Annotated in this window: 56 protein-coding genes; 53 read left to right on the top strand and 3 right to left on the bottom strand. The window is 69.7% G+C overall.

All coding sequences use genetic code 11. The features are described from left to right. Positions 1 to 163: 163 nt before the first annotated feature. Positions 164 to 832, bottom strand: coding sequence for an MBL fold metallo-hydrolase (locus HDR73_RS02100; protein WP_041464287.1), 669 nt, complete (start codon positions 830 to 832; stop codon positions 164 to 166). Between the two features lie 306 nt (positions 833 to 1138). Between HDR73_RS02100 and rpoB the strand changes: the two genes are divergently transcribed. The 36 genes from rpoB (at position 1139) to map (ending at position 31897) form a co-directional block, all read left to right on the top strand. Then, positions 1139 to 4627 (top strand): DNA-directed RNA polymerase subunit beta, encoded by a 3489-nt coding sequence (gene rpoB, locus HDR73_RS02105; RefSeq protein ID WP_012297742.1) that lies wholly within the window; start codon positions 1139 to 1141, stop codon positions 4625 to 4627. Between the two features lie 48 nt (positions 4628 to 4675). Then, a complete protein-coding gene (locus HDR73_RS02110; RefSeq protein ID WP_012297743.1) occupies positions 4676 to 8575 on the top strand; it encodes a DNA-directed RNA polymerase subunit beta' in 3900 nt (1299 codons plus the stop codon). Positions 8576 to 8761: 186 nt separating this feature from the next. Then, on the top strand, positions 8762 to 9247 hold the full coding sequence (locus HDR73_RS02115; protein ID WP_223842690.1) for a hypothetical protein: 486 nt from the start codon (positions 8762 to 8764) through the stop codon (positions 9245 to 9247). 205 nt (positions 9248 to 9452) lie between these two features. Further along, complete coding sequence (locus tag HDR73_RS02120) at positions 9453 to 10301, top strand: amino acid ABC transporter substrate-binding protein (RefSeq protein ID WP_041464289.1); 849 nt, start codon at positions 9453 to 9455, stop codon at positions 10299 to 10301. A 44-nt stretch (positions 10302 to 10345) separates the two neighbouring features. Continuing rightward, on the top strand, positions 10346 to 11011 hold the full coding sequence (locus HDR73_RS02125) for an amino acid ABC transporter permease (RefSeq protein WP_012297746.1): 666 nt from the start codon (positions 10346 to 10348) through the stop codon (positions 11009 to 11011). Further along, positions 10998 to 11837 carry an amino acid ABC transporter ATP-binding protein gene (locus tag HDR73_RS02130; protein WP_041464290.1) on the top strand — a complete coding sequence of 280 codons (840 nt, stop codon included), beginning with the start codon at positions 10998 to 11000 and terminating at the stop codon, positions 11835 to 11837. The genes HDR73_RS02125 and HDR73_RS02130 overlap by 14 nt, the downstream gene beginning before the upstream one ends. A gap of 73 nt (positions 11838 to 11910) precedes the next feature. After that, entirely contained in the window at positions 11911 to 12813 is a 903-nt protein-coding gene (locus HDR73_RS02135; RefSeq protein WP_012297748.1) for a hypothetical protein, read from the top strand. Between the two features lie 19 nt (positions 12814 to 12832). Then, on the top strand, positions 12833 to 13258 hold the full coding sequence (locus tag HDR73_RS02140; RefSeq protein ID WP_106408665.1) for a DUF6121 family protein: 426 nt from the start codon (positions 12833 to 12835) through the stop codon (positions 13256 to 13258). A 264-nt stretch (positions 13259 to 13522) separates the two neighbouring features. Beyond that, positions 13523 to 13897, top strand: coding sequence for a 30S ribosomal protein S12 (gene rpsL, locus HDR73_RS02145; protein WP_012039312.1), 375 nt, complete (start codon positions 13523 to 13525; stop codon positions 13895 to 13897). Continuing rightward, the gene (gene rpsG, locus HDR73_RS02150; protein ID WP_012297750.1) at positions 13897 to 14367 is read left to right on the top strand and encodes a 30S ribosomal protein S7; all 471 of its coding nucleotides are present in this window, start codon (positions 13897 to 13899) and stop codon (positions 14365 to 14367) included. Before rpsL ends, rpsG begins: the two co-directional genes overlap by 1 nt. A 47-nt stretch (positions 14368 to 14414) precedes the next feature. Then, on the top strand, positions 14415 to 16529 hold the full coding sequence (fusA, locus tag HDR73_RS02155; protein WP_012297751.1) for an elongation factor G: 2115 nt from the start codon (positions 14415 to 14417) through the stop codon (positions 16527 to 16529). Positions 16530 to 16643: 114 nt separating this feature from the next. Then, positions 16644 to 17837: an elongation factor Tu gene (gene tuf, locus HDR73_RS02160; RefSeq protein ID WP_012297752.1), complete on the top strand. Its 1194-nt coding sequence runs from the start codon at positions 16644 to 16646 to the stop codon at positions 17835 to 17837. A gap of 149 nt (positions 17838 to 17986) precedes the next feature. Next, positions 17987 to 18955: a DNA topoisomerase IB gene (locus HDR73_RS02165; RefSeq protein WP_012297753.1), complete on the top strand. Its 969-nt coding sequence runs from the start codon at positions 17987 to 17989 to the stop codon at positions 18953 to 18955. Between the two features lie 439 nt (positions 18956 to 19394). Beyond that, the gene (gene rpsJ / locus HDR73_RS02170; RefSeq protein ID WP_012039307.1) at positions 19395 to 19703 is read left to right on the top strand and encodes a 30S ribosomal protein S10; all 309 of its coding nucleotides are present in this window, start codon (positions 19395 to 19397) and stop codon (positions 19701 to 19703) included. 8 nt (positions 19704 to 19711) lie between these two features. Then, entirely contained in the window at positions 19712 to 20365 is a 654-nt protein-coding gene (gene rplC, locus HDR73_RS02175) for a 50S ribosomal protein L3 (protein WP_012297754.1), read from the top strand. Between the two features lie 2 nt (positions 20366 to 20367). Next, the gene (gene rplD, locus HDR73_RS02180; RefSeq protein WP_012297755.1) at positions 20368 to 21024 is read left to right on the top strand and encodes a 50S ribosomal protein L4; all 657 of its coding nucleotides are present in this window, start codon (positions 20368 to 20370) and stop codon (positions 21022 to 21024) included. Further along, positions 21021 to 21320 (top strand): 50S ribosomal protein L23, encoded by a 300-nt coding sequence (rplW, locus tag HDR73_RS02185; protein ID WP_012039304.1) that lies wholly within the window; start codon positions 21021 to 21023, stop codon positions 21318 to 21320. The genes rplD and rplW overlap by 4 nt, the downstream gene beginning before the upstream one ends. A gap of 22 nt (positions 21321 to 21342) precedes the next feature. Further along, positions 21343 to 22182: a 50S ribosomal protein L2 gene (rplB, locus tag HDR73_RS02190; RefSeq protein WP_012297756.1), complete on the top strand. Its 840-nt coding sequence runs from the start codon at positions 21343 to 21345 to the stop codon at positions 22180 to 22182. A gap of 12 nt (positions 22183 to 22194) precedes the next feature. Continuing rightward, complete coding sequence (gene rpsS, locus HDR73_RS02195) at positions 22195 to 22476, top strand: 30S ribosomal protein S19 (protein WP_012039302.1); 282 nt, start codon at positions 22195 to 22197, stop codon at positions 22474 to 22476. A 25-nt stretch (positions 22477 to 22501) separates the two neighbouring features. Further along, entirely contained in the window at positions 22502 to 22894 is a 393-nt protein-coding gene (rplV, locus tag HDR73_RS02200; protein ID WP_012297757.1) for a 50S ribosomal protein L22, read from the top strand. Then, complete coding sequence (gene rpsC, locus HDR73_RS02205; RefSeq protein WP_012039300.1) at positions 22894 to 23691, top strand: 30S ribosomal protein S3; 798 nt, start codon at positions 22894 to 22896, stop codon at positions 23689 to 23691. Before rplV ends, rpsC begins: the two co-directional genes overlap by 1 nt. A gap of 2 nt (positions 23692 to 23693) precedes the next feature. Beyond that, entirely contained in the window at positions 23694 to 24113 is a 420-nt protein-coding gene (gene rplP / locus HDR73_RS02210) for a 50S ribosomal protein L16 (RefSeq protein WP_012039299.1), read from the top strand. Next, positions 24113 to 24439 carry a 50S ribosomal protein L29 gene (gene rpmC / locus HDR73_RS02215; protein ID WP_012039298.1) on the top strand — a complete coding sequence of 109 codons (327 nt, stop codon included), beginning with the start codon at positions 24113 to 24115 and terminating at the stop codon, positions 24437 to 24439. The genes rplP and rpmC overlap by 1 nt, the downstream gene beginning before the upstream one ends. Before the next feature lie 2 nt (positions 24440 to 24441). After that, entirely contained in the window at positions 24442 to 24738 is a 297-nt protein-coding gene (gene rpsQ / locus HDR73_RS02220) for a 30S ribosomal protein S17 (RefSeq protein WP_012039297.1), read from the top strand. 28 nt (positions 24739 to 24766) lie between these two features. Beyond that, positions 24767 to 25135, top strand: a complete 369-nt coding sequence (rplN, locus tag HDR73_RS02225; RefSeq protein ID WP_012039296.1) for a 50S ribosomal protein L14 — start codon at positions 24767 to 24769, stop codon at positions 25133 to 25135. 2 nt (positions 25136 to 25137) lie between these two features. Next, positions 25138 to 25497 carry a 50S ribosomal protein L24 gene (gene rplX, locus HDR73_RS02230; RefSeq protein WP_012297760.1) on the top strand — a complete coding sequence of 120 codons (360 nt, stop codon included), beginning with the start codon at positions 25138 to 25140 and terminating at the stop codon, positions 25495 to 25497. A gap of 2 nt (positions 25498 to 25499) precedes the next feature. Next, complete coding sequence (gene rplE, locus HDR73_RS02235) at positions 25500 to 26096, top strand: 50S ribosomal protein L5 (RefSeq protein ID WP_012039294.1); 597 nt, start codon at positions 25500 to 25502, stop codon at positions 26094 to 26096. Positions 26097 to 26234: 138 nt separating this feature from the next. Then, positions 26235 to 26633 (top strand): 30S ribosomal protein S8, encoded by a 399-nt coding sequence (gene rpsH / locus HDR73_RS02240; protein WP_041464291.1) that lies wholly within the window; start codon positions 26235 to 26237, stop codon positions 26631 to 26633. Positions 26634 to 26637: 4 nt separating this feature from the next. After that, positions 26638 to 27174 (top strand): 50S ribosomal protein L6, encoded by a 537-nt coding sequence (gene rplF, locus HDR73_RS02245; protein WP_012297762.1) that lies wholly within the window; start codon positions 26638 to 26640, stop codon positions 27172 to 27174. Positions 27175 to 27176: 2 nt separating this feature from the next. Beyond that, positions 27177 to 27548, top strand: a complete 372-nt coding sequence (gene rplR, locus HDR73_RS02250) for a 50S ribosomal protein L18 (protein WP_012039291.1) — start codon at positions 27177 to 27179, stop codon at positions 27546 to 27548. 35 nt (positions 27549 to 27583) lie between these two features. Then, complete coding sequence (gene rpsE / locus HDR73_RS02255) at positions 27584 to 28249, top strand: 30S ribosomal protein S5 (RefSeq protein WP_012039290.1); 666 nt, start codon at positions 27584 to 27586, stop codon at positions 28247 to 28249. After that, positions 28249 to 28431, top strand: coding sequence for a 50S ribosomal protein L30 (rpmD, locus tag HDR73_RS02260; protein WP_012039289.1), 183 nt, complete (start codon positions 28249 to 28251; stop codon positions 28429 to 28431). Before rpsE ends, rpmD begins: the two co-directional genes overlap by 1 nt. Further along, a complete protein-coding gene (gene rplO, locus HDR73_RS02265; RefSeq protein WP_041464292.1) occupies positions 28431 to 29009 on the top strand; it encodes a 50S ribosomal protein L15 in 579 nt (192 codons plus the stop codon). Before rpmD ends, rplO begins: the two co-directional genes overlap by 1 nt. A gap of 125 nt (positions 29010 to 29134) precedes the next feature. Continuing rightward, the gene (gene secY / locus HDR73_RS02270; RefSeq protein WP_012297766.1) at positions 29135 to 30457 is read left to right on the top strand and encodes a preprotein translocase subunit SecY; all 1323 of its coding nucleotides are present in this window, start codon (positions 29135 to 29137) and stop codon (positions 30455 to 30457) included. Then, a complete protein-coding gene (locus tag HDR73_RS02275; RefSeq protein WP_012297767.1) occupies positions 30454 to 31056 on the top strand; it encodes an adenylate kinase in 603 nt (200 codons plus the stop codon). The genes secY and HDR73_RS02275 overlap by 4 nt, the downstream gene beginning before the upstream one ends. Before the next feature lie 4 nt (positions 31057 to 31060). Beyond that, entirely contained in the window at positions 31061 to 31897 is an 837-nt protein-coding gene (gene map / locus HDR73_RS02280; protein ID WP_012297768.1) for a type I methionyl aminopeptidase, read from the top strand. Between the two features lie 48 nt (positions 31898 to 31945). Here map and HDR73_RS02285 read toward each other — a convergent pair whose 3' ends face one another. Then, entirely contained in the window at positions 31946 to 33925 is a 1980-nt protein-coding gene (locus HDR73_RS02285; RefSeq protein ID WP_012297769.1) for a BglG family transcription antiterminator, read from the bottom strand. A gap of 211 nt (positions 33926 to 34136) precedes the next feature. Here HDR73_RS02285 and HDR73_RS02290 point away from each other — a divergent pair, with 211 nt between their 5' ends. The 17 genes from HDR73_RS02290 (at position 34137) to glmM (ending at position 48038) form a co-directional block, all read left to right on the top strand. After that, positions 34137 to 34517 (top strand): PTS sugar transporter subunit IIB, encoded by a 381-nt coding sequence (locus HDR73_RS02290; RefSeq protein WP_012297770.1) that lies wholly within the window; start codon positions 34137 to 34139, stop codon positions 34515 to 34517. Between the two features lie 111 nt (positions 34518 to 34628). Then, positions 34629 to 34895 (top strand): HPr family phosphocarrier protein, encoded by a 267-nt coding sequence (locus HDR73_RS02295; RefSeq protein WP_012039282.1) that lies wholly within the window; start codon positions 34629 to 34631, stop codon positions 34893 to 34895. Continuing rightward, positions 34892 to 36562 carry a phosphoenolpyruvate--protein phosphotransferase gene (ptsP, locus tag HDR73_RS02300; RefSeq protein ID WP_086935880.1) on the top strand — a complete coding sequence of 557 codons (1671 nt, stop codon included), beginning with the start codon at positions 34892 to 34894 and terminating at the stop codon, positions 36560 to 36562. Before HDR73_RS02295 ends, ptsP begins: the two co-directional genes overlap by 4 nt. 129 nt (positions 36563 to 36691) lie before the next feature. Next, positions 36692 to 38221 carry a PTS mannitol transporter subunit IIBC gene (locus HDR73_RS02305; protein ID WP_012297772.1) on the top strand — a complete coding sequence of 510 codons (1530 nt, stop codon included), beginning with the start codon at positions 36692 to 36694 and terminating at the stop codon, positions 38219 to 38221. A gap of 109 nt (positions 38222 to 38330) precedes the next feature. Then, the gene (locus HDR73_RS02310; protein ID WP_012297773.1) at positions 38331 to 38768 is read left to right on the top strand and encodes a PTS mannitol transporter subunit IIA; all 438 of its coding nucleotides are present in this window, start codon (positions 38331 to 38333) and stop codon (positions 38766 to 38768) included. Then, positions 38765 to 39934 (top strand): mannitol-1-phosphate 5-dehydrogenase, encoded by a 1170-nt coding sequence (locus tag HDR73_RS02315; RefSeq protein ID WP_012297774.1) that lies wholly within the window; start codon positions 38765 to 38767, stop codon positions 39932 to 39934. Before HDR73_RS02310 ends, HDR73_RS02315 begins: the two co-directional genes overlap by 4 nt. Positions 39935 to 40186: 252 nt before the next feature. Next, complete coding sequence (infA, locus tag HDR73_RS02320) at positions 40187 to 40408, top strand: translation initiation factor IF-1 (protein WP_012039277.1); 222 nt, start codon at positions 40187 to 40189, stop codon at positions 40406 to 40408. Between the two features lie 72 nt (positions 40409 to 40480). Continuing rightward, positions 40481 to 40594 carry a 50S ribosomal protein L36 gene (gene rpmJ / locus HDR73_RS02325; RefSeq protein ID WP_012297775.1) on the top strand — a complete coding sequence of 38 codons (114 nt, stop codon included), beginning with the start codon at positions 40481 to 40483 and terminating at the stop codon, positions 40592 to 40594. 155 nt (positions 40595 to 40749) lie between these two features. Beyond that, positions 40750 to 41124, top strand: coding sequence for a 30S ribosomal protein S13 (gene rpsM, locus HDR73_RS02330; RefSeq protein WP_012297776.1), 375 nt, complete (start codon positions 40750 to 40752; stop codon positions 41122 to 41124). A gap of 45 nt (positions 41125 to 41169) precedes the next feature. Continuing rightward, entirely contained in the window at positions 41170 to 41568 is a 399-nt protein-coding gene (gene rpsK, locus HDR73_RS02335; RefSeq protein ID WP_012039274.1) for a 30S ribosomal protein S11, read from the top strand. 161 nt (positions 41569 to 41729) lie between these two features. Further along, on the top strand, positions 41730 to 42725 hold the full coding sequence (locus HDR73_RS02340; protein WP_012297777.1) for a DNA-directed RNA polymerase subunit alpha: 996 nt from the start codon (positions 41730 to 41732) through the stop codon (positions 42723 to 42725). A 52-nt stretch (positions 42726 to 42777) separates the two neighbouring features. Further along, positions 42778 to 43341, top strand: coding sequence for a 50S ribosomal protein L17 (gene rplQ, locus HDR73_RS02345; protein ID WP_012297778.1), 564 nt, complete (start codon positions 42778 to 42780; stop codon positions 43339 to 43341). Between the two features lie 98 nt (positions 43342 to 43439). After that, positions 43440 to 44531, top strand: coding sequence for a GNAT family N-acetyltransferase (locus HDR73_RS02350; protein WP_106408666.1), 1092 nt, complete (start codon positions 43440 to 43442; stop codon positions 44529 to 44531). Then, positions 44528 to 45532: a tRNA pseudouridine(38-40) synthase TruA gene (gene truA, locus HDR73_RS02355; protein ID WP_041464293.1), complete on the top strand. Its 1005-nt coding sequence runs from the start codon at positions 44528 to 44530 to the stop codon at positions 45530 to 45532. Before HDR73_RS02350 ends, truA begins: the two co-directional genes overlap by 4 nt. 150 nt (positions 45533 to 45682) lie before the next feature. Next, entirely contained in the window at positions 45683 to 46129 is a 447-nt protein-coding gene (rplM, locus tag HDR73_RS02360) for a 50S ribosomal protein L13 (protein ID WP_012039269.1), read from the top strand. A 50-nt stretch (positions 46130 to 46179) separates the two neighbouring features. Then, positions 46180 to 46665 (top strand): 30S ribosomal protein S9, encoded by a 486-nt coding sequence (gene rpsI, locus HDR73_RS02365; RefSeq protein ID WP_012297782.1) that lies wholly within the window; start codon positions 46180 to 46182, stop codon positions 46663 to 46665. A 23-nt stretch (positions 46666 to 46688) separates the two neighbouring features. Further along, the gene (gene glmM, locus HDR73_RS02370; RefSeq protein WP_012297783.1) at positions 46689 to 48038 is read left to right on the top strand and encodes a phosphoglucosamine mutase; all 1350 of its coding nucleotides are present in this window, start codon (positions 46689 to 46691) and stop codon (positions 48036 to 48038) included. Here glmM and HDR73_RS02375 read toward each other — a convergent pair. Further along, positions 48035 to 48257, bottom strand: a 223-nt coding sequence (locus HDR73_RS02375; protein WP_287136204.1) for an integrase core domain-containing protein, incomplete at its 5' end; no start/stop codon positions are given. The genes glmM and HDR73_RS02375 overlap by 4 nt on opposite strands.

Below are 48257 nucleotides of genomic sequence, written 5' to 3' on the forward strand. Positions count from 1 at the left end.
AACGGGGCGTTAGCGTGAGTCACGAAGACCTCCGTGGACGTTGATGAGTGTGGTAACCCACATCGTCCCGGAGGTCTTCGCTATCCGCCCCAGCGTTCACAACCTCCCGAGGAACTACACCTAGGCGTCCGTCCCGCGCCGGGGCCCGGCCGCGGGCGTCCCGTCACCAGCCGCGCGAGCGCCAGTCGGCGAGGGATGCGCGCTCCGCGCCGAGCGTCGTCGAGTCGCCGTGCCCGGGATGCACGTGCGCGTCGTCGGGGAAGCGCGCGAACAGGCGCTCCTCGACGTCGTCCATCAGCTGCCGGAAGCGGCCGGCGTCGCCCTGCGTGTTCCCGACGCCGCCGGGGAAGAGCGAGTCGCCCGTGAAGAGGTGGGTGCTGCCGTCGCCCGGCTGCAGCACGAGCGCGACGCTGCCCGGCGTGTGCCCGCGGAGCGCGACGACCTCGAGGGCCACGCTGCCGAAGGCCACCTGGTCGCCGTGCGCGAGGCGCCGGTCGGCGTCGACGGGCAGGTCGCCCGCGTCGGCGTCGCCCACGGCGGAGGCCGCGTCGGTCGCGTCGAGGACGGCGGCGAGCGCGCCGTGGTGGTCGGCGTGGCCGTGCGTGGTGACGACCACGGCGAGCCGCCCCACGGGATCCGGCTCCGCCACGAGCGCGAGCAGCCGGTCGACGTCGGAGGCCGCGTCGACGAGCAGGCGCTCGCCGGAGTCGAGGTCGGTGAGGAGGTACGCGTCGTTGTCCATGGAGCCGACGGACGCCTTGCGGATCTCCACGTCGCCCGCCACGTGCACGTGCGAGGGGCCGCCGGGGGACACGTGCCAGGGTGCGCTCATGCCGAAAAGGCTACGCGCGCGAGGACCCCCGCGATCAGGGCAGCCGGACGTTATACACCGAGACACGCCGAGGATGCAAGATTTCGCTGGACATGGCGCGTCGCGACCCGTATGGTGATCCTTTGCGCTCCCACTCCCTTTTGCCTTCATATTGCGGTCGGTCATCGTGTGCGCTCGGGTCGATCCCGAGCCCATCCCGCGAGGTGTGGCGAGCAACTCCATCAGGATCGGCACGGGTCACGTCCCGGGTCGGTCTCGGCGTATCGACGACATCGGAGCCCGACGGGGCCCACGGAGGTAATTTCCTTGGCTGCTGCGCGCAACGCAACTCCCACTCCCCAGAACGGTCGCGACGCATCGCGGCTCTCGTTCGCGAAGATCACTGACACCCTCACCGTCCCCGACCTCCTCGCCCTGCAGACCGAGAGCTTCGACTGGCTCGTCGGCTCGGACGCGTGGAAGCGGCGCGTCGAGGAGGGCACCAAGCAGGGTCGCACCGACCTGGCGCTCAACTCCGGCCTCGAGGAGATCTTCGAGGAGATCTCCCCCATCGAGGACCTGGGCGAGACCATGCAGCTCGGGTTCACGAACCCGTACCTCGAGGAGCAGAAGTACTCCATCGACGAGTGCAAGGAGCGCGGCAAGACCTACTCCGCTCCCCTCTACGTCGAGGCCGAGTTCATGAACCACCTCACGGGTGAGATCAAGACCCAGACGGTCTTCATGGGCGACTTCCCCCTCATGACGGAGAAGGGCACGTTCATCATCAACGGCACCGAGCGTGTCGTCGTGTCCCAGCTCGTCCGCTCGCCCGGCGTGTACTTCGAGCGCCAGCAGGAGAAGACCTCCGACAAGGACATCTACTCCGCCCGCGTCATCCCCTCGCGCGGCGCCTGGCTCGAGTTCGAGATCGACAAGCGCGACCAGGTCGGCGTGCGCATCGACCGCAAGCGCAAGCAGTCGGTCACCGTGTTCCTGAAGGCCCTCGGCCTCACCAGCGAGCAGATCCTCGAGGAGTTTAAGGGCGTCGCGTCCATCGAGCTCACGCTCGAGAAGGACTCCATTCTCACCAAGGAGGAGGCCCTCAAGGACATCTACCGCAAGCTCCGTCCCGGCGAGCAGGTCGCTGCCGAGGCCGCCCGCGCGCTGCTGGACAACTTCTACTTCAACCCGAAGCGCTACGACCTGGCGAAGGTGGGTCGCTACAAGATCAACCGCAAGCTCGGCATCGACAAGCAGCTCACCGACTCGGTGCTCACGGTCGAGGACATCCTCGCGACCATCAAGTACCTCGTGTCGCTGCACGCGAACGAGACGAAGATGAACGGCACGCGCGACGGCAAGCCCGTCGAGCTGCGCCTCGACGTGGACGACATCGACCACTTCGGCAACCGCCGCATCCGCGCGGTCGGCGAGCTCATCCAGAACCAGGTCCGCACCGGCCTGTCCCGTATGGAGCGCGTCGTCCGCGAGCGCATGACCACGCAGGACATCGAGGCCATCACGCCGCAGACCCTGATCAACGTGCGCCCCGTCGTCGCCGCGATCAAGGAGTTCTTCGGCACGAGCCAGCTGTCGCAGTTCATGGACCAGAACAACCCGCTCGCGGGTCTCACCCACAAGCGCCGCCTCTCGGCGCTCGGCCCGGGTGGTCTGTCCCGTGAGCGCGCCGGCGTCGAGGTCCGCGACGTCCACCCGTCGCACTACGGCCGCATGTGCCCCATCGAGACCCCGGAAGGCCCGAACATCGGCCTGATCGGCTCGCTGGCGTCGTTCGCCCGCATCAACTCGTTCGGCTTCATCGAGACCCCGTACCGTCGCGTCGTCGACGGCGTGGTCACCGACCAGATCGACTACCTCACGGCCAGCGAGGAGGACGAGTTCCTCGTCGCCCAGGCCAACGCGCCCCTCACGAAGGACTTCCGCTTCGCGGAGGACCGCGTCCTCGTCCGCCCCAAGGGCGGTGAGGTGGAGCTCGTCGCGAAGGAGAACGTCCACTACATGGACGTCTCCCCGCGCCAGATGGTGTCGGTCGCGACCTCGCTCATCCCGTTCCTCGAGCACGACGATGCGAACCGCGCGCTCATGGGCGCCAACATGCAGCGTCAGGCCGTCCCGCTGCTGCGCAGCGAGAGCCCGCTCGTCGGCACCGGCATGGAGGGCTACGCGGCCATCGACGCCGGCGACGTCCTCACCGCCGACGCCTCGGGCGTCGTCGCCGAGGTGTCCGCCGAGGTCGTCACCATCCAGCTCGACGAGGGCGGCACGCAGACCTATTACCTGCGCAAGTTCGACCGCTCCAACCAGGGCACGAGCTACAACCACCGTGTCCTGGTCTCGGCCGGCGACCGCATCGAGGCCGGCGAGGTCATCGCCGACGGCCCCGCCACGGAGAACGGCGAGCTCGCGCTCGGCAAGAACCTGCTCGTCGCGTTCATGCCGTGGGAGGGCCACAACTTCGAGGACGCGATCATCCTGAGCCAGAACCTGGTCAAGGACGACACCCTCTCCTCCATCCACATCGAGGAGTACGAGGTCGACGCGCGCGACACCAAGCTCGGCAAGGAGGAGATCACCCGTGACCTCCCCAACGTCAGCCCGGAGCTGCTCGCCGACCTCGACGAGCGCGGAATCATCCGCATCGGCGCCGAGGTCCGCCCCGGCGACATCCTCGTGGGCAAGGTCACGCCGAAGGGCGAGACCGAGCTCAGCGCCGAGGAGCGCCTGCTGCGCGCGATCTTCAACGAGAAGAGCCGCGAGGTCCGCGACACGTCCCTGAAGGTGCCCCACGGCGAGCAGGGCACGATCATCGGCGTCAAGGTCTTCGACTCGCAGGACGGCGACGACGAGCTCGGCTCGGGCGTCAACCAGCGCGTCGTGGTGTTCATCGCGCAGAAGCGCAAGATCACCGAGGGCGACAAGCTCGCCGGCCGTCACGGCAACAAGGGCGTCATCTCCAAGATCCTGCCGGTCGAGGACATGCCGTTCCTCGCCGACGGGACCCCGGTCGACGTCATCCTCAACCCGCTCGGCATCCCCGGCCGCATGAACTTCGGCCAGGTCCTGGAGACCCACCTCGGGTGGAGCGCCAAGCAGGGCTGGGAGGTCGAGGGCAAGCCCAAGTGGGCCGAGCGCCTGCCCGACCACGCGCGCCAGGCTCCGGCCGGCACGAAGGTCGCCACCCCGGTGTTCGACGGAGCGCTCGAGGAGGAGATCGCCGGCCTGCTCGACTCGACGACGGTCACCCGCGACGGCGACCGCCTCATCGGATCCAGCGGCAAGACGCGCCTGTTCGACGGCCGCTCCGGCGAGCCGTTCCCCGAGCCCGTGTCGGTCGGCTACATGTACATCCTGAAGCTGCACCACCTGGTGGACGACAAGATCCACGCGCGCTCCACGGGTCCCTACTCGATGATCACGCAGCAGCCCCTGGGCGGTAAGGCCCAGTTCGGTGGCCAGCGGTTCGGTGAGATGGAGGTCTGGGCGCTCGAGGCCTATGGCGCCGCGTACGCGCTGCAGGAGCTCCTCACCATCAAGTCGGACGACATCCTCGGCCGCGTGAAGGTGTACGAGGCCATCGTCAAGGGCGAGAACATCCAGGAACCGGGTATCCCCGAGTCCTTCAAGGTCCTGATCAAGGAGATGCAGTCCCTCTGCCTGAACGTCGAGGTGCTCTCGGCGGACGGCCAGGCGGTCAGCCTGCGCGACACGGATGACGAGGTCTTCCGCGCCGCGGAGGAGCTCGGCATCAACATCTCCACCCGCTTCGAGTCGTCCAGCATCGACGACATCTAAGCCCGCTCAAGACTTTCGACTCGAAGCTTTCCAAGGAGAGAAGGAAAATTGCTCGACGTAACAACTTTCGATGAGCTGCGGATCGGCCTGGCCACGGCCGATGACATCCGCCGCTGGTCGCACGGTGAGGTCAAGAAGCCCGAGACCATCAACTACCGCACTCTGAAGCCCGAGAAGGACGGCCTCTTCGGAGAGCAGATCTTCGGACCCAGCCGCGACTGGGAGTGCTCCTGCGGCAAGTACAAGCGGGTGCGCTTCAAGGGCATCGTCTGCGAGCGCTGCGGCGTCGAGGTCACCAAGTCCGCGGTCCGCCGCGAGCGCATGGGACACATCGAGCTCGCCGCGCCCGTCACGCACATCTGGTACTTCAAGGGCGTCCCGTCGCGCCTCGGCTACCTGCTCGACATGGCGCCGAAGGACCTCGAGAAGGTCATCTACTTCGCCGCCTACATGGTGATCAGCGTGGACGAGGATGCTCGCCACGAGGACATGCCTGGCCTCGAGAACGAGCTCCGGCTCGAGATCAAGACCCTGCAGGACCAGCGCGACAGCCAGATCGCCGAGCGCCTCGGGCGTCTCGAGACCGACCTGGCCGCGCTGGAGGCCGAGGGCGCCAAGAGCGACCAGAAGCGCCGCGCGAAGGACGGCGCCGAGAAGGAGATGGGTCAGACGCGCAAGGCGTTCGACGAGGACATCTCCCGTCTCGAGCGCGTCTGGGAGGAGTTCCGCAGCCTCAAGGTCGGCGAGCTCAAGCCCGAGGACGCCGTCTTCCACGAGCTGCAGGACCGCTTCGGCATCTACTTCGAGGCCCACATGGGCGCCGAGGCGATCCAGAAGCGCCTGGAGGCCTTCGACCTCGAGGCCGAGGGGGAGCTGCTCCGCGAGCAGATCGCCACCGGCAAGGGCCAGAAGAAGATCCGCGCCATCAAGCGCCTGCGCGTCGTCAGCTCCTTCCTCGCCACCGGCAACTCGCCGGCCGCGATGGTGCTGCAGGTCGTCCCGGTCATCCCGCCGGAGCTGCGCCCGATGGTGCAGCTCGACGGCGGACGCTTCGCGACCAGCGACCTGAACGACCTGTACCGCCGGGTCATCAACCGCAACAACCGCCTCCGTCGTCTGCTGGATCTCGGCGCCCCCGAGATCATCGTCAACAACGAGAAGCGCATGCTGCAGGAGGCCGTCGACGCGCTGTTCGACAACGGCCGCCGCGGTCGTCCCGTCACGGGCACCGGCAACCGCGCGCTCAAGTCCCTCAGCGACATGCTGAAGGGCAAGCAGGGCCGGTTCCGCCAGAACCTGCTCGGCAAGCGCGTGGACTACTCGGGCCGCTCGGTCATCATCGTCGGACCGCAGCTGAAGCTGCACCAGTGCGGTCTGCCCAAGCAGATGGCGCTCGAGCTGTTCAAGCCGTTCGTCATCAAGCGCCTGATCGACCTGAGCCACGCCCAGAACATCAAGGCCGCCAAGCGCATGGTCGAGCGCAGCCGCGGACAGGTCTGGGACGTGCTCGAGGAGATCATCCGCGAGCGCCCCGTGCTGCTCAACCGCGCGCCCACGCTCCACCGTCTGGGCATCCAGGCGTTCGAGCCGCAGCTCGTGGAGGGCAAGGCGATCCAGCTGCACCCGCTCGTCTGCGCCGCGTTCAACGCGGACTTCGACGGCGACCAGATGGCCGTCCACCTGCCCCTGTCGGTCGAGGCCCAGGCCGAGGCGCGCATCCTGATGCTCGCCTCGAACAACATCCTCAAGCCGTCGGACGGACGCCCGGTCACCCTGCCCACGCAGGACATGATCATCGGCCTGCACCACCTGACCACCCTCAAGGAGGGCGTCGCCGGTGAGGGTCGCGCGTTCAGCTCGGTGGCCGAGGCCATCCTGGCGAAGGACCAGCTCTCGCTGGACCTCAACGCCAAGGTGCGCATCCGCCTGCACGACATCTACTTCGGCGAGGGCGAGGCGCCCGAGGGCGTCGAGCTCGACGAGAAGGGCAAGACGGTCGGCCCCGTGCTGCTCGAGACCACCCTCGGTCGCGCGCTGTTCAACGAGACCCTGCCGGTCGACTACCCCTACATCGAGGCCGTCGCCGACAAGGGCAAGCTCTCCGAGATCGTCAACGACCTCGCGGAGCGCTACCCCAAGGTGGAGGTCGCGGCAGCGCTCGACCGGATCAAGGACGCGGGCTTCTACTGGGCCACGCGCTCCGGCGTCACGGTCGCCCTCTCCGACGTGCTGACCCCGCCCACCAAGGCGGCCATCCTGTCGGGCTACGAGAAGCAGGCCGCCAAGGTCCAGGGCCAGTTCGAGAAGGGACTCACGACGAACGCCGAGCGTCGTCAGGAGCTCATCGAGATCTGGAACAAGGCCACCGCCGAGGTCGCGAAGGCGATGGAGGACAACCTCCCCGCCGACAACAACATCAACCGCATGGTGTCCTCCGGGGCACGAGGCAACTGGATGCAGGTCCGCCAGATCGCCGGCATGCGCGGCCTCGTGTCGAACCCGAAGGGCGAGATCATCCCCCGCCCGATCGTCCACTCGTACCGCGAGGGCCTGACGGTGGCGGAGTACTTCATCTCCACCCACGGTGCTCGCAAGGGACTGGCCGACACCGCGCTGCGCACCGCCGACTCCGGGTACCTCACCCGTCGTCTGGTGGACGTGTCGCAGGACGTCATCATCCGCGAGGACGACTGCGGCACCAGCCGTGGTCTCGACCTGCCGATCGCCACGAAGGGCGCCGACGGCTCGTCCGTCCGCGACTCCAACGTGGAGAACTCGGTGTACGCCCGCTCTCTGGCCGCTGACGCGGTCAACGAGGCCGGCGAGGTCGTCGCCCCCGCGGGCAGCGACGTCGGCGACGTCATGATCGACCACCTGATCGCCGCCGGCGTGCACGAGATCAAGGTTCGCTCCGTCCTGACCTGCGAGTCCGCCGTCGGCGTGTGCGCGGCCTGCTACGGCCGCTCGCTCGCCACGGGCAAGCTCGTCGACATCGGCGAGGTCGTCGGCATCATCGCGGCCCAGTCGATCGGCGAGCCCGGCACGCAGCTCACGATGCGCACCTTCCACACCGGTGGTGTGGCATCGGCGGACGACATCACGCAGGGTCTGCCCCGCGTGCAGGAGCTCTTCGAGGCCCGCACCCCCAAGGGTGCGTCGCCCATCGCGGAGGCGGCCGGTCGCATCACCATCGAGGACACGGATCGCAGCCGCAAGGTGATCCTGACCCCGGACAACGGCGACGAGCCGCACATCTACCCGGTGCTCAAGCGGGCCACCCTCCTCGTGGAGGACGGCCAGCACGTCGAGCTCGGGCAGCAGCTGCACGTCGGCGCCATCGACCCGAAGGAGGTCCTCCGGGTCAAGGGCGTGCGCGAGGTGCAGAAGCACCTCGTGGGCGGTGTCCAGGGCGTCTACCGCTCGCAGGGCGTCCCGATCCACGACAAGCACATCGAGGTCATCGTGCGGCAGATGCTGCGCAAGGTCACGGTCGTCGAGCACGGCGACACGGACCTCCTCCCCGGTGAGCTGGTCGACCGGGCCCGCTACAACGAGGTCAACCGTGCCACGCTGACGGAGGGCAAGAAGACCGCCTCCGCCCGCCAGGAGGTCATGGGCATCACCAAGGCCTCGCTCGCGACCGAGTCGTGGCTGTCGGCCGCGTCCTTCCAGGAGACGACCCGCGTGCTCACGCAGGCCGCCATGGAGGGCAAGTCCGACCCGCTGATGGGCCTCAAGGAGAACGTCATCATCGGCAAGCTGATCCCGGCCGGGACGGGGCTCGCGAAGTACCGCGACGTCACCGTCACCGCGACGGAGGAGGCCAAGGCCGAGCGCTACCCGAACCGCATCTTCACGGATGAGTCGGTGTTCAACGAGTCCGACCTGAGCTTCGTCGACTTCGACAGCTTCAGCTCGGACGACTACACGCCCGGCACCTACAACTAGGACCGCCGGCGCGTGAGCGCACGATGAGAAGGGCCCCGCTCCGGCGGGGCCCTTCCTCGTTGACGGGGCGTGCATCGCGCGCCCCCGTCCCGCCGCCCGCGTGCCCCCGGGCCGGGCGACGCCGCGGCGATACAGTGGGCGGACCCGGCGGCACCGACGCCGGGGACCCGAGGAGGCGTCGTGCGGATGCTGGAGGACGTGGTCCTGGCATGGCGGGCGCACGCGCTGCGCTACGCGACCGAGGCCGCGTCGCCGACGGGCGGCGCATCCGGTTCCGGATCGTGCCCCGACTGCGACGCCTCGCCCTTCACGGACCAGGAGGCGATCCCGCGGGACGCGCCCCACACGGCGATCCACCCGCTCATCGCCGCCCTCGAGGTCGCGCGCGCGGAGGCGGCCCGCGACGCCCGCGAGCGCCTCTACCGCGAGACGCGCGGGCCGGTCTACCGCGACCACCCCTTCGGCATGCCCGCGTTCGTCGACTACGGGGAGCGCGAGGAGGAGATCCAGCAGGTGGTGGACCAGGCGATGGAGCGCGAGCTCGCCCCCCTCGCGCCCGTGATCCGGCGGGCCCTCGACCGCTTCGTCAACCTGCGGCTCGTGGCGCTCGAGGGCGAGATCGGCCCGGTGCCCGACGGCCGCGACGGGTCGGACCCCGAGCCCCTCTTCTAGCGGCCGCACGGACAGGCCGGCGTCGGGATCCGTCATCCGGCGACATGGGAATACCGACACGGCGAGGGCGTTGAGACCATGGCGGTCGGCGCACCCGGACGGGTTCCGGACACCACGCGCCCCGCACCGCGCACGCAGCACCCGCACACAGCACCCGCACGAGGCGATCCCCCTGAGGAGATCCGCCGTGACCGCAAGGACCCCCATGACGCTCCGCCCCCGCCTCCGCCCCTCCCTCGCCCTCACCGGCCTCCTGGCCGCCGCCGCCCTCGGTCTCGCGGGCTGCGCCTCGGGCGACGCGGGCACCGGATCCGCGAACGGCACGTCCGGCACGCCGGCCGCCGCGACGAGCCTCTCCGACGTCAAGGCGAAGGGCGAGCTCGTCATCGGCACCGAGGGCACGTACTCGCCGTTCTCCTTCCACGAGGGATCCGGCTCCGGCGCGCTCACGGGCTACGACGTCGAGGTCGCGACCGCGGTGGCCGACAAGCTGGGCGTGAAGCCCGTCTTCGAGGAGACCCAGTTCGACGGCATCTTCGCGGGCCTCGAGGCCGGCCGCTGGGACGTCATCGCCAACCAGATCTCCATCACGGACGAGCGCAAGACGGTCTACGACTTCTCCGAGCCGTACACGGTCTCGCCCGGCGTCATCATCGTCAAGGGCTCCGACTCGGGCATCTCCTCGTTCGCCGACCTCGAGGGCAAGACCACGGCCCAGTCGCTCACGAGCAACTGGAACGAGCTCGCCACCCAGAGCGGCGCCAAGGTCGAGGCCGTCGAGGGCTTCGCCCAGGCGGTCACGCTCCTCCAGCAGGGCCGCGTCGACGCGACGATCAATGACCGCCTCACGCTCCTCGACTACCAGAAGCAGCAGGGCGACTCCGACTTGAAGGTGGCCGCGGAGACCGACGACCCGTCGCTCAGCGCGCTCGTCTTCCGCAAGGGCAGCGACGACCTCGTGGCCGCGGTCGACCAGGCGCTCGCCGACCTGCGCGCCGACGGCACGCTCGCCGGCATCTCCGACAAGTACTTCGGCGCGGACGTCTCGCAGTAGCCCGCCGCGTACGCTGACGGACGAGGACGAGACGAGGGGATCGCATGTCGAGGGAGTGGGACCTGTTCTGGTCGTCCTTCGGGCCGCTCGCGCTCGAGACGATCCGCGGCACCATCCCGCTCGCCCTCGTCACGTTCGCCCTGGGTCTCGCGATCGCGCTGGGCCTCGCGCTCATGCGCCTCTACGGCAACCGGCTCGTCTCGGGCATCGCGCGGTTCTACATCTCCGTCGTCCGCGGCACCCCGCTGCTGGTGCAGCTCTTCGTGATCTTCTACGGCCTGCCGTCCATCGGCGTCGTGCTGCCGCCGTGGCCGAGCGCGGTGATCGCCCTGTCGCTGAACGTGGGCGGCTACGCGGCGGAGATCATCCGCGCGTCGATCCTGTCGGTCCCGCGCGGCCAGTGGGAGGCGGGCCACACCATCGGCATGTCCCGTGCCCTGACGCTGCGCCGCATCATCGTGCCGCAGGCCGCCCGCGTGTCCGTGCCGCCGCTGTCGAACACGTTCATCAGCCTGGTGAAGGACACGTCCCTGGCCTCCGTGATCCTCGTGACCGAGCTCTTCAAGCAGGCGCAGCTCATCGCGTCGTCCACGTTCGAGTACATGCTGCTGTACCTCGAAGCTGCGCTGATCTACTGGCTCGTCTGCCTCGTGCTCTCGTTCGCGCAGACCCGCCTCGAGAGGAGGCTGGACCGGTATGTCGCCCACTGACCCGCACGCTCCCGCACCCGCCGCCGCGCGCACGCCCGGCGAGCCCGTCCTCACCGTCCGCGGCCTCCGCAAGTCGTTCGGCGACAACGAGGTGCTCCGCTCCATCGACCTCGAGGTCCGCCGCGGCGGCGTGACCGCGCTCATCGGTCCGAGCGGATCCGGCAAGACCACCGTCCTCCGCTCCCTCAACGGGCTCGAGGTGCCCGAGGAGGGCGTGGTCGAGGTGGCGGCGGCCGACGCCGACTCCCGATCCCGGACGTCCGGCCCCCTCCGCGTCGACTTCGCCGCGAAGCCGCGGCACCGCGAGCTCCTCGCCCTGCGCGACCGCTCCGCGATGGTCTTCCAGCAGTACAACCTCTTCCCGCACAAGACCGTGCTCGAGAACGTCATCGAGGGACCAGTGCAGGTTCAGCGCCGCCCGGTCGCCGAGGCCACGCGCGAGGCCGAGGAGCTGCTCGCGCGCGTCGGCCTCTCCGACAAGCGCGACCAGCACCCCTTCCAGCTGTCCGGCGGGCAGCAGCAGCGCGTGGGCATCGTGCGCGCGCTGGCGCTGCGGCCGCAGATCCTGCTCTTCGACGAGCCGACCTCGGCGCTCGACCCGGAGCTCGTGGGCGAGGTGCTCAGCGTCATCAAGGAGCTCGCCGACGAGGCGTGGACCATGGTGATCGTCACGCACGAGCTGGCCTTCGCCCGGCAGGTGGCCGACGAGGTCGTGTTCATGGACGGCGGCGTGGTCGTCGAGCGCGGGCACCCGTCCCAGGTCCTGCAGCACCCGACCGAGGAGCGGACACGCCGCTTCCTGCAGCGGCTGCTCGAGCCCTTCTAGCCGCTCGCTCCCATCTGGGCGCGCCCCGGCACGCCGCCGGGGCTGGGCGGCGCCGCCGAGGTAGGTTCGTGCCATGACCGACGACAGGCCCGCCCCGCACCGACAGCCCGACGAGGCCGACCAGCCGCTGGATCCCCGCACGCCGGACGAGCGCGCCGCCGCCGCGTTCGACGACGGTCCCGCCGACCGCGGCGCGGACTCCGCGCACTCCGACACCTCGACCTTCGACCAGACGGCCTTCGCGGCCCCCGTCGACGAGGACCACGAGAACCGCGAGCGCGAGCGGCGCGAGTCCGAGGCCCGCGTCGCCGAGGCCCGCGCGCGCGACGACCGCGAGCGCGAGGCCCGCGAGGCCGACGCCCGCGAGCGCGACGAGCGCGACCGCCGCGCCCGCGACGAGGAGGCAGCGCGCCAGTCGCAGTCGCAGCCCATCTACGTGCAAGCTCCCGTCCCGCCGGAGAAGCGCGGCAACCGCGGCTTCGGCGTGCTCATCGCGGTCGTCGCCGCCATCCTCTTCGCCCTGCTCTACTCGCTGGGCACGGCGCTCCTCGCGTCGGTGCGCAACCCGGACGCCTTCGGCGACGTCTTCGGGCGGTACCTGCTGTCGCCCGTCTTCTACGTGCCGACCATCGCGTTCCTCGTCTTCTTCGTGCTGCTGGCGCTCCTGGTCAACCGCGGGAAGTGGTGGGCGTTCGTCCTCGGCGGCCTGCCCGTCGCGATCCTCGTCTACGCCGCGTACGTCGGCACGCGCCTCCTCCAGGGCGGCGTCATGGACCTCGCGCCCTCGGAGCAGGCGCTCCTGCTCCAGCGCACGGTGACCTTCCCCGACGGGATCCTCGCGGGCTTCCTCGCCCGTGAGCTCGTGACATGGCTCGGCGCCGGCATCAGCGCCCGCGGCCGCCGCGTCAAGGCGAAGAACGTCGAGGCGCGCGCCGAGTACGACCGGAAGCTGGCGGAGCAGCCGGACCACCGCTGACGCGTGTCAGGCTGGGGGAGTGATCCCCCTCCTGGCCGCCGTCATGCACGTCGCGCTCGTCGTGTGCGTCTTCGGCTTCGCCGCCCTCTTCGGCGGTGACGACGTGATCCCTGAGCGGGATGCGGGCGTGCTCCTCGGGCCGGTCATGGTCGTGAGCGCGACGCTCGTCTTCGCCGTCGGCCTCATCCGCACCACGCGCGCCGCTGACCGCGAGCGGCGGATCCCCGTCCTCCCGGTGCTCGGCTGGGGCGCCGGAGCATGGCTCGCCTACGGGATCGTGGGCGCCGTCCTCTACCTCCTCGGCGGCGCGGACGTGTTCGCGAGCCTCGCGTTCGCTGTCCGTCACCTGGTGGATCCGTTCGGCATCGCCGTGCTGGGGATCTCGGCCCTGCTGGGCCTCGGCGCCGTCGCGCTGGCCGCCCGCGGCCCCTCGTCCACCGTTTGACCGGCGAGTCGCGGAACTGTATCGTTGCGGGGGTGTGCGCTCAGGCGTGCGCTCGTGTCGTGCCGTGAAGTCGGTGCGCCGAGCCGCCCAGGAGCGCACCGACCAGGGTTCGTCCATTCGGCCGGCCCCCACGGCATACCCGCCGGCGCCTCCCACTCCCGTGGTCGGCGGACGCGCGGGTCCAGTTGAACTCGATCCCCGTCCGCGGGCGTCGAATGCTGACCATCAACCCGCTGTCACCGTGCAGCATCGAGGAGTCCCGTAGTGCCCACCATCCAGCAGCTGGTCCGCAAGGGCCGCACGCCCAAGGTCGTCAAGACCAAGGCGCCCGCCCTGAAAGCGAACCCCCAGCAGCGCGGCGTCTGCACCCGCGTCTACACGACCACGCCCAAGAAGCCGAACTCGGCTCTGCGCAAGGTCGCCCGCGTCAAGCTCAGCAACGGCCAGGAGGTGACTGCCTACATCCCCGGTGAGGGCCACAACCTGCAGGAGCACTCCATGGTGCTCGTCCGCGGCGGTCGTGTGAAGGACCTCCCCGGCGTGCGCTACAAGATCGTCCGCGGCGCGCTCGACACCCAGGCCGTGAAGAACCGCAAGCAGGCTCGCAGCCGGTACGGCGCGAAGATGGAGAAGAAGTAATGCCTCGCAAGGGTCCCGCCCCCAAGCGCCCTGTCGTCGCAGATCCCGTCTACGGTGCGCCGATCGTCAGCCAGCTCGTCAACAAGATCCTGCTCGACGGCAAGAAGGGCCTCGCCGAGAGGATCGTCTACGACGCCCTCGCCGGCGTCGCCGCGAAGAACGGCCAGGACGCCGTCGTCACGCTGAAGAAGGCGCTCGACAACGTCCGCCCGGCCCTCGAGGTCCGCTCGCGCCGCGTGGGTGGCTCCACCTACCAGGTGCCGATCGAGGTCAAGCCGCACCGCGCGAACACCCTCGCGCTCCGCTGGCTCACGACGTACGCCAAGTCGCGTCGCGAGAAGACCATGACCGAGCGTCTCACCAACGAGATCCTCGACGCCTCGAACGGCCTCGGTGCCGCGGTCAAGCGCCGCGAGGACACCCACAAGATGGCCGAGTCGAACAAGGCCTTCGCGCACTACCGCTGGTAGCCGTCCACCTCGTTCGACCGCATCACCAACCCCTTTCGGAGGAACCTGTGGCACAGGACGTGCTCACCGACCTGAACAAGGTCCGCAACATCGGCATCATGGCTCACATCGATGCCGGCAAGACCACCACCACCGAGCGCATCCTGTACTACACGGGCATCACTCACAAGATCGGCGAGGTCCACGACGGCGCCGCCACGATGGACTGGATGGCCCAGGAGCAGGAGCGCGGCATCACGATCACGTCCGCCGCGACGACGTGCTTCTGGAACAAGAACCAGATCAACATCATCGACACCCCCGGGCACGTCGACTTCACCGTCGAGGTGGAGCGTTCGCTCCGCGTCCTCGACGGCGCGGTCGCCGTGTTCGACGGCAAGGAGGGCGTCGAGCCCCAGTCCGAGACGGTGTGGCGCCAGGCCGACAAGTACGACGTGCCCCGCATCTGCTTCGTCAACAAGATGGACAAGCTGGGCGCCGACTTCTACTTCACGGTCGACACCATCGTCAACCGCCTCGGCGCGAAGCCGCTGGTCATCCAGCTGCCCATCGGCGCGGAGGGCGGCTTCGAGGGCGTCATCGACCTCGTCGAGATGCGCGCGCTGACCTGGCGCGGCGACTCCAAGGGAGACGTCGAGCTGGGTGCGAAGTACGACATCGAGGAGATCCCCGCGGATCTGAAGGACAAGGCGGACGAGTACCGGGCCAAGCTGCTCGAGACCGTCGCCGAGACCGACGACGCGCTGCTCGAGAAGTACTTCGGCGGCGAGGAGCTGACGGTGGCGGAGATCAAGGCCGCCATCCGCAAGCTCACCGTCAACAGCGAGATCTACCCCGTGCTCTGCGGCTCCGCGTTCAAGAACCGCGGCGTCCAGCCGATGCTCGACGCGGTGATCGACTACCTCCCCAGCCCGCTCGACGTGCCGCCCATGGAGGGCCACGACGTGCGCGACGAGGAGAAGATCATCATCCGCAAGCCGGACTCGACCGAGCCGTTCTCGGCGCTCGCGTTCAAGGTCGCGGTGCACCCGTTCTTCGGTCGCCTCACCTACGTGCGCGTCTACTCGGGTCACATCGCGAGCGGCTCGCAGGTCATCAACTCGACCAAGGGCAAGAAGGAGCGCATCGGGAAGATCTTCCAGATGCACTCCAACAAGGAGAACCCGGTCGACTCGGTCACCGCCGGTCACATCTACGCGGTCATCGGCCTCAAGGACACGACCACGGGCGACACGCTCTGCGACCCGCAGGACCAGATCGTCCTCGAGTCGATGACGTTCCCCGAGCCCGTCATCGAGGTCGCGATCGAGCCGAAGACGAAGGCCGACCAGGAGAAACTGGGTGTCGCCATCCAGAAGCTCGCCGAGGAGGACCCGACCTTCCGCACCGAGCAGAACCAGGAGACCGGTCAGACGGTCATCAAGGGAATGGGCGAGCTCCACCTCGACATCCTGGTCGACCGCATGAAGCGCGAGTTCAACGTCGAGGCCAACGTCGGCAAGCCGCAGGTCGCGTACCGCGAGACCATCCGTGGCACCGTCGACAAGCACGACTTCACGCACAAGAAGCAGACGGGTGGATCCGGGCAGTTCGCGAAGATCCAGATCAAGATCGAGCCCATGGAGGTGACCGCGGAGAAGACCTACGAGTTCGACAACAAGGTCACCGGCGGTCGCGTCCCCCGGGAGTACATCCCCTCGGTGGACGCGGGCATCCAGGACGCGCTCCAGGTCGGCATCCTCGCGGGCTACCCGATGGTCGGCGTGAAGGCGACGCTGCTCGACGGCGCCGCGCACGACGTCGACTCCTCGGAGATGGCGTTCAAGATCGCCGGCTCGATGGCCTTCAAGGAGGCCGCGCGCAAGGCGAAGCCCGTGCTGCTCGAGCCGCTCATGGCCGTCGAGGTTCGCACGCCCGAGGAGTACATGGGCGACGTCATCGGCGACCTGAACTCCCGGCGCGGCCAGATCCAGGCCATGGAGGACGCGAGCGGTGTGAAGGTCATCACCGCGAACGTCCCCCTGTCGGAGATGTTCGGCTACGTCGGAGACCTGAGGAGCAAGACCTCGGGCCGTGCGGTGTACTCGATGAGCTTCGGCAGCTACGCCGAGGTCCCGAAGGCTGTCGCCGACGAGATCGTCCAGAAGAACAAGGGCGAGTAGCCCTCCAGTTCGAGCGGCATCCGCCGTTTCAGTACCATAAGCAGCATCTCCAACACGCAGGGCGTCCGGTCACGTACCGGATGCCCTGCCACCGAGTCCTGAGGAGGACCCACAGTGGGTAAGGCCAAGTTCGAGCGCACCAAGCCGCACGTCAACATCGGAACGATCGGTCACGTCGACCACGGCAAGACGACGCTGACGGCAGCGATCTCCAAGGTCCTGGCGGACAAGTACCCGTCGGCGACCAACGTGCAGCGCGACTTCGCGTCCATCGACTCCGCTCCCGAGGAGCGCCAGCGCGGCATCACGATCAACATCTCGCACGTCGAGTACGAGACGCCCAAGCGTCACTACGCTCACGTCGACGCCCCGGGTCACGCTGACTACATCAAGAACATGATCACGGGCGCCGCCCAGATGGACGGCGCGATCCTCGTGGTCGCCGCCACCGACGGCCCCATGGCGCAGACGCGTGAGCACGTGCTGCTCGCGAAGCAGGTCGGCGTGCCGTACCTGCTCGTCGCGCTCAACAAGTCCGACATGGTCGACGACGAGGAGATCCTCGAGCTCGTCGAGCTCGAGGTCCGCGAGCTGCTCTCCAGCCAGGACTTCGACGGCGACAACGCCCCCGTCGTCCAGGTGTCCGGCCTCAAGGCGCTCGAGGGCGACGAGAAGTGGGTCGAGCAGATCGTCAAGCTCATGGAGGCCGTCGACGAGTCGATCCCCGAGCCCGTCCGCGACAAGGACAAGCCGTTCCTCATGCCCGTCGAGGACGTCTTCACGATCACCGGTCGTGGAACCGTCGTTACGGGTCGCGCCGAGCGCGGCACCCTCGCCATCAACTCGGACGTCGAGATCGTCGGCATCCGTCCCACCGTCAAGACCACCGTCACGGGCATCGAGATGTTCCACAAGCAGCTCGACGAGGCCTGGGCCGGCGAGAACTGCGGGCTCCTGCTCCGTGGCACCAAGCGCGAGGACGTCGAGCGCGGCCAGGTCATCGTCAAGCCGGGTTCGGTCACGCCGCACACGAAGTTCGAGGGCACCGCGTACATCCTCTCCAAGGAGGAGGGCGGGCGTCACAACCCGTTCTACGGGAACTACCGTCCGCAGTTCTACTTCCGCACCACCGACGTCACCGGTGTCATCACGCTGCCCGAGGGCGCCGAGATGGTCATGCCCGGCGACACCACCGACATGAAGGTCGAGCTGATCCAGCCGATCGCCATGGAGGAGGGCCTCGGCTTCGCCATCCGTGAGGGTGGCCGCACCGTCGGCGCCGGCACGGTCACGAAGATCGTCAAGTAGCGCCCAGCTCCACCAGCACCACCTCCGAGAGGGTCGGGCCGTCATGGCCCGGCCCTTTCGGCCGTTAAGACTGGGCCGTGTGTCACGGCTGGCCGGGAGGAGTCGCATCGTGCCCTAACGGATGACCGTGGTGCGCGTAGGTTCGACCAATGGTCAGACTCCGGCGCAGCGACGCCACCGGCAAGGGCTACACCCGCAAGCGAGCAGGCCGGGGCTGGACCTACCTCGACGCGCAGGGGAACCGGGTCACCGACAGGGTGCTCCGCGCCCGCATGGAGAAGCTCGGGATCCCGCCGGCGTGGACCGACGTCTGGATCGCGCCGTACGAGAACGGCCACGTGCAGGCGACGGGCATGGACAGCGCCGGCCGCCGGCAGTACATCTACCACCCGACCTGGCGCGAGCAGAAGGACCGGATCAAGTTCGACCGCGCGCTGCAGCTCGCCGAGTCGCTGCCCGCGGCACGGCGGCAGGTGACGATCCACCTGCGCCAGGATGGTTTCACCCGGGACCGCGCCCTCGCCGCGGGGTTCCGGATGCTCGACACCGGCAGCCTCCGCGTGGGCAGCGAGCGGTACACCGAGTCCAATGGCAGCCACGGGCTCTCGACGCTGCTGTGCTCGCACGTCGCCATCCACGGCGAGACCGTCCACCTCGAGTTCCCCGCGAAGAGCGGGCAGGAGTGGTCGAGCGACATCAAGGACGCCGACCTCGTGAAGGTCATCCGGGGTCTCAAGCGCCGCGGCCCGAACGCGCGCCTGCTGGCGTACAGGGACGGCGACGTCTGGCATCCGCTGGGCGCCGCGGACATCAACGCGTACGTCCAGGAGCGCACGGGCGGCGAGTTCACGGCGAAGGACTTCCGCACGCTGCACGGCACCGTCGCCGCGGCGATCAGCCTCGCCAAGCACGGGCCCGAGGACGCCAAGGGCAAGCGGCAGCGGGCGCTCGCGCAGGCGTACCGCGACGCCGCGGAGGTGCTCAGCAACACCCCTACCATCGCGAAGAACAGCTACGTGAATCCGCGCCTCGTCGACGAGTACGGGCACGGCCGCACGATCGACCCGCAGCGCCTCGCGTCGGGCGAGACGGAGCTGCGGAACCTGCTGTTCCGGTGAGCCCGGCGGGGCCGCCTCGGCTCCGTCGGAAGTGCTGAGAGCCCCGGAATCACGGGGGAGCGGGCGCGACACGCCCGGGTTGCACGCGTGGCCGGACTATGACAAACTCGTCTAGTTCAACATTCCGGTGCACACCGCCCTGCGCGCGAGACACCGGATCACTGCCAGGCAGTGCATAGCCGCCCGGAGCGCTCGTCGCTCCCGGAGCAGGTTAGGCCGCGGGCAGCAGAGCAGAAGCACACGACACCTACCGGATGAGCACCGCTCGTCCGCGCCCGCATGCGGGCGGGTGCACGAGCTGCCCGAGGCCGCGTCCCACGATGCGCGCCCGGGTGCACCACGGATGGTGCACGCCACGAGGCGCGACCATCCGAGCGAGGGACACACGCGTCCAATACGGTCCGAGGCCGCATGACGCACGAAAGAGAGAGAGTCACACATGGCGGGACAGAAGATCCGCATCCGACTTAAGTCGTACGACCACTCGGTCATCGACTCCTCGGCCCGGAAGATCGTCGACACGGTGACCCGCGCGGGCGCCACGGTCGTCGGCCCGGTGCCGCTGCCCACGGAGAAGAACGTGATCTGCGTGATCCGTTCCCCCCACAAGTACAAGGACAGCCGCGAGCACTTCGAGATGCGCACGCACAAGCGTCTGATCGACATCGTCGACCCGACGCCGAAGGCGGTCGACTCGCTCATGCGACTCGACCTCCCGGCCGACGTCAACATCGAGATCAAGCTCTAAGGGAACCCATGTCTACCGCTAACAGGACTTTCACCGGTCTGCTCGGCACGAAGCTGGGCATGACGCAGGTGTGGGACGAGAACAACAAGCTCATCCCCGTGACCGTCGTGCAGATCACCCCGAACGTCGTCACCCAGGTGCGCACGCCCGAGGTCGACGGCTACGGCGCCATCCAGATCGCCTACGGCCAGATCGACCCCCGCAAGGCCGACAAGCCGAGCACCGGCCACTTCGACAAGGCCGGCGTCACGCCGCGCCGCCACCTCACCGAGGTCCGCACGGCCGACTTCGCCGAGTACACGCTCGGCCAGGAGATCACCGTCGGCGCCTTCGAGCCCGGCACCAAGGTCGACGTCGTCGGCACCAGCAAGGGCAAGGGCTTCGCCGGCGTCATGAAGCGCCACAACTTCAAGGGCGTCTCGGCCTCGCACGGTTCGCACCGCAACCACCGCAAGCCCGGCTCCATCGGCGCCTCCTCGACCCCCAGCCGTGTCTTCAAGGGCATGCGCATGGCCGGTCGCATGGGCGGCGAGCGCGTCACCGTGCTGAACCTCGTCGTCCACAGCGTGGACGCCGAGAAGGGCCTCCTGCTCGTCAAGGGCGCAGTGCCCGGCGCGCGTGGCCGCATCGTCTTCGTCCGCAACGCAGTGAAGGGGAAGTAGTCATGGCTACCGACACCCAGCTCGACGTCCTCGACGCGACCGGTGCAGTCACCGGCTCCGTCGACCTGCCCGCGTCGATCTTCGACGTGCAGACCAACGTCCCGCTCATCCACCAGGTCGTCGTCGCCCAGCTCGCCGCGGCGCGCCAGGGAACGCACAAGACCAAGGGCCGCGGCGAGGTCTCCGGCGCCGGTCGCAAGCCGTTCAAGCAGAAGGGAACCGGTCGCGCTCGTCAGGGCTCGATCCGCGCCCCCCAGATGACCGGCGGTGGCATCGTCCACGGACCCACGCCCCGCAACTACTCGCAGCGCACCCCCAAGAAGATGATCGCCGCCGCTCTGCTCGGTGCCCTCTCCGACCGCGCGCGCGGCGCCCGCCTCCACGTCATCGAGAGCCTCTCCGCCGGAGACGTCCCCTCGACGAAGACCGTGGTCGCGCTGCTCGAGGGCATCGCCACGAGCAAGCACGTCCTCATCGTCCTGGAGCGCACCGACGAGGTCAGCCTCCGCAGCGTGCGCAACATCCCGACGGTCCACGTGCTGTCCTACGACCAGCTCAACGCGTACGACGTGCTCGTGAGCGACGACATCGTCTTCACGAAGGGCGCGTTCGACGCGTTCGTCGAGTCGAAGACGGCCAAGGAAGAGGTTGCCGCATGAGCGCCACCCAGAAGGATCCCCGCGACATCATCATCGCGCCGGTCGTCTCCGAGAAGAGCTACGGCCTGATCGACCAGGGCAAGTACACGTTCATCGTGGACCCCCGCTCGAACAAGACCGAGATCAAGCTCGCGATCGAGAAGATCTTCGGCGTGCAGGTCGCGTCGGTCAACACGCTCAACAAGCAGGGCAAGACCCGCCGGACCAAGTTCGGGATGGGCAAGCGCAAGGACACCAAGCGCGCCATCGTCTCCCTCAAGTCGGGCTCCATCGACATCTTCACGACTGTCGGCTGAGACCGGGACTAGGAAAACACCAATGGCCATTCGCAAGTACAAGCCCACGACCCCGGGTCGTCGCGGTTCGTCCGTCGCCGACTTCGCGGAGATCACGCGTTCGACGCCCGAGAAGTCCCTGTTGCGTCCCCTGCCCAAGCACGGTGGTCGCAACAACGCCGGTCGCATCACCACCCGCCACATCGGCGGCGGGCACAAGCGCCAGTACCGCGTCATCGACTTCAAGCGCAACGACAAGGACGGCGTCCTCGCCACCGTCGCGCACATCGAGTACGACCCCAACCGCACGGCGCGCATCGCGCTCCTGCACTTCATCGACGGCACGAAGCGCTACATCATCGCGCCGAACAAGCTGAAGCAGGGCGACAAGATCGAGTCGGGCGCCCAGGCCGACATCAAGCCCGGCAACAACCTGCCGCTGCGCAACATCCCCACGGGTACCGTCATCCACGCCATCGAGCTCCGCCCCGGCGGCGGCGCGAAGATGGGCCGCTCCGCCGGCGCCTCCGTGCGCCTCGTGGCGAAGGACGGCCCCTACGCCCAGCTGCGCCTGCCCTCCGGCGAGATCCGCAACGTCGATGCGCGCTGCCGCGCGACCATCGGCGAGGTCGGCAACGCCGAGCAGTCGAACATCAACTGGGGCAAGGCCGGCCGCATGCGCTGGAAGGGCGTCCGCCCGACCGTCCGCGGTGTCGCGATGAACCCGGTCGACCACCCGCACGGTGGTGGTGAGGGCAAGACCTCCGGTGGTCGCCACCCGGTCAGCCCGTGGGGCCAGAAGGAAGGCCGCACGCGCCACATCAACAAGCCCAGCGACAAGCTCATCGTTCGCCGCCGCAACGCCGGCAAGAAGCGCAAGTAGGAGTTGTAGAAGATGCCACGCAGTCTGAAGAAGGGCCCCTTCGTCGACGACCACCTGCTCCGCAAGGTGATCTCGGCGAACGAGGCCAGCAGCAAGAACGTGATCAAGACCTGGTCGCGCCGCTCGATGATCATCCCGGCGATGCTGGGTCACACGATCGCGGTGCACGACGGTCGCAAGCACGTCCCCGTGTTCGTCACGGAGTCCATGGTCGGCCACAAGCTCGGCGAGTTCGCTCTTACGCGCACCTTCCGCGGCCACGTGAAGGACGACAAGAAGGGTCGTCGTCGCTAACGCGGCGACGAGAAGGAGGAGAGAAATGGTGGAGTCGATCGCACGCGTGCGTCACATCCGCGTCACCCCCCAGAAGGCCCGTCGTGTCGTGGACATGATCCGTGGCAAGCAGGCCGAGGAGGCCCTGGCCATCCTGAAGTTCGCGCCGCAGGGCGCGAGCGAGCCGATCTACAAGCTGGTGGCCTCGGCCATGGCGAACGCGCGGGTCAAGGCCGACGCGTCCAACAGCTTCCTCGCGGAGCAGGACCTCTACATCGCCAAGGCGTTCGTGGACGAGGGCACCACCCTCAAGCGGTTCCAGCCGCGCGCACAGGGTCGCGCATTCCGTATCAACAAGCGCACCAGCCACATCACGGTCGTCCTCGCGACGCCGGATGAGGCGGACGTGGCGACGACCGCGAAGAAGGCGAGCAAGTAATGGGACAGAAGGTCAACCCGTACGGGTTCCGTCTCGGGATCACGACCGACCACGTGTCGCGTTGGTTCTCGGACAGCACGAAGAAGGGGCAGCGTTACAGCGACTACGTCGCCGAGGACGTGCGCATCCGCACCATGCTCAAGACGAGCCTCGACCGCGCCGGTGTAGCGCGCATCGAGATCGAGCGCACCCGTGACCGTGTCCGCGTGGACATCTACACGGCCCGCCCGGGCATCGTCATCGGCCGCCGCGGCGTCGAGGCCGAGCGCATCCGCGCCGACCTCGAGAAGCTCACGGGCAAGCAGATCCAGTTGAACATCCTCGAGGTGAAGAACCCCGAGGCCGAGGCGCAGCTGGTGGCCCAGGGCATTGCCGAGCAGCTCGCGGGTCGTGTGGCGTTCCGCCGTGCGATGCGCAAGGGCCTGCAGGGCGCACAGCGCGCCGGCGCCAAGGGCGTCCGCATCCAGGTGTCGGGCCGTCTCGGCGGCGCCGAGATGAGCCGGTCGGAGTTCTACCGCGAGGGCCGCGTGCCGCTGCACACCCTCCGCGCGAACATCGACTACGGCTTCTACGAGGCCCGCACGTCCTTCGGCCGCATCGGCGTGAAGGTGTGGGTCTACAAGGGCGACATCACGAACAAGGATCTCGCTCGGGAGCAGGCGAACCAGAAGTCGTCGCGCCCGGAGCGTCGTAACGACCGTTCCGACGGTCGAACCGGAGATCGCCGCACCAACGCGCCGCGCACCGCGCCGGCCGCCGAGGCAGCGCCGGTCGCCGCAGCAGGAGTTGAGGCGTAACCATGTTGATCCCCCGCAAGGTCAAGCACCGCAAGCAGCACCACCCGGGTCGTACCGGCCACGCGACCGGCGGCACCGTCGTCTCGTTCGGCGAGTACGGCATCCAGGCCCTCACGCCCGCCTACGTCACCAACCGCCAGATCGAGTCCGCTCGCATCGCCATGACGCGTCACGTGAAGCGCGGCGGGAACGTGTACATCAACATCTTCCCGGACCGCCCGCTCACCAAGAAGCCCGCCGAGACCCGCATGGGTTCCGGCAAGGGCTCGGTCGAGTGGTGGGTCGCCAACGTCAAGCCGGGTCGCGTGCTCTTCGAGCTCTCCGGCGTCGACGAGGCCACGGCGCGCGAGGCGCTCACCCGGGCCATCCACAAGCTGCCCCTCAAGGCACGCATCATCAAGCGCGAGGAAGGCGACGCATAATGGCGATCGGTTCCAAGGAGCTCGCCCCCGTCGAGCTGGACACTTTCGAGGACGAGCGACTCGTCGAAGAGCTGAAGAAGGCCAAGGAGGAGCTGTTCAACCTGCGCTTCCAGTCGGCCACCGGTCAGCTCGACAGCCACGGCCGCCTCCGCGCGGTCAAGCGCGACATCGCTCGGATCTACACGGTCATCCGCGAGCGCGAGCTGGGCATCCGTGCCACGCCCGCCCCCGTCGAGGTCCCCGAGAAGCCCGAGAAGAAGAAGGCGACGAAGAAGGCCGCGAAGGCCGACGACGCCGCCGTCACCGAGAAGGCTGAGGAGGCTTGATCATGGCGAACGCCGAAGAGAAGAACACGGCTGACACCGCGACGGCCGACCGCGGCTACCGCAAGTCCCGTCGTGGCTACGTCACCAGCGACAAGATGGACAAGACCATCGTCGTCGAGGTCGAGGACCGCGTGAAGCACCCGCTGTACGGCAAGGTCATCCGCCGCACCTCCAAGGTCAAGGCGCACGACGAGGCGAACACCGCCGGCATCGGCGACCTGGTCCTGATCAACGAGACCCGTCCCCTCAGCGCCTCCAAGCGCTGGCGCCTGGTCGAGATCCTCGAGAAGGCCAAGTAGCCCCGGCTGCTTGGATGAAGGAGCAACAGTGATTCAGCAGGAATCCCGCCTCAAGATCGCGGACAACACGGGCGCCAAGGAGATCTTGACCATCCGGGTGCTCGGTGGCTCGGGTCGTCGCTACGCCGGTCTCGGCGACGTCATCGTCGCGACCGTCAAGGACGCGATCCCCGGCGGAAACGTCAAGAAGGGCGAGGTCGTCAAGGCCGTCATCGTCCGCACCAAGAAGGAGACGCGCCGTCCCGACGGCTCGTACATCAAGTTCGACGAGAACGCCGCCGTCATCCTGAACAGCAACGGGGAGCCCCGCGGCACCCGCATCTTCGGACCGGTGGGCCGCGAGCTCCGGGACAAGAAGTTCATGAAGATCATCTCGCTGGCACCGGAGGTCATTTAGTCATGGCGAACATCAAGAAGGGTGACCTCGTGCAGGTCATCACGGGTCGCACGCAGGCCAAGGGCGGCGACCGGGGCAAGCAGGGCCGTGTCCTGTCCGTCCTGGTCGAGCGCAACCGCGTCGTCGTCGAGGGCGTGAACTTCGTCACGAAGCACGTCCGCGTCGGCCAGACGCAGCGCGGCTCCAAGACCGGCGGCATCGAGACCGTCGAGGCGCCCATCCACATCTCCAACGTCGCGCTCGTCGACCCCGAGTCCAAGAAGCCCACGCGAGTCGGCTTCCGGACCGAGACGGTCGAGAAGGACGGGGTCTCCAAGACCGTCCGCGTCCGCTACGCCAAGAAGTCAGGTAAGGACCTCTAGCAATGACCGACACCGCAACCGCTGGCACGGCCGAGGGCACCACGCTCCCGCGCCTGAAGCAGAAGTACCGCACCGAGATCGTCAGCCAGCTGACCGCTGATCTCGGCTTCACGAACGTGCACCAGGTGCCCGGGCTCACGAAGATCGTCGTGAACATGGGCGTCGGGGACGCGGCTCGCGACGGCAAGATCATCGACGGCGCGGTCGCCGACCTCACCAAGATCACGGGCCAGAAGCCGCAGGTCACGAAGGCCCGCAAGTCGATCGCCCAGTTCAAGCTGCGTGAGGGCCAGGCCATCGGCACCCACGTGACGCTGCGCGGCGACCGCATGTGGGAGTTCCTCGACCGCCTGCTGTCCCTCGCCCTGCCCCGCATCCGCGACTTCCGCGGGCTCAGCCCGAAGCAGTTCGACGGCAACGGCAACTACACGTTCGGTCTCAACGAGCAGTCCATGTTCCACGAGATCGACCAGGACCGCATCGACCGGGTCCGCGGCATGGACATCACGGTCGTCACGACCGCTCGGACGGACGACGAGGGACGCGCGCTGCTCAAGGCGCTCGGCTTCCCGTTCCAGACGCCCGAGAACACGCCGTAACACGCACCGCCAGCTCCACCCGCACGACCAGCACCACCGCACGATCGGCGCCGGGCACCTCCGCCCGGCGCCGCCACCACCACAGGTCGTCATCCGTGTCCGGATGAACGAAACCAGGCGAGAGAGGCACCACCAGATATGACAATGACCGACCCGGTCGCTGACATGCTGACCCGACTCCGGAACGCGAACTCCGCGCACCACGACACGGTCTCCATGCCGCACTCCAAGCTCAAGTCGCACATCGCCGACATCCTCAAGTCCGAGGGCTTCATCGCCGGCTGGGACGTCGCGGACGCCCGCGTCGGCCAGACGCTGACGCTCAGCCTCAAGTTCGGTTCCGACCGCGAGCGCTCCATCCGGGGCATCAAGCGCGTGTCGAAGCCCGGACTGCGCGTGTACGCGAAGTCCGCGGAGATCCCCCAGGTCCTCGGTGGCCTCGGGGTCGCCATCCTGTCCACCTCCTCGGGGCTCCTCACGGACCGCCAGGCTGCGAAGAAGGGCGTGGGTGGGGAAGTCCTCGCCTACGTGTGGTAACGCCATGTCACGCATCGGAAGACTTCCCATCGACGTCCCCGCAGGGGTCGACGTCTCCGTGGACGGCCAGCACGTCACGGTCAAGGGCCCGAAGGGCGAGCTCAGCCTCACCATCGCGCAGCCCATCCGCGCCGAGGTCCAGGACGGACAGGTGCTCGTCACCCGTCCCGACGACGAGCGCGAGTCGCGTTCGCTCCACGGCCTGACGCGCAGCCTCATCGCGAACAACATCGTCGGCGTCACCACCGGCTACACCAAGGGCCTCGAGATCGTCGGCACGGGTTACCGCGTCGCGCTCAAGGACAAGGGCGTCGAGTTCGCGCTCGGCTTCTCCCACCCCGTGTACGTCGAGGCGCCCGCGGGCATCAGCTTCACCGTCGAGGGCGTCAACAAGATGACCGTCGTCGGCATCGACAAGCAGCTCGTCGGCGAGACGGCCGCCAACATCCGCAAGATTCGCAAGCCCGAGCCCTACAAGGGCAAGGGCGTCCGCTACGCCGGCGAGAACGTTCGCCGCAAGGCCGGAAAGAGTGGTAAGTGATCATGGCTCTCGGAGTTAGAGGAAAAAGCAAGTCCGCCGCCCGCGGCCGCAGGCACGCACGTCTGCGCAAGAAGGTCGAGGGCACCGAGCTGCGTCCGCGCCTGGTCGTCACCCGCTCGGCCCGCCACGTCTTCGTGCAGGTCGTCGATGACAGCCGTGGTCACACCGTCGCGTCCGCGTCGACCCTTGAGGCCGACATGCGCACGTTCGACGGCGACAAGACCGCCAAGTCGCGCAAGGTCGGCGAGCTCGTCGCCGAGCGCGCCAAGGCGGCCGGCGTGGAGAGCGTCGTATTCGATCGTGGTGGCAACCGCTACGCAGGACGCGTCGCGGCCATCGCCGAAGGAGCTCGAGAGGGTGGTCTGAGCCTGTGAGCGCAGCCGAGAACAACAACAAGGAGCCCGAGGTCGTGGCAGTGGCGGAGACGCCCGTCGAGACCGCGGCGTCCACCGCACCCGCGCAGAACGAGGGCCGTGAGGGCCGTCGTGGCGGACGCGATCGCAACCAGGGCGGCCGCGACAGCCGCGGTGGCCGTGATGCCGACAAGAGCCAGTTCCTGGAGCGCGTCGTCACCATCAACCGCGTGTCCAAGGTCGTCAAGGGTGGTCGTCGCTTCAGCTTCACCGCGCTCGTGATCGTCGGAGACGGTAACGGACTGGTGGGCGTCGGCTACGGCAAGGCCCGCGAGGTCCCGACCGCCATCTCCAAGGGCGTCGAGGAGGCGAAGAAGAACTTCTTCCGCGTCCCCCGCATCGGCCTGACCATCCCGCACGCCGTGCAGGGTGAGGCCTCCGCCGGAGTCGTCCTCCTCCGCCCCGCGTCCGCGGGTACCGGCGTCATCGCCGGTGGCCCCGTCCGCGCGGTGCTCGAGTGCGCCGGCATCCACGACGTGCTGAGCAAGTCGCTCGGGTCGTCGAACACGATCAACATCGTGCACGCCACGGTCGAGGCGCTCAAGCAGCTCGAGGAGCCGCGCGCCGTCGCAGCCCGTCGTGGGCTCGAGCTGGAGCAGGTCGTCCCGGCCCGCATCCTCCGCGCCCAGCGTGCCGAGGCCGACGCGAAGGCAGGTGTCTGATGGCTCAGCTCCGAGTGACGCAGATCAAGTCCAAGATCAGCGAGAAGCAGAACCAGCGCGACACCCTGCGGAGCCTCGGGCTCCGTCGCATCGGTGCCGTGGTGGTCCGTGAGGACAACGCCCAGAACCGCGGGTACGTGAACACCGTGGCGCACCTGGTCAAGGTGGAGGAGATCGACTGATGGCTGAGAAGAACGAGTCGGCCGAGGCGTCCGTGAAGGCGCCCAAGGCCGCACCCAAGAAGACCGCGAAGGTGCCCGCCGCCGCTGCGGCCGCTTCCGCCGAGGCGACCACGGTCGGCTCGACGGAGACGGTCAAGCGCGAGCAGGTCCTCAAGGTCCACCACCTCCGTCCCGCCGCCGGGGCCAAGAAGGCACGCCAGCGTGTCGGCCGCGGTGAGGGCTCGAAGGGCAAGACCGCGGGTCGTGGCACCAAGGGCACGAAGGCCCGCTACACGGTCCGCGTCGGCTTCGAGGGTGGGCAGATGCCGCTGCACATGCGCACCCCGAAGCTCCGCGGGTTCAAGAACCCGTTCCGCGTCGAGTACCAGGTCGTCAACCTGGAGAAGCTCGCCGCGCTCTACCCCGACGGCGGCGACGTCACCACGAGCGACCTGGTCGCCAAGGGTGCCGTGCGCAAGAACGAGAAGGTCAAGGTCCTCGGGGACGGCGACATCTCGGTTAAGCTGACGGTTGCTGTCGACAAGGTCTCCGGCTCCGCTGCGGAGAAGATCGTCGCAGCAGGCGGCTCCGTCAAGTAGCACTTCAGGACGCAACGGCAGGGGCGGTCGGGAAACCGACCGCCCCTACCGGCACCTGGGGCCGCATCGCGTCGGCCCGACCCCCGCCTCCCGGCGGACCTCCCACAGAAAGCAGGACACCCTCCGTGTTGAGCGCCGTCGTCAGGATCTTCCGCACCCCCGATCTGCGTCGCAAGATCGGGTTCACGCTGGGCATCATCGCCCTCTTCCGCCTCGGATCTTTCATCCCGGCGCCGTTCGTCGACTTCGCCAACGTGCAGTCGTGCCTCGCGGCCAACCAGGGCACCTCGGGCCTCTACGAGCTCGTCAACCTCTTCAGCGGCGGTGCGCTGCTGAAGCTCTCCATCTTCGCGCTGGGCATCATGCCGTACATCACGGCATCGATCATCGTCCAGCTGCTCCGCGTGGTCATCCCGCACTTCGACACCCTCTACAAGGAGGGCCAGTCCGGCCAGGCCAAGCTCACGCAGTACACGCGCTACCTCACGATCGCCCTCGCGGTCCTCCAGTCCACGACGCTCATCACGGTCGCGCGCAGCGGTGCGCTCTTCGGCCAGACCAACGTCAGCGCCTGCACGCAGCTCGTCACGAACGACGCCTGGTACGCGATCATGCTCATGGTCATCACCATGACCGCCGGCACCGGCCTCATCATGTGGATGGGCGAGCTCATCACCGAGCGCGGCATCGGCAACGGCATGTCGCTCCTCATCTTCACGTCGGTCGCCGCCGCGTTCCCGACCTCGCTCATCGCGATCCAGCAGAGCCGCGGCTGGGAGGTCTTCCTCCTGGTCATCGCCGTCGGCCTGCTCGTCGTCGCCGCCGTCGTCTACGTCGAGCAGTCGCAGCGCCGGATCCCCGTGCAGTACGCCAAGCGCATGGTCGGACGCCGCACCTACGGCGGCAACAACACCTACATCCCGATCAAGGTCAACATGGCCGGCGTCGTGCCCGTCATCTTCGCCTCGTCGCTGCTGTACCTGCCCGCGCTGGTCGCGCAGTTCAACCAGCCGCCCGTCGGCCAGCCGCCTGCACCGTGGGTGCAGTGGATCACCGACAACCTCACCACGGGCGACCACCCGCTCTACATGGTGATGTACTTCCTCCTCATCGTCGGCTTCACGTACTTCTACGTCGCCATCACCTTCAATCCGGAGGAGGTCGCCGACAACATGAAGAAGTACGGCGGCTTCATCCCCGGCATCCGCGCGGGGCGCCCGACGGCCGAGTACCTCGACTACGTGCTGACGCGCATCACGCTGCCGGGCTCGCTGTACCTCGGGCTCATCGCGCTCCTGCCGCTCATCGCCCTGTCGCTCGTCGGCGCCAACCAGAACTTCCCGTTCGGCGGCGCGAGCATCCTCATCGTGGTCGGCGTCGGCCTCGAGACGGTGAAGCAGATCGACTCGCAGCTGCAGCAGCGGCACTACGAGGGGCTGCTCAAGTGACCCGGCTCCTGATCGTCGGCCCTCCCGGCGCGGGCAAGGGAACGCAGGCGAAGCGCATCGCGGCCGATCGCGGCATCCCGGACGTCTCCACGGGCGACATCTTCCGCCAGAACATCAAGGACCGCACCGAGCTCGGCCAGCAGGTCCAGGCGCTCGTCGACGCGGGCAACTACGTCCCGGACGAGCTGACGAACCGGCTCGTCACCGTGCGCCTCCAGGAGGAGGACGCGCAGGCGGGCTTCCTGCTCGACGGCTACCCGCGCACGCTCGCCCAGGTCGCGTACCTCGAGGAGCTGCTGCAGGGGTGGGGCCAGGAGCTCGACGCGGTGATCCAGCTCGTGGCGGACGAGGACGAGGTCGTCGCCCGGCTGACCCGTCGCGCCGCCGAGCAGGGGCGCGCCGACGACGGCGAGGACGAGATCCGCCACCGCCAGGAGGTCTACGTCCGCGAGACGAGCCCCCTCATCGACGTGTACCGCGAGCACGGCCTGCTCGTCGAGGTCGACGGGCTGGGCGAGGTCGACGAGGTCGCCGAGCGGATCCGCACGGCACTCGCCGCTCGCGGCGTCCGTCCCTCCTCCGACGCCGGTCGCGCGTAGCGACGTGGGCGCGCTCCGCCGCACGCCGGGGATCTACAAGACCCCGGACGAGATCCGCCGCATGGTCGCCCCCGGCCTCGCGACCGCCGCGTCGCTCGACGCCGTGCGCGAGCTCATCGCCCCTGGCATCACGACGGGCGAGCTCGACGCGGCAGCCGACGCCGCCATCCGCGCGCTCGGCGGGCACTCCAACTTCCAGCTCGTGCCGGGCTACCGCCACACGGTGTGCGTCTCCGTCAACGACGAGGTCGTGCACGGCATCCCCGGCGACCGCGTGCTGCAGCCGGGCGACATCGTCTCGGTGGACAGCGGCGCGGAGATCGACGGCTGGAACGGCGACTCCGCCATGACCGTCGTGGTGCCGGATCCCGCGCGCCCCGACGTCGTGGAGGCCCGCGAGCGCCTGTCCCGCGTCACCGAGGACTCGCTCTGGGCGGGCATCGCCCGGCTCGCGACCGCGTCGTACCTCAACGAGGTGGGCGAGGCCGTCGAGGAGAGCGTCGAGGCGGCAGGCGCCTTCAGCATCGTCATGGACTACACGGGCCACGGCATCGGGCGGAGCATGCACGAGGATCCGCCGATCTTCAACTACCGCGTGCGCGGCAAGGGGCCTGCGGTGAAGCCGGGGCTCGTCGTCGCCATCGAGCCGATGATCACCGACGGCGAGGCGGAGACGCGCGTCCTCGACGACGACTGGACCGTCGCCACGGTCGACGGCAGCATGGCCTCGCACTGGGAGCACTCGGTCGCGGTGCACGCGCGCGGCATCTGGGTGCTGACGCTCGCGGACGGCGGGGCGTCGCGCCTCGTGCCGCTGGGCATCACGCCCGTCGCGCCCTGACCCGGGCCCGACGGCTCCGTCCGACCCGCTGAGCGGGGACGGCCGCGCTCAGGTGTCCATGACGTGCACGAGCTCCTCGATGAAGGAGCCGTGCGATCCCGACGCCCGCATGATGGCCTGCACGTCGCGGTGGTCGGAGAAGACCTCGACGAACTGGTCGAAGACGTGCTGGAAGCTCGTGCGGCCGCTCGCGCTGAAGGCGACGAGCGCGACCACGTGCACGCGGTTGCCGCCCCACTGCATCGCCTCGTCGTTGACCACGATCGCGATGGCCGTGCGATGCGCCGTCATCGCGAGCGAGTGCGGCACGGCGAGCGTGTCGGTGAACGCGGTCGACGAGAGGCGCTCGCGCTCGATGGCCCCGTCGATGTACTCGGGCTCGATGATGCCCTGCTCCACCATCTTGCCGCCGAGCAGCCGGATCATCGCCTCCTCGTCGGGCGCGTGCAGGTCGCGGAAGAACAGCGACTCGTCGAGGAAGCGCAGCAGGTCGTGCTTCATGGAGCTCCGGCGCGCGTGCCGGCGGACGCGGGCGACGGCCTGGCGGATCGACTCGATGTCGTCGGGCGTCGGCAGCGGCTGGACGACCACGACGTCGTCGCCGGGCGGACGCGTGCCGGTGGCGTTGATCACGAGCTGCACCCCGAGGGCGTCCGCGTCGACGTCGGTGCGCGTGACGACGGCGTCCACGCTGATATCGGCGCCCAGCGCCTGCTCGATGCGCTGCCGCATGATCTGGTGCAGGTCGTAGTAGTTCGGGCAGACGAGCGCGCACGCGACCCGGTCGTCGCGTCGGGCGATGCGCTCCCGGTGCGAGCCCACGTGCAGGGCGATGTACGCGATCTCGTCGTCGTTGATCGCGATCCCGCGTCGCCGCTGCACCTCGCTCGCGATGAACACCGCGATCTCGTACGTCATCGGGTAGGAGGTCTTGATGGAGCGCGCGAGCGGGTTGCGGGAGAAGGAGCGGTCGGCGGCGCGGGCCACGAGGTTGCCGAGGTGCAGGGAGAAGCGCACCGTGAAGTCCTCGTCCTCGAGGTCCACCAGGTACTCCTGCTTCACGCGGCGGACGATGGCGCGCACCACGTCGAGGTCGCTCTCGACGACGTGCTCGCGCATCACGGTCGCCAGCGACTGCTCGTTGCCGGGCGTGACGACGCGCGTGCGCACGAGGAGCGCGAGGTAGGCGACGTCGCCGGCGGGCACGGGCACGTCGAAGTGGGCGGCGAGCAGGCGGGCGAGCACGGCGCGGATCGCGAGGGCGGTGGGGTCGGCGGCGGCAGGTCCCTCGGCCGCGTCGTCGGCGGCCGGCGCGGGGTCGAGGTCGGCGCCCGCGGACGGATCCGCGCCGGCGTCCGTCCGCCGCGGCGACCGCGCGAGCCGGTCGACCGCGATCGCCACGTGCAGCAGCACGTTGTCGACGCCGTACTCGTTGACGAAGAAGCCGCCCTCGGTGAGCTCGCGGACGAGGTCCGTCTTGAACGCGCGCAGCGAGTCGGAGGCGAACTCCCGCTGCACCGTCTCGAGCGGCAGGAAGCCCTGCGCGCTCTCGTCGCGGAACATGCGCGACAGCAGCCGGCGGAAGTCGCGCTCGGATCCCTCGAGGACGGCGATGGATCCGGTGCGGCGGAGGGCGAGCCCGGCGTCCTCGACGAGCGCGCGCACCTTGCGGAGGTCCGCCTCGACGGTGGACTCGCTCACGTGCAGCTCGTCCGCGAGCGCGAAGACGTCGAGGCCGTCGGGCGCGTCGCCGAGGCGGCGGACGAGCGCGTGCAGGCGGTCGCGGGGCGTGCCCTGCTGGTCGGCGCCCGAGCGCGTCCCGAGGTGGCGGGCGTAGCTGCCGGCGTCGATCCGGTAGCCGTCGGGGGAGGAGGCGATGGCCACGGTCGAACGCTCCCGCACGGCGGTGACGTAGTTGCGCACGCTGCGCGTGGTGACCCCGAGGCGGTCCGCGAGCTCGCCGGCCTCGACCCAGCGGTCGGCCGTGGACAGGTAGTCCAGCAGCCGCTCCTGGTTCTCGCTCAGCATGGTCGTCTCCCTGCGCGGCCGGCTCGCGTCCCCGGGTGGCGGACGGAGCGTGCGGCTGTCGGAGACGAGTCAACCATCCGCACCCCCGTCCCACGCCCGCCGGGGCGGGCGCCGGCGTCGTCTTCCTACCCTGCGGAAAGGGCTCTGCTGGCACACGGGGCCGGGGGCGGAGCACGATGGGACGACCAGCGACGACGCGAGGAGGCACAGCATGACCGGGAGGATCCTCGTCGTCTGCGGCTCCGGCGCATCCAGCACGTTCCTCGCCCAGCGGCTCCGCGCGCTCGCGGAGGCGGACGGGCTCGAGATCGAGGCCGTCGCCGGATCCATCGCCCAGGTGCGCGTCGACGCCGCGGGAATGGACGTCGTCCTCCTCGGGGCCCACCTCGCCGACCGCCTCGACGCCGTGCGCGAGGCCGCCGCCGACGAGGGCGCGACCGCCGTGCTCCTCGACGCCGACGCCGCGCGTCCCGAGGGCGCGCGTGCCGCGCTCGACCGGGCCGTCGCCGCCATGCGCCAGGGCGCCCGCTCGCTCCGCCTGGCCCCGGGGCTGCACGGGCGTCCCGTCGGCGGATCCCCGCCCGGCGCCTGACCACCGGCGCCCGCGCCGACACCGCACGACCCGCAGCACCGCATCCCCCGCACGACCGCACGACGACCGCCCACCAGGGCCCCGACGACGGGGCCGACCGAAGGAGCCACCATGGCAGAACGCACCGTCACCATCGCCTCGTCGCACGGGCTGCACGCCCGCCCCGCCTCGCTGTTCACGCAGGCCGCCGCGAAGGCCGGGATCCCCGTGCAGCTCGCCAAGGGCGACCGCAGCGTCAACGCCGCGAGCATCCTGGGCGTGATCTCCCTGGGCGTCGACACGGGCGACGAGGTCGTCGTCTCCGCCGAGGGCGAGAACGCCGAGCAGGTCGTCACCGACCTCGCCACGCTCCTCGAGTCGGACCTGGACGCCGCATGAGCTCCCGCACCCTGAACGGCATCGGCATCGGCCGGGGATCCGCCGTCGGACCCGTCATCCGGATGCCCGACCCGCTGCCCGAGCCCGCCGACACCCCCAGCACCCTGACCGCCGACGAGGAGCGCATCCGCGTGAGCGCGTCGCTCGCCGCGACCGCCGCCGACATCCGCATCCGCGGGGAGAAGGCCGGCGGCGCCGCGAAGGACGTGCTCGAGGCGCAGGCGTTCATGGCCGAGGACCCCACGCTCGTCGACGACATCACCGCGCGCCTCGCCACCGGCCGCACCGCCGAGCGCGCCGTGCACGAGGCCTTCGCCGGATTCCGCGACCTGCTCCTCAGCATGGGCGGCTACATGGGCGAGCGCGCCACCGACCTCGACGACGTCTCCCAGCGCGTCGTCGCGCACCTGCAGGGCGTCGCCGCCCCCGGCGTGCCGGATCCCGACCACGCCTTCGTGCTCGTCGCCCGCGACCTCGCCCCCGCCGACACCGCGCTGCTCGACCTCGACAAGGTGCTCGCGCTCATCACGACCGACGGCGGCCCCACCTCGCACACGGCGATCCTCGCCCGCGAGAAGGCGATCGTCGCGGTCGTCGGCGTCGCAGAGGCGAAGGACCTCGCCGACGGGGAGACCGTCGTGGTCGACGCGCTCACGGGCGCCGTCACGGTCGCCCCGACGCCCGCGGAGGAGTCCGCCGCGCGCGACGCCATCGCGGCGAGGAAGGCGCGCGTCGACGTGCCCACCGGCCCCGGCGCGCTGTCCGACGGCACCACGATCCCGTTGCTCGCCAACCTCGGATCCGCCGACGGCGCGGCCGACGCGGTCGAGAAGGGCGCCGAGGGCGTCGGCCTCTTCCGCACCGAGTTCCTCTTCCTCGACGCCACGAGCGCGCCGACCGTCGACGAGCAGCGCGAGCACTACACGCGGCTCCTCGAGGCGTTCCCCGGCAAGAAGGTCGTCGTGCGCGCGCTCGACGCCGGCGCCGACAAGCCGCTGAGCTTCCTCAACGACGCCGACGAGGAGAACCCGGCCCTCGGGCTCCGCGGACTCCGCGCGCTGCGGGCCAACGAGCAGATCCTCCGCGACCAGCTCACCGCGCTCGCCCAGGCCGACGCCGCCACCGACGCCGACCTGTGGGTCATGGCGCCCATGGTCTCGACCGTCGAGGAGGCGCGCTACTTCACGGCGCTCGGCCGCGAGCTGGGCCTCACGACGGTCGGCGTGATGGTGGAGGTCCCGTCCTCCGCGCTCCTCGCCGACCGGATCCTCGCCAACGCCGACTTCGCGAGCATCGGCACCAACGACCTGACGCAGTACACGCTCGCGGCCGACCGGCTGCTGGGATCCGTGGCCGCCTTCCAGGACCCGTGGCACCCCGCCGTCCTCCGCCTCGTGCAGGAGGTCGGCACCGCGGGCCGCGAGCTCGGCAAGCCCGTCGGGATCTGCGGCGAGGCCGCGGCCGACCCGCTGCTCGCCGTCGTGCTCGTCGGCCTCGGCGCCACCAGCCTCTCGATGTCGCCCGCGGCCCTCGCCGACGTGCGCGCCGAGCTCGCCCTCCACACGCGCGAGGAGGCGGAGGCCCTGGCCGCCGTCGCCCTCGCCGCCGACAGCGCCGTCGAGGCGCGCGCCGCGGTCACCGCGGCATCGGCGCCCGCCACCGTCTGACCCGCACCACCGACCCACCGCACGGCCCTCTCCACCGCACCACCGCACGTCCCGCATCACCGCACGTCCCTCACCGCAGCAGGCGGGTCACAGCAGGCCCGCCATCACCACGACAGGAGCACCACCCCCATGACGACGACGTCACCCACCCGCAGCACGGGACAGTCCGTGCGGCTCGGCGTGCAGAAGTTCGGCACGTTCCTCAGCGGCATGATCATGCCGAACATCGCGGCGTTCATCGCCTGGGGCCTGCTCACGGCCCTCTTCATCCCGACCGGCTACCTGCCGAACGCCGACATCGCGACCCTCATCGCGCCGATCCTGTTCTTCATGCTGCCGCTGCTCATCGCGAACACCGGCGGCCGCATGGTCTACGACACCCGCGGCGGCGTGGTCGCGACCATCGCCACCATGGGCGTCATCGTCGGCACGATCGGCGAGCCCTACTACGACGGCGGCAGCCCGATGTTCCTCGGCGCCATGATCACGGGCCCGCTCGCGGCGTACCTGCTCAAGGTCATCGAGCGGCTCTGGATCGACCGGATCCGCCCCGGCTTCGAGATGCTGGTCAACAACTTCTCCGCCGGCATCCTCGGCGCGGTCTTCGCGGTCGGCGCCTACTTCGGCCTCACGCCCGTCATCCGCGCGATCACGTCGGTCCTCGGCGGCGGCGTCGGCTTCCTCGTGGACAACAACCTGCTGCCCCTCACGAGCATCGTGATCGAGCCGGCCAAGGTCCTGTTCCTCAACAACGCCATCAACCAGGGCATCCTCACGCCGCTGGGCACCGCGGAGTCGCTCGAGAAGGGCAAGAGCATCCTGTTCCTGCTCGAGGCGAACCCCGGCCCCGGTCTCGGCGTGCTCCTCGCCTTCGCCATCTTCGGCGCGGGCGCGGCGCGCTCCACCGCTCCCGGCGCGATCCTCATCCAGTTCGTCGGCGGCATCCACGAGATCTACTTCCCGTACGTGCTCTCCAGGCCGCTCCTGTTCCTCGCGGTCATCGCGGGTGGCGCGTCCGGCGTCGCGACCAACGTCGCGTTCGGCTCGGGCCTCCGCGCACCGGCGTCGCCCGGCAGCATCATCGCCGTGCTCGGCCAGACTGCGAGCGACAGCTTCCTCGGCGTGATCCTCTCCGTGATCATCTCGGCCTCGGTCACCTTCGTCGTCGCGGCGGTCATCCTCCGCACCGGCAAGAAGAGCGACGGCGACTTCGGCGCCGCGGTCCAGGCCACGCAGGCCAACAAGGGCAAGGAGTCCTCGATCCTCTCGGGCCTCGGCGCCGAGACCGGCACCGCCGGCACGGTCGGCGGCCTCGCCGACGGCGCATCCAGCACGGGCACGGACGGCGGGACGGCCACGGCCACCCGCATCCAGGACATCGTGTTCGCCTGCGACGCCGGCATGGGCTCGTCCGCCATGGGCGCCTCGGTGCTCCGCAACAAGATGAAGAAGGCCGGCCTCACCGAGGTCACGGTCGTCAACAAGGCGATCGCCGCCCTCGACGGCACGGCCGACCTCGTGATCACGCAGCGCGAGCTCACCGACCGCGCCCGTCAGAAGAGCCCGTCGTCGGAGCACGTCTCCGTCGACAACTTCATGAACTCGCCGCGCTACGACGAGATCGTGGAGCTGGTCCGGAAGCAGCGCTCGGACAGCTGATACCCGGGTCCGCCCCCGCGGCGGACCCCGCACCACCGCATCGCGGGGGCCGGGCCGAGCCGCCCGGCACCGCCCGGCCCCCGCACCACGCACACACGTCAGGAGCACCATGTCGAACGTCCTCGAACCCGCCCAGATCCGCGTCGGCGGCATCGCGTCCTCCGTCGAGGAGGCCATCGCCGAGGCGGCGGGCATCCTCGTCGCCGCGGGCGCCGTCACCCCCGAGTACCAGGGGTACATGCTCGAGCGCGAGAAGAGCGTCTCCACCTACATGGGCAACCTCCTCGCCATCCCGCACGGCACCAACGAGGGCAAGGACACGATCCTCGATTCGGCCCTCTCCTTCGTCCGCTACGACGCCCCCATCGACTGGGCGGGCAACGAGGTGCGCTTCGTCGTCGGCATCGCCGGCAAGGACGGCGGCCACCTCGAGATCCTCAGCAAGATCGCCATCATCTTCAGCGACGACGACGAGGTGCAGAAGCTCCTCGACGCCCCGGACGCCGAGGCGCTGTACGCCCTCCTGGCCGAGGTGAACGAGGCGTGAAGGCCGTCCACTTCGGCGCCGGCAACATCGGCCGCGGCTTCGTCGGGCTGATCCTGCACGAGGCCGGCTACGAGGTCGTCTTCGCCGACGTCAACGCCGAGCTCATCGGGCACCTGGCGTCCGCCGACTCCTACCGCGTCACCGAGGTCGGCCCGCACGCCCGCGACTGGACGGTCACGGGCTTCCGGGCGATCGACAGCGCGGCGGACGGCGAGGCGCTCATCGCGGAGATCGCGACCGCCGACGTCGTGACCACGGCGGTGGGCCCGAACATCCTCCGCTTCGTCGCCCCCGCGATCGCCGCCGGCCTCCGCGCGCGCTCCGCGGATCTCGGTCCCGTCGCCGTGATGGCCTGCGAGAACGCGATCAACGCGACCGACACCCTGCGCGACGAGATCGCGAAGGCCCTCGGCGACGAGACCGACGCCCTCGGACGCGCGGTCTTCGCCAATACGGCCGTCGACCGCATCGTGCCGAACCAGGATCCCGCTGCGGGCCTCGACGTCACCGTCGAGGACTTCTCGGAGTGGGTCGTGGAGCGCACGCCGTTCGGCGACGCCGTTCCCGATATCGCGGGCGCCACGTTCGTCGACGACCTCGCGCCCTACATCGAGCGGAAGCTCTTCACGGTGAACACGGGGCACGCCACCGTCGCGTACCACGGCTACGCGCGCGGCGCCGTGAGCCAGTCGGACGCGATGGCGATCCCCGAGGTCGCCGACGAGGTGCGCCAGGTGCTCGAGGAGACGAGCGCGCTGCTCGTCGCCAAGCACGGGCTGGACGAGTCCGAGCAGGCGGCGTACCGCGAGAAGAACCTCGCGCGCTTCGCCAACGCGGCGCTCGCCGACACCGTCGAGCGCGTCGGCCGCCAGCCCCTGCGCAAGCTCTCGCGCGAGGAGCGCTTCGTCGGCCCCGCGTCGCAGCTCGCCGAGCGCGGGCTCCCGCACGACGCGCTCGTGCGCGCCGTCGGCCAGGCGCTCCGGTTCGACCCCGCGGGCGACCCGCAGGCGCTCGAGCTGCAGGGGCTCCTCGCGACGGACACGGCTGCCGACCTCGTCCGCCGCGTGACGGGCCTCGACGACCAGCACCCGCTGACGCCCGATCTCGTCGCCGTCGTCGACGCGGCGCAGGCCGACCGCCGCAGCGCACCGCGCCACCGCGCGTAGCCGGCGCACCACCGCGGGCCGGACGGGCGACCGCCCGGCCCGTCGCGCATCCGATGGCGCAGGCGGGTGTCCGTTAGCGCAGGATCGGCGGATCCGTCCGCGACACGCGGGGAGAATTGCGACACGCCCGGGGATGCCGTACTCTCGACCCTTGGTGCTCGGCCGCCTCCCGGCGTCCCACGAGCACCTGCGTCTCACCATGATGCGCATCCGCACGAACAGCAGACACCACCTCTAGCGACAGTGAGCTATATGGCCAAGAAAGACGGCGTCATCGAGATCGAAGGCGGAGTTGTCGAAGCTCTGCCGAACGCGATGTTCCGCGTTGAGCTGAGCAACGGGCACAAGGTCCTCGCCCACATCTCGGGCAAGATGCGTCAGCACTACATCCGCATCCTCCCCGAGGACCGCGTGATCGTGGAGCTGAGCCCGTACGACCTCACCCGCGGCCGAATCGTCTACCGCTACAAGTAGGCCTGCTGCACAAGGAACGGCCCCGCATCCGCGGCGGCACGAGGCCAGCGAGAACGAAAGCAAGGAAGCATCATGAAGGTCAATCCCAGCGTCAAGAGGATCTGCGAGAAGTGCAAGGTCATCCGACGCAACGGGCGCGTGCGCGTCATCTGCGAGAACCCGCGCCACAAGCAGGTCCAGGGCTAGTCAGCACGACCGCACGGCACCACCCGCACCACCCGAGATAAGAACGACAGCAGCGCCGGAAGCCGGGATCCTGAGGGATCCGGGGGACACCATCGGTCGGAGGCCGATGCACAGGCTCTGCTGCAGACCTCCATCCACCACCAGGAGAAGCCTCAATGGCACGTCTAGCAGGCGTCGACCTCCCGCGCGACAAGCGCGTCGAGATCGCACTCACGTACATCTACGGCGTCGGCCGTACCTCCAGCGTCAAGACGCTCGAGGACACCGGCATCGACAAGAACATCCGCGTCAAGGACCTCAGCGATGACCAGCTCATCGCGCTCCGCGACTACATCGAGGGCAACTTCAAGGTGGAGGGCGACCTCCGACGCGAGGTCGCCGCCGACATCCGCCGCAAGGTCGAGATCGGCAGCTACGAGGGCATCCGCCACCGCCGCGGCCTCCCTGTCCACGGGCAGCGCACGAAGACCAACGCTCGCACCCGCAAGGGCCCGAAGCGCACCGTAGCCGGCAAGAAGAAGGCGCGCTAGGCCTCTCGGCCCGCGCCTCGCCACCCGTAGACACAGGAGAATTCCATGGCAGCACCCAAGTCGGCTGTTCGCAAGCCGCGCCGCAAGGACAAGAAGAACATCGCCGTGGGCCAGGCCCACATCAAGAGCACCTTCAACAACACCATCGTCTCGATCACGGACCCGACCGGCGCCGTCATCAGCTGGGCGTCCTCGGGCGTCGTCGGCTACAACGGCTCGCGCAAGTCGACGCCGTTCGCCGCTCAGCTCGCCGCCGAGTCGGCCGCCCGCCAGGCACAGGAGCACGGCATGAAGAAGGTCGACGTGTTCGTCAAGGGACCCGGCTCCGGCCGCGAGACCGCGATCCGCTCGCTCCAGGCCGCCGGCCTCGAGGTGGGCTCGATCAACGACGTCACCCCGCAGGCGCACAACGGCTGCCGCCCGCCCAAGCGCCGCCGCGTCTAGCTCGCGCTGATCGGCCGCTGCCGTCCCGCTCCGTCAGGAGGGGACGGCGTCGGCCGATCCGCCGTGTGTCCGTTCGACCAATTTACTACCCGCCCGGGCCGCCACCCGGGGGGCATCGCAGGCGTCATATAGCGGACGCCTCGCCGAAAGGAAACAACACAGTGCTCATTGCGCAGCGCCCCACCCTCACCGAGGAGTCCATCTCGGAGTTCCGCTCGCGGTTCGTCATCGAGCCGCTCGAGCCCGGCTTCGGCTACACGCTCGGCAACTCGCTCCGCCGCACCCTCCTGTCGTCCATCCCCGGCGCGGCCGTCACCAGCATCCGGATCGACGGCGTGCTGCACGAGTTCAGCACCGTCCCCGGCGTGAAGGAGGACGTGACCGAGATCATCCTCAACATCAAGGGCCTCGTCGTCTCCAGCGAGCACGACGAGCCGATCACCGCGTACCTGCGCAAGCAGGGTGCGGGCCAGGTCACGGCCGCCGACATCTCGGCTCCGGCCGGCGTCGAGATCCACAACCCCGAGCTCGTCATCGCCACGCTCAACGAGAAGGCGAAGTTCGAGCTGGAGCTGACGATCGAGCGCGGTCGCGGCTACGTCTCGGCGACCCAGAACCGCAGCGAGTTCAGCGAGGCTGGCCAGATCCCGGTCGACTCCATCTACTCGCCCGTGCTCAAGGTCACCTACCGCGTCGAGGCCACCCGTGCCGGCGAGCGCACCGACTTCGACCGCCTCGTGGTCGACGTCGAGACGAAGTCGGCCATCACGCCGCGCGACGCCATCGCGTCCGCCGGTCGCACGCTCACCGAGCTGTTCGGCCTGGCGCGGGAGCTCAACTCGGCCGCAGAGGGCATCGAGATCGGCCCCGCGCCGGTCGACGCCGTCCTCAGCTCCGAGCTGTCGATGCCCATCGAGGACCTCGACCTCTCGGTGCGGTCGTACAACTGCCTCAAGCGCGAGGGCATCCACAACGTCAGCGAGCTCGTCGCCCTCTCGGAGACGCAGCTCATGAACATCCGCAACTTCGGACAGAAGTCGGTGGATGAGGTCAAGGACAAGCTGGTCGAGCTCGGTCTGTCGCTGAAGGACGCCGTCCCCGGCTTCGACGGCGCGCACTACTACAGCTACGACGAGGACGAGACCACCACCAACTGACCCGTCCGGCCTCGGCCCGACGCCTTCTTTCGACACCTACGGAGACAAGACCATGCCCAAGCCCACCAAGGGTCCCCGCCTCGGAGGCGGTCCGGCGCACGAGCGCCTGATGCTCGCGAACCTGGCCCAGAGCCTCTTCGAGCACAAGTCCATCAAGACGACCGAGACGAAGGCCAAGCGCCTGCGTCCCGTCGCCGAGCGCCTCGTGACGTTCGCCAAGCGCGGCGACCTGCACGCCCGCCGCCGCGTCATGGGGATCATCCCCTCGAAGAGCGTCGTGCACGAGCTCTTCACGGAGATCGCCCCCCTCGTCGCCGAGCGCGACGGCGGCTACACCCGCATCACGAAGCTCGGCTTCCGCAAGGGCGACAACGCCCCCATGGTGCAGATCGAGCTCGTGCTCGAGCCCGTGACCCCGAAGGTCCGCTCGTCGCGCACCTCCACCGCGACGGCTCCGGTCGCCGCGGCCCCGGTCGCCGAGGCGCCCGCGGAGGAGTCCGACGTGCCGGTCGAGGAGACCGACGCCGTCGAGCACACCGACGAGACCCCCGCGGAGACGACCGACGCGGCCGCCGCCGAGGTCGAGGCTGACGCCGCGGAGAAGTCCGACAAGTAGCACCGCACCACCCTGAGAGCCCCCGCCGCCCTGCGCGTCGGGGGCTCTCGTGCGTCCGGGCCGCCCGGTCGCCCGCATGGCCCCGGTACCCTGGCTGGATGACCGACAGCAGCACGACCATGCCGGACGACCCCTCCTCCAGCGCACCGATCCCGCTCCCCGAGGGGCCGGACGGGATCACCTGGCGCCCCATGGCGCATGCGGACGTCGACGCGCTCGTCGAGCTCCAGGGCCTCCTGGCCGACGCCGACCACCCCGATCACCGCCCCACCCGCGACGAGGTCGTCATGTCCATGGGGTTCTCCTACGTCGACCTGGCACGCGACGCCATCGTCGCCTTCGACGCGGACGGGCGCCTGGCGGCCGAGGGCTCCGCCATCGTCAAGCCCGACGACGAGACCGTCGTGCGCGGCCACATCTCCGGCGGCGTCCGTCCCGACCTCCGCCGCCGCGGCATCGGCGGGCGCCTGCTCGACTGGCAGATCGCGCGCGCGACGCAGGCGCTCGAGGTCGCGCAGCCGGCGGACCACATCGAGGGCCCCGTCCCGACCCGCATCGGCGTCGAGTTCCCCGACGATTCCGCCGGCGCGACCGCCCTGGCGACGTCGCGCGGCTTCACGCCCAGCCGCTACTTCATCGAGATGCACCGGGATCTCCGGGCCGAGTTCCCCGACGTGCCGGCGCCCGAGCGGCTCCGACTCATCCCCGTCTCCCGCGATTGGTGGGAGCGCACCCGGCTCGCCAAAAACGACGTGTTCCGCGACCACTGGGGGTCCGAGCCCATCAGCGTCGAGCGCTGGGAGGCGTTCCTGTCGCTGTCGACCGCGCGCGACGACCTCTCGGTGATCGCCGTCACGGGTGACGACGACGACGCGCAGGTGGCCGGGTTCGCGATGACGGAGATCCACCCGCAGAACTGGGAGGCGGCCGGCTACTCGTCCGCGTACGTCGCGCTCGTCGGAGTGCGCCGCGAGTTCCGCGGACGGCGGCTCGCGCAGGCGCTCCTCTCCGCCGCCCTCGCCGCGTTCCGCGCGGAGGGCCTCGATCGCGCGGTCCTGGACGTCGACTCCGACAGCCCGACCGGCGCGCTCGGCCTGTACGAGCACCTCGGCTTCACGCAGGCGAGCCGCTCGGCCGTGTACGAGCGCGAGGTCGGCATGACGCGTCCGCGGGGATCCGCCGCCCGATGACCGACGTCGACGGGGCGGAGCCCGCCGCCGTGCGCCTCCGTCTCGACGTCGCGTACGACGGCACGGGGTTCGCCGGCTGGGCGAAGCAGCCCGGGCTCCGCACCGTGCAGGGATCCCTCGAGGACGCGCTCGCGCAGCTGCTTGCCCGGACGCCGCCCGCGCCGACGCTCGTCGTCGCCGGACGCACCGATGCGGGCGTGCACGCGACCGGCCAGGTCGCGCACCTCGACCTCACGGAGGCGCAGATCGCGTCGCTCGACCGGCCGCCGCGAGGGCGCGCCGCCGAGGCGACCGCGGGGGAGGGGCAGCACGTCCCCACCGCCGCTCGCGCCGCCTCCGCCCTCGCACGCCGGCTGAACGGCGTGCTCGGCGCGCGGTCCGACGTCGTCGTGCTCGCGTGCGCCCCCGCGCCTGACGGCTTCGACGCGCGCTTCTCCGCCACCTGGCGCGCGTACCGCTACCGGGTCGCGGACGCCGACGGCCCCCGCGACCCGCTGCAGCGGCATCGCACGGTCGAGGTCCCGGTCGCGCTCGACGCCGCCGTGCTGCAGGAGGCGGCCGACGCGCTCCTCGGCCTCCACGACTTCGCCGCGTACTGCAAGCCGCGCGAGGGGGCATCGACCATCCGCACGCTGCAGGAGCTCACGTGGATCCGGGCGGCGGACGGCGCGCTCGAGGCGGTCGTCCGCGCGGACGCCTTCTGCCACAGCATGGTGCGCGCGCTCGTCGGCGCGTGCGTCGCGGCGGCGTCGGGGCGCGTCCCCGTCGCCCGGCTCCGCGAGCTGCTCGAGCTCCGCGAGCGCACGAGCGAGTTCACCGTGATGCCGGCGCGTGGCCTCGTGCTCGAGCGGGTGGGCTACCCGCGCGATGAGGAGCTCGCGGCGCGCAACGAGATCACCCGAGCCCGGCGGGCCGCGCACGAGGTGGACCCGATCGTCGAGGGCGCCGCGGCGGCCGCGCGCGACCTCGCCCGCATCCGCGACACGCCCGGGATTGCCTGATCGCCCCGGATCGCGTACTCTGAACCGGTTGTCTGCACGCCTGCGTGCGACGACGTACAAGGTTGAGCCCTCCACCGGATGCGTTCGCATCGAACGCCCACGGAGCGGGATCCACGACCATCTCACCTCGAAAAGAAGGCAGTCAGATCAATGACGCGCACCTATTCCCCCAAGGCCAGTGAGGTCCAGCACGACTGGGTCGTCATCGACGCCACGGACATCGTCCTCGGCCGTCTCGCCAGCCACGCCGCCGCGCTCCTGCGCGGCAAGCACAAGGCCACGTTCGCCCCCCACATGGACATGGGCGACTTCGTGATCATCGTCAACGCCGAGAAGGTGGCGCTCACGGGCCAGAAGCTCGAGAAGAAGCTGGCCTACCGCCACTCCGGCTACCCGGGCGGCCTCACGGCCACCACCTACGTCGAGATGCTCGAGAAGCACCCCACGCGCGCGGTCGAGAAGGCCATCCGCGGCATGCTGCCGAAGAACTCGCTGGGTGCGGCGCAGCTGAAGAAGCTCAAGGTCTACGCGGGCCCCGAGCACCCCCACGCTGCGCAGCAGCCCACCCCGTACACCCTCGGCCAGGTCGCTCAGTAGCTCCGGCTGCCGACAGCGACGACCAAAGACCTCAGAAGGAATCGAACCCAGTGGCTCAGATCTCAGACTCCCTCGACGTGGCTCCCGAGAGCTTCTCGACCGAGACCCCGAACGAGGAGGCCCCCAAGGCCCCCCGCGCGGTCCTCAACGTGTCCGGCGGCGCCGTCGGACGACGCAAGCAGGCCACCGCCCGCGTGCGCCTCGTCCCCGGCTCCGGCTCGATCACGGTCAACGGCCGTGAGTTCGCGGACTACTTCCCCAACAAGCTGCACCAGCAGCTCGTGAACGACCCGTTCAAGGTGCTCGACCTCCTCGGTAGCTACGACGTCGTCGCGCGCATCTCCGGCGGCGGCCCCTCCGGCCAGGCCGGCGCGCTGCGCCTCGGCATCGCCCGCGCCCTCAACGAGATCGACGAGGAGAACAACCGCGCCGTGCTGAAGAAGAACGGCTTCCTCAGCCGCGACGCTCGCGTCAAGGAGCGCAAGAAGGCCGGACTCAAGAAGGCCCGCAAGGCGCCCCAGTTCTCGAAGCGCTAAGGCGCTCGGGCACACCGGCAGCCATGCCCCGGCTCTTCGGCACGGACGGCGTCCGCGGACTCGCCAACGGCGAGACCATCACCGCGGACCTCGCCCTGCGCCTGGCCCAGGCCGCCGCGCATGTGCTCGGCCAGGACGCCCGGGATGCCGGACGACGACCTGTCGCGGTCGTCGCCCGGGATCCCCGGGTGTCCGGCGAGTTCATCGCGGCGGCCGTGGCCGCCGGCCTCGCGAGCTCCGGCGTCGACGTGTTCGACGCCGGGGTCATCCCGACGCCGGCCACGGCGTACCTCATCGCGGACTTCGACGCCGACTTCGGCGTGATGATCTCCGCATCGCACAACCCCGCTCCCGACAACGGGATCAAGTTCTTCGCCGCGGGCGGACGGAAGCTCGCCGACGAGCTCGAGGACCGCATCGAGGCGCAGCTGAGCCAGCCCGTCCTGCTCCCCACGGGAGCTGACGTCGGCCGCATCCGCCGCTTCGCCGACGCCGAGGACCGCTACGTCCTCCACCTGCTCGGCACGCTGCAGCACCGGCTCGACGGGATCCACGTGGTCCTCGACTGCGCGCACGGCGCCGCGGCGGGCATCAGCCCCGAGGTCTCCACCGACGCCGGCGCGCGCGTGACCGTCATCGGCAACGACCCCGACGGCATGAACATCAACGACCGGGTGGGATCCACGCACCTCGACCTCCTGGCCGAGGCCGTCCTCGGGCACGGCGCCGACGTGGGCATCGCCTACGACGGCGACGCCGACCGCTGCCTCGCCGTCGACCACACCGGCGCGATCATCGACGGCGACCAGATCATGGCGGTCCTCGCGCTCTCCATGGCCCGCCGCGGCCTGCTGGTGGAGCGCACCCTGGTCGCGACGGTCATGAGCAACCTCGGCCTCCGCATCGCGATGGCCGAGAACGACATCACGGTGCTGCAGACCCGGGTCGGCGACCGTTACGTGCTCGAGGCCATGAACGAGGGCGGCTACTCCCTCGGCGGCGAGCAGTCCGGCCACCTCGTCATCGCGGAGCACGCCACCACGGGCGACGGGATCCTCACCGGGATCCAGCTGCTCGGCGAGATGGCGGCGACGGGCAGGAGCCTGCACGAGCTCGCCTCGGTGATGACCGTCTACCCGCAGGTGATGATCAACGTGCGCGGCGTCGACCGCGAGCGCGTGTCCGACGACGCCGAGCTGAACGCGGCCGTCGCGCGCGCGGAGGCCGAGCTGGGCGACACCGGGCGGATCCTCATGCGCGCCTCGGGCACCGAGCCCATGATCCGCGTGATGGTGGAGGCCGCCGACCAGGCGACCGCCGAGCGGCACGCGCAGGAGCTGGCGGCGCTCGTCACCGAGCGCCTCGCGATCTAGCTGTAGTTCCCAGTGAGGTTGTGAACGCGTTCGGCGGGCGTGAGTCCGCCGATGCCGGTGTGGGGGCGGTGGTGGTTGTAGTGATGCAGCCAGGCAGGGTAGGTCGCGGCGCGGGCCTCGTCGGTGCGATAGGGATGGGCGTAAGCCCATTCCGTGGCGAGGGTGCGGTTGAAGCGCTCGACCTTCCCGTTCGTCTGGGGCCGGTACGGGCGGGTGCGT

This window comes from Clavibacter sp. (assembly GCF_014802555.1).
In the GTDB taxonomy this organism is placed as follows: Bacteria; Actinomycetota; Actinomycetes; order Actinomycetales; family Microbacteriaceae; genus Clavibacter; species Clavibacter sepedonicus.

Bases quoted from the DNA above. Each gene is read 5' to 3' on its own strand.
- HDR73_RS02100 (WP_041464287.1), bottom strand. From the start codon at position 832: ATGAGCGCACCCTGGCACGTGTCCCCCGGCGGCCCCTCGCACGTGCAC.
- HDR73_RS02115 (WP_223842690.1), top strand. From the start codon at position 8,762: ATGCTGGAGGACGTGGTCCTGGCATGGCGGGCGCACGCGCTGCGCTAC.
- HDR73_RS02120 (WP_041464289.1), top strand. From the start codon at position 9,453: ATGACGCTCCGCCCCCGCCTCCGCCCCTCCCTCGCCCTCACCGGCCTC.
- HDR73_RS02125 (WP_012297746.1), top strand. From the start codon at position 10,346: ATGTCGAGGGAGTGGGACCTGTTCTGGTCGTCCTTCGGGCCGCTCGCG.
- HDR73_RS02130 (WP_041464290.1), top strand. From the start codon at position 10,998: ATGTCGCCCACTGACCCGCACGCTCCCGCACCCGCCGCCGCGCGCACG.
- HDR73_RS02135 (WP_012297748.1), top strand. From the start codon at position 11,911: ATGACCGACGACAGGCCCGCCCCGCACCGACAGCCCGACGAGGCCGAC.
- rpsG (WP_012297750.1), top strand. From the start codon at position 13,897: ATGCCTCGCAAGGGTCCCGCCCCCAAGCGCCCTGTCGTCGCAGATCCC.
- HDR73_RS02165 (WP_012297753.1), top strand. From the start codon at position 17,987: ATGGTCAGACTCCGGCGCAGCGACGCCACCGGCAAGGGCTACACCCGC.
- rpsJ (WP_012039307.1), top strand. From the start codon at position 19,395: ATGGCGGGACAGAAGATCCGCATCCGACTTAAGTCGTACGACCACTCG.
- rplC (WP_012297754.1), top strand. From the start codon at position 19,712: ATGTCTACCGCTAACAGGACTTTCACCGGTCTGCTCGGCACGAAGCTG.
- rplD (WP_012297755.1), top strand. From the start codon at position 20,368: ATGGCTACCGACACCCAGCTCGACGTCCTCGACGCGACCGGTGCAGTC.
- rplW (WP_012039304.1), top strand. From the start codon at position 21,021: ATGAGCGCCACCCAGAAGGATCCCCGCGACATCATCATCGCGCCGGTC.
- rplB (WP_012297756.1), top strand. From the start codon at position 21,343: ATGGCCATTCGCAAGTACAAGCCCACGACCCCGGGTCGTCGCGGTTCG.
- rpsS (WP_012039302.1), top strand. From the start codon at position 22,195: ATGCCACGCAGTCTGAAGAAGGGCCCCTTCGTCGACGACCACCTGCTC.
- rplV (WP_012297757.1), top strand. From the start codon at position 22,502: ATGGTGGAGTCGATCGCACGCGTGCGTCACATCCGCGTCACCCCCCAG.
- rpsC (WP_012039300.1), top strand. From the start codon at position 22,894: ATGGGACAGAAGGTCAACCCGTACGGGTTCCGTCTCGGGATCACGACC.
- rplP (WP_012039299.1), top strand. From the start codon at position 23,694: ATGTTGATCCCCCGCAAGGTCAAGCACCGCAAGCAGCACCACCCGGGT.
- rpmC (WP_012039298.1), top strand. From the start codon at position 24,113: ATGGCGATCGGTTCCAAGGAGCTCGCCCCCGTCGAGCTGGACACTTTC.
- rpsQ (WP_012039297.1), top strand. From the start codon at position 24,442: ATGGCGAACGCCGAAGAGAAGAACACGGCTGACACCGCGACGGCCGAC.
- rplX (WP_012297760.1), top strand. From the start codon at position 25,138: ATGGCGAACATCAAGAAGGGTGACCTCGTGCAGGTCATCACGGGTCGC.
- rplE (WP_012039294.1), top strand. From the start codon at position 25,500: ATGACCGACACCGCAACCGCTGGCACGGCCGAGGGCACCACGCTCCCG.
- rpsH (WP_041464291.1), top strand. From the start codon at position 26,235: ATGACAATGACCGACCCGGTCGCTGACATGCTGACCCGACTCCGGAAC.
- rplF (WP_012297762.1), top strand. From the start codon at position 26,638: ATGTCACGCATCGGAAGACTTCCCATCGACGTCCCCGCAGGGGTCGAC.
- rplR (WP_012039291.1), top strand. From the start codon at position 27,177: ATGGCTCTCGGAGTTAGAGGAAAAAGCAAGTCCGCCGCCCGCGGCCGC.
- rpmD (WP_012039289.1), top strand. From the start codon at position 28,249: ATGGCTCAGCTCCGAGTGACGCAGATCAAGTCCAAGATCAGCGAGAAG.
- rplO (WP_041464292.1), top strand. From the start codon at position 28,431: ATGGCTGAGAAGAACGAGTCGGCCGAGGCGTCCGTGAAGGCGCCCAAG.
- HDR73_RS02285 (WP_012297769.1), bottom strand. From the start codon at position 33,925: ATGCTGAGCGAGAACCAGGAGCGGCTGCTGGACTACCTGTCCACGGCC.
- HDR73_RS02290 (WP_012297770.1), top strand. From the start codon at position 34,137: ATGACCGGGAGGATCCTCGTCGTCTGCGGCTCCGGCGCATCCAGCACG.
- HDR73_RS02295 (WP_012039282.1), top strand. From the start codon at position 34,629: ATGGCAGAACGCACCGTCACCATCGCCTCGTCGCACGGGCTGCACGCC.
- ptsP (WP_086935880.1), top strand. From the start codon at position 34,892: ATGAGCTCCCGCACCCTGAACGGCATCGGCATCGGCCGGGGATCCGCC.
- HDR73_RS02305 (WP_012297772.1), top strand. From the start codon at position 36,692: ATGACGACGACGTCACCCACCCGCAGCACGGGACAGTCCGTGCGGCTC.
- HDR73_RS02310 (WP_012297773.1), top strand. From the start codon at position 38,331: ATGTCGAACGTCCTCGAACCCGCCCAGATCCGCGTCGGCGGCATCGCG.
- infA (WP_012039277.1), top strand. From the start codon at position 40,187: ATGGCCAAGAAAGACGGCGTCATCGAGATCGAAGGCGGAGTTGTCGAA.
- rpmJ (WP_012297775.1), top strand. From the start codon at position 40,481: ATGAAGGTCAATCCCAGCGTCAAGAGGATCTGCGAGAAGTGCAAGGTC.
- rpsM (WP_012297776.1), top strand. From the start codon at position 40,750: ATGGCACGTCTAGCAGGCGTCGACCTCCCGCGCGACAAGCGCGTCGAG.
- rpsK (WP_012039274.1), top strand. From the start codon at position 41,170: ATGGCAGCACCCAAGTCGGCTGTTCGCAAGCCGCGCCGCAAGGACAAG.
- rplQ (WP_012297778.1), top strand. From the start codon at position 42,778: ATGCCCAAGCCCACCAAGGGTCCCCGCCTCGGAGGCGGTCCGGCGCAC.
- HDR73_RS02350 (WP_106408666.1), top strand. From the start codon at position 43,440: ATGACCGACAGCAGCACGACCATGCCGGACGACCCCTCCTCCAGCGCA.
- truA (WP_041464293.1), top strand. From the start codon at position 44,528: ATGACCGACGTCGACGGGGCGGAGCCCGCCGCCGTGCGCCTCCGTCTC.
- rplM (WP_012039269.1), top strand. From the start codon at position 45,683: ATGACGCGCACCTATTCCCCCAAGGCCAGTGAGGTCCAGCACGACTGG.
- glmM (WP_012297783.1), top strand. From the start codon at position 46,689: ATGCCCCGGCTCTTCGGCACGGACGGCGTCCGCGGACTCGCCAACGGC.